Raw genomic sequence first — 57,671 nt, 5'->3', positions numbered from 1 at the left:
TGATCGCGAAGTCGGGGGTTTCCTTGATAATATTTTTAATGAAATCTGCGGTCTGCTTAATTTTTTCTAACATAATCTAAGATGATTTGGTTGAATTCTTCCTTTTTATCAATGATAACATTGATCGGCCAGTAGTAAACAATGTCTCTAAGATAATCAAAAGTTTTCAGACGTACATAATCTTTCTCTGTCGTCAGGATCAGTTTGTATTCTCCTAATTTTTTATATTCTGCAATGATCTTTTTAATGTCATCATCTGTAAAATTATGATGGTCTCTGAATTTTAAATGCTTCACGCGTTGTGAGAATTTTGCCAGATGCTCAAGAAGAGGTTTCGGATTGGCAATTCCTGTGATCAGAAGGATATCGTAGTAATTCAGATTATTGTCCGGAAGCATTTTGTCTTTTCCGTACACATTTTCGTCATACCCGATCGATGAAAAGAATACCTTCTGGTTGTAGGACGGTCTTATCCTTGAAATATAATAGCGTTTGGTTTCTTCGGTAAGCTCATCAGGACATTTGCTGACCATAATAATGTTTGCCCGTTTTGAACCTTTTCTGGATTCTCTTAAATCTCCAGCCGGAAGAAGATGATCTTTAAAATAAGGATCATTAAAATCAGTCATCAGAATGTTGAACCCTGCTTTGATGGCTCTGTGTTGTAAAGCATCATCAAGAACGAGAACATCAAGATCCATGTCAGCGATCACCTTTTTAGCTCCGGGAACTCTTTCTTCTGAAACGGCAATCACGAATCGGTTTTTGAAGCGCTCAAAAAGCTGCATGGCTTCATCGCCTACTACTTTGTAATTGCTTTCATAATTCGTCACTTCATAGCCTTTGCTCAGTCTTCCGTATCCACGTGAAAGGACTCCCGTCCTGTAATGTTTGGACAGATATTGGGCAAGATACATCACCATCGGCGATTTTCCGCTTCCGCCCACAGAAAGGTTCCCGACATTGATGATCGGAGTGTTGAACTTCGTTGTTTTAAAAACTCCCAGATCATACATTGTGTTTCGGATACCCGTTACCAAATGATAACCAAGGGAAAAAGGATAAAGGTACCATCTTTTCATACGTTTGCAAAAATAGGAATTTTCATAAGGATTTTAAGCAATATTCTGAAAGACTTTTCATTAAATTAAAGTATTTTTGTGGAGTTATTTTAATACATTGAGATACTTTATAGAATTTTCTTACAACGGGAAAAATTATTTCGGTTATCAGATACAGCCGGACGCTATTTCTGTACAGGAAGAGCTGGAAAAAGCACTTTCCACTATTTTAAGGGAAGAGATCAAAACTACTGGAGCCGGAAGAACCGATACCGGGGTTCATGCCAAAAAAATATTTGCCCATTTCGATACGGAAAAAGAGGTGGATATAGTCCATCTTCCTTATAAACTGAACAGTTTTCTTCCGCCTGATATTGCCATTAAAAAAATGTTTCAGGTGAAAGATGATTTTCACGCCCGTTTTGATGCGACGTACAGGACGTATGAGTATTATATTTCTCTGGCTAAAAATCCTTTTACTCAGGAATCTGCATGGCAGCACTGGAAAAGACCACTGGATATTCATAAAATGAATGAAGCCTGTAAAATTTTGTTTGAATATGAGGATTTTACGAGTTTTGCCAAATTAAAAACGGACAACAAAACCAATATCTGCAAAATGTACAAAGCAGAGTGGGAACAGGATGGGACAGAACTTAAGTTTACGGTTTCAGCCAACCGTTTCCTTAGAAATATGGTTCGTGCTATCGTAGGAACTATGGTAGAAATTGGAAGTGGCAAAATAAAACCTGAAGATCTTCGTAAAATCATTGAAGACAAACACCGGAATGCTGCCGGAACTTCAGCTCCGGGTCACGGATTGTTTCTTGTGGATGTAGGATATGATTTTGATCAGAACAGCTAGATTACAAGCATAACGAATCAAATATTCAGGAATAAAAATTTCAAAAATTTTGTATATCATTCTGTTTGTTCACAATACGGAAAAAATTATTATTTTAGCAGGTACTGACTTTCTCCAGAAAAAAGCTTGTGTTGATTTCTTTTCATAATGGAAATAAAACAAGTGCTGAATGAATAGTGAAATCAGGACAAACCTGATTTTTTTAATATATAAAACACGAATTATGTTATCAATTTTTATTCTTATCGGAGCGTACCGGTACTACGCACAGCTTGCCGAAAGGTTTGGAAAAACAAAATGGCACTATGGACTTTTGGCCATTGGAGTCTATCTGGGAACTCAGCTGTTCTTTGGTTTCTCTTACGGAATTTATAAGGGTATTACAGATCCGGATTCTCTTGACGGAGTAAATTACACGGGTTTTTCTTTAATCAATATAATCAGCTGGATCATTTCCATTGCTGCGGTTTATGGAGTGTATCAGCTTCTTGAACGAAAATTTGTGAAAGAAAATATCAATAAACCATCGCTTGAAATTGAAAAGATTGGAGATCAGAATGTATAAAATCACAAGCAAAGGCTCCCGAATTCACGATGTATGATGGCTTCGGGTGTTTCAGTGGGCTGCTAAAATAACTTATAAGGGAATGAATATTCTCTCTTCAATATATTCATATTGTAAATAACCGTTATCTGAAATTTTCTATGACGATTTGATGAACTTGTAAAGGCTTTCAAATTATAAAGTCTTATTTTTGCATAGAATTTTAAATTCTTTCTTCAACTCGTACAATGAAAAAACAAGATACCTGGGGGATTGTTAAGAGGTTATTCTTTATTGGAATGAAATTCCGTTCCTGGTTCATCCTTACTTTAATAATTTCCGTCATACTGTCCATAGTTTCTACGTATAGACCTTACCTTACCATGCAGGTAGTGGATAATGATATCACCAAGCTGAAGGACAGTGCTTTGATGATGAAGCATATCTATATTTTAGTAGGTTTGGTTTTTGCAGAAACTATTTTAAACTTTTTCTTAGTTTACTTTTCAAATTTTATTTCGCAGAATGTTATCCGTGATATTCGAGAAAGGCTGTACGCAAAGCTTATCTATTTCAGAACCTCATTTTTTGATAAAACTCCTATCGGGCAGCTTGTAACCCGTGCTGTAGGTGATGTGGAGACGATTGCTACAGTGTATACCGATGGTTTCCTGATGGTTTTCGGGGATATTCTCAGAATTGTATTTGTTCTGGTGATGATGTTCAGTACCAATGTTCATCTGAGCTATATTACGTTGGCGATTCTGCCTTTAATGGTAATGATTACCCGGTTTTTTCAGAAAAGGCTGAAAAAAGCTTTTGGAGATGAAAGAACGTGGACCGCCAATCAGAACTCCTTCGTTCAGGAAAGGCTGGCTGGAATGTCCATTATTCAGGTGTTCAACAGGCAGGACGCTGAGTTCAAAAAATTTGATGATATTAACATTACTCTGAAAAGCGCTTTACTGAGAACGGTTTTCATCTTTTCTTTATTCTTTCCGGTTGTAGAATTAATCTCCTCATTATTCATTGGATTTATCCTGTTTTATGGTGGATATATCACGATCAGTGCCGGTGTTGTTATCGCATTTATTCAGTATATCTCCATGTTGATCCGTCCGCTCAGACAGATTGCGGACCGTTTCAACAATATCCAGAGAGGGATTGTAGGGGCAGAGCGAGTATTGGGGGTGATGGATGAAGATTATGCTATGCCGAATACGGGAACGGTGAAAAAAGATCATTTTGATGGTAAAATAGAATTCGAAAACGTTCGTTTTGCCTATGATGAGAAGCAGGAAGTGCTGAAGGGAATTGATTTTAAAGTAAATCCCGGAGAAACGGTTGCCATTGTAGGGGCTACAGGTGCTGGCAAATCTACGATCATCAGCCTTATTACAAGGCTTTATGATATTAATTCCGGAAGAATCGTGATTGACGATGTTGAGGTAAAAGATTATGAACTCTATAATCTCAGAAGTCATATTGGAGTGGTCCTTCAGGACGTGTTTCTTTTTCATGGAAGTATCTTTGAAAACCTCGCTTTTGGTGATGACAGCATCACTTTGGAAAAGATAAAAGCAGGCGCCAGAGAAATTGAAGTAGACCAGTTTATTGAGCAGCTTCCGGGTGGCTATGATTTTGTGGTCAGCGAAAGAGGTTCTTCTATTTCTTTAGGGCAAAGACAGTTGTTATCTTTCCTTAGAGCCTATTTGTCCGATCCTAAAATTCTGATTCTGGATGAAGCTACTTCTTCCATTGATCATGAAAGTGAAAAACTGATTCAGAGAGCTACTGAAAAAATTACTAAAAACAGAACGTCCATTATTATTGCCCATCGACTTTCAACCATTGAGAAAGCAGATAAAATCATTGTGATGGAACATGGGAAAATAGTAGAGGAGGGAAAACATTTGGAACTTCTTGACCAGAATGGATATTACTCAACCCTTTATAAAGCCCAGCTGAGACACGAAGTTGAGCTGGAAGAGGATGAGCAGCAATCATAATCTGTCGAATAACAGTATATAAAAGTAAAAGAGAGCCCTGGAGCTCTCTTTTCTATTGGAATGAATTTCTTAGAATTTTAATTTTTTAGTGACTACTTTTCCATTTTCAAGAACTGCAGTTACGGTTAAGACCGTATTCTTTTCGTTGATAGGGAATCTGAATTCGGATGATTTTAGGTCTGTTCTGGCGGTAAGCAGTCTTCCCGAGGCATCGTAGATATGTAATGTGGAAATTTTCTGATCACTTTTAACATATACGGAATTCAGGTCTTTTGTAATCTCTGTGCTATTTTTCTTACCTGTAGTGTCCACAGATAATACATTCTGGCGATCAATGATCACGGAATAATCTTCAACCTGTCCGTATTTGGGAGTAGAGCAAGCTGTAACGGCTGTTCCGTTAAATTCTCCGATGACTCTCATTCTTAAAGGGATATTGGCAACAGCATTTGCAGGCGGAGTTACTGATGCAGTCGCCAAAGATCCATTGCTGATCCCGCTTTGATTAAGGACAAGTTCTGTGGTCTCATTGAATTGTCCGTCATTATTGTAATCGATATAGGCCTTTATAATATGGGGATTGTTTGTTCCCGGTGCAACTGTAAGCGTTGTTGCAGTATTGGCTGGTATGGTAGTTTTTGAAACACCCGCACAGTAGTTTCCCGTAAAGTTTTCGTAGAAATTATTAGCAGCCTGCTTGTAGTTGGCAGAATAATTACTGATGTTGGCAAATTTCACAGAAGTAACACCGATGTTGTAGTTTCCGGGATTCGTCATGGAAGTAGGAGTACATGTTGCGGTTAAAACAGAACTGTTGTTAGGAGTCGTGGAAGACGCAACCGGAGAGTTGATCAGAGACTGTCTGTACTGTAAAAGCTGTGCAGTAGCTCTGTCTGCCTGTCCCAAAGTAAATAAGTTCCTGAAACAGTACGTATAGGCCATGACGTTTTTTTCGCCACCTGCATAAACTTGGGTCGTACAAGGATTGATCTGCCCCGTTTGGCAGCTACTTGGAACAGACGAGTGGTAAAGACTTTTCATAGGTTCCGTATCACACACCAGATCTCCCTGCAGCGTACAGTCTGTATTGGTAGGGCAGGCTCCTGTAGATTCATTGTAGCCTTCATGCGTATGACGCAAGCCAAGAGCATGTCCGAATTCATGCGCTAAAGTCTGTGCATTGACTGTTGAAGCATTGGTGGACATAAAAGAATAGTCATTACTGCCGCCCGGATAATAAGCAAATCCGTTGAGTCCCCCTGAATTAGAGGTCAGTTTTTTAACGACATAGATATTATAATACTTGCTCGTATCCCACATTCCCAAGGCAGTAATTTCGGAAGCGGTCACGGCATTAGTCGTATTGTCATTATTGACTCCGCCGCTTACATATTTAGGTAAATTGGAAGCATTAATTCTATTAATTCCGTTCGTTGTGTTACAATTTGGATCTACCTTGGCAAAAACGAATTTTACAGGCAGTACCGCACTGGTTCCGGACATTCCGCTGGAAGCATTTCCAGAAAAGACCCCATTGGTATAATTTACCCATGCGATAATGTCCGCATCAGATTTGTTATTCACCGTTCCGATGGCACTTCCGTCGCCCACGACATGGACCACGACAGGGATTTCATACACCAGTTTTTTGTTTATAGTTTGAGAAAATTTCCCACTTTTGATCAGCTTTGATAATTGCAGATTAAAGGCATCATCCTGAGCTTTCTGTTCCGGATATCTTTCATAATGCTTTCGCATTAGCTCATCGGTTCCACATTCCTGAAATTCCAGTTTTTGTGAATACAAGCTGGAACATAAAGTTCCCGAAATAATTAAAAGTAATAGTTTTTTCATAATTTTTATATTCGTGATTTGGTCTATTAAAAATAGTGAAAAAATATATTAATGAGTGAAATGTGAAAAAATATATCAATAATTCCAATTATATGGTTAATTTTTTATAATTATAATATAAATAGAGCTTTATTACATGATTATATAAAAACTGTGTATTTTTTTACCCGGGGCTTTGAGATCGATCCACGGAATTATTCCTTTAATTGATTAGTAAGGTCTTCAAACTTATCGATAAGACCATTTAGTTTTGCCTGCTGTTTTTTTATGGTCCTGGGTCTTAAATAAAACCAATTGAAAGCGATCCATAAAAAAGTAACAGCATATGCAATTGTCCCGTAAAAGACGGTCATTCTAGAAGTATACTCATACATATACAGGCAGATGCCCAGAAACAGCATGATAAAGTAGATGTTCATCATGGTAGTCTGTATAAATTTCTGTTTGCTTTTCAGAGAATACAGACTGTTCAGATATTCTGTGTTGGTTTGGGTGTTGTCCAGCTTGTAGAAATTCATAAACAATTGGTTGTAGGCGAACAGAAAAATAACCATAGCCAGAAGGGTTAAAAGAATCCCTATTTTCGTGGTTATCAGCTGAGGTTGGTAGTGGTACCAGATCAAGCCTATCCCTATACTGGTTACGATTAAAAGAATATTGGTAACAGCAAGTTTTCGGATATTTTCGTTTTTAAATTTTTTCAGCTTGCCAAGCAGTTCTTCAATGCTGGGTTTCTCACTGGTCTGTTGTTTCCACAAATTTTTGAAATCTATATTAGTAGCCATTTTCTTTGAATCTTTTTGTTAGTTTTTCTTTTATCCTGTAAATTCTTACCCGGATATTGGATTCAGAGAGTCCAACGATGCCGGCAATTTCTGCTTGCTTTACTTCCTCGAGTTCCAGAGAAATAATAATACGGTCTGTTTCAGGCAGCTCTGAAATAAACTAATAAAGAAGCTGTATCTGGGGTTCAATGGATTCCTGTTTTTTTTCCTCAAGATGAATAGGAAGATCAGCTTTTGCAAATCTTTTCTCCTTTTCTATCTGTTTTAAACATGTATTCGATGCAATTCTAAAGATCCATGTCCCGATGCTGGATTCGTTCCTGAATTTTGGTAGCTGCCGCCAAACAATAATGAAGGTCTCCTGTGCCAGATCCTTTGCCATTTCAGAATCATTCACATATCCCATGCATAAACGGAATATCTTCTGCCAGTACTGTTCATATATCTCTTCAAATACCATTAGTGGGATGATAAAAAGTTATTTAACTGTTGAAAGTACCATTCTTTGTCATCATACATGATAAAATGAAGCCCTTTGGTAGCATATCTCATATCTGCATTCTTTAAATTTTTATATTGACTCTCAATAGCTGGCTTGAAATTGACAAAATAAGACTCCAGCAGAATAAGGGAAGGGCACTGAACTGTTTTTATTTTTTCTCGGAGATCAGTATTGGAGAAGTCGCAGTACATTTTCGCAAAAGTTGTTCGGTCAGATTTTACACTCCAGTCAATTACCGTTTCCTGCATGGAAGGATCGGCTACAAGACGGGGAATAGTAGTAGTTTGCATTTGTTTAAATTGTTCCTCATTCATTGCTGTCAATGCATTGATGGTGGCGGTACAGTCATTATTTTCTTTAGATTTAAAATTGGGATCCGAGAGTACGGCTAAACAAGGTAGTGCATCTACAACCACTATTTTAGAAACCAGTTCAGGATAATCTGCAGCCAGTGCCAGTGCCAGTGCCATACCTCCACCCATACTATGTCCTATAATAATCGGTTTTTCAATATGCTCATCTTTTAGATAATCCGCAACTCCTTTTTCCCAGTCTCTAAAACGGGCATCTGGCAGTGGTGGTACTCCGGCAAATCCTTTCATAGTCAATACGTGGCAAGAAAAGTTCTTGTCAAATTTAGCTACAGTTTCATTCCATACTTCTCCTGAAGAGGCAAATCCTGGAATAAAGATAATCGATTGGCTGCCTTTTCCTGTTTTTTTTATTTCAAAAGGATAGTTTTTTGTCTGTCCGAATATATTGCATACGGCCGCAAAAACCAGTACCAGAATGAAGAAGACTTTGTATTTTTTCATTGTATGTAATTTTAAGGTTATCTGACTTTTAGAGACAGACTTATTTAAAATGTTACAAAATGTTTTAAATTATTTTATAAAGTTGGGTTTAAATGAGAGGCCAGAAGGCTCTTACTGTTTCTGAAAATGCTGCTATCGAGTTGTAAAATTGATCATCAGTATTGTCTTTTCTCTCACCGAAAATCCTTTTTTCCCGTGTCTTAATATGGAATGTCTTAAATTTTTTTCCGTGCTTATTGTAATATATCGTATATCAGTTCTTTATCCTGTTCTGTGGGGAATCTTTTTTTTTGGCTGTTTTTCCTTATTTAGTCGGCTTTTTCAGTAGATTTCCCTTACCATTTCTGAGGCTATGGTGCAGGTCATGATCCTTTGAAAATGTAAAATCCCTATAAAAACAGAAAATTAAATAAAAAAATGGCATTTAACTGATGATTATATTAGAAAATTCACTAATTTTATTACGAATTTAGAAGATGCCCCGGTTGAATTAAGGGTGTCATGTGAAAAGTAGAAGTTTCTAACTAAAATCCAAAAATATAAATGAGTGATATACAAGATGAATTTAAAGTCTTTAAAGACGAGCTGAAAAAACTGAATATCGATGTACAGAAAGTAGTGAAAGTAGGAAACGGAAGCATGGATTTCCACGAGGTTTTTTACAAGTCACCAAGATACCAGGACGTGAAGAGTGTATATGTCCAGCGCCATAATCTGGATAGTATGGTGGAGAAATTTAAAAAAGCTTACCACTAAAAATAAAACGGGGCGCCGCAGAGAATCTGCGGCGCCCCGTTTTTATACTTAGTTTATTAATCTTTATCCAGTGACGAGTTGTCCTTGGTATCCTTCATTCCGGCATAGACAATGAGAGAAAATAAAATACATCCGGTGATGTACCAGTAAAAATATTGCTCGGTTCCTGCCTGTTTGAACCAGAGAGCCACATACTCAGCCGTTCCCCCGAAAATAGCGACCGTAAGAGCGTACGGAAGACCGACTCCCAGAGCCCGAATTTCAGAAGGAAAGAGTTCTGCTTTTACAACAGCGTTAATAGAAGTGTAACCGCTTACAATAATCAGGGCTGCCATAATCAGGAAAAATGCAGTCCACATCGAAGTGGTGGTACTTAAAGCCGTTAAAAGCGGAACTGTACAAAGGGTACCGAGAATTCCAAAACCTAAAAGCAATGGTCTTCTGCCGATCTTATCAGACAACGCTCCGAATACAGGCTGCAGACAGGCAAATATAAACAATGAAATAAATGAGATCAGGGTAGATTGCTCTTTGGTAAGGTGAACCGTATTGACCAGAAACTTCTGCATATACGTTGTGTAGGTGTAAAAAGCCAGGGTTCCGCCTAAAGTCAGACCGATCACGGTAAGCAGTGCTTTAGGATGCTTGAGAAGTTCAGTCACAGTTCCTTTTTTCTTGTCACTTATCTCTTTTTTGTTTTCAAAAGCTTCGGTTTCATGCAGGTTAGCCCTTAGGTATAAAGCAATCACAGACAGCAATGCTCCGATCACAAATGGAATTCTCCAGCCCCATTCTTCAAGCTGAGCCTCCGTTAAAAGTAATTTCTGTAAAATCAACTGAATTCCCAGTGCAATAAGCTGCCCGCCTATAAGCGTTACATACTGGAAGCTTGAATAAAAACCTCTCCGGTTCTCGGATGCCATTTCACTGAGGTATGTCGCGGAAACACCATATTCCCCGCCAACACTTAATCCTTGTAATAATCTGGCAATTAATAATAATGCAGGCGCTAAAATTCCGATGGTCTTGTAAGTTGGAGTAAGAGCGATAAGAAGGGAACCGAACGACATCAGAAGTACAGAAAGAGTCATTGCTTTTTTTCTACCGATCTTATCCGCAATACTTCCGAATATCCATCCGCCGATAGGTCTCATCAGAAATCCAACCGCAAAAATTCCTGCAGTATTCATCAGCTGTGCATTCAGGTCAGAATCAGGGAAAAACGAATTGGAAAAGTAAATGGCAAAAGCCGCATAGGCATACCAGTCGTACCATTCCACGAGGTTTCCTACGGAACCACCCACAATGGCTTTGATCCTTTGAGCAGTTGTAATTTGAGTAGTATTCATATAAGTAAGATATTAAATTTTTTAAAGTACGATTTGAAAAGCCAGTAAAAATTCCCCTTTTCTGTCAAAAATTGTTTTGGATGTGATATCATAGAGGGGTCTTCTGCTATATTGAGCAACGATTCTTGCATTTTGACCATACAGATAAAGACTGGCTCCCACATCATAATAACTCCCGTTTTGTTTAAGCGCTTTCATGTCTTTAAGCGCATAATTGAAGAAGGGCTGCACCTTCAGAATTTTACTGAATTTCGGAAGGACAAAGCCTACCTGCGAAAACCAGATATTTCCTGTTCCCATCAGAATTCTGTTGTTTCCTGCTCCTTCCAGTGCTTTTTGTCCCGTAAAGTCTGCATTGGAAGTTCCGGGATTTAAAAGACCACTCACTCTTAAATAATCAGGACCGTAATTATAATGGTAGTACACGGAATACAGTGTAAGTCCCATTTCTTTACTTTTATCCCCTAATGGAAGTTCAGTATACACATCTGCTCCAAAAACATTGACATCATGAGATTCAAAAATATTTTCTGACGGCTGAGACTGGGTTCCTTCTTTATTGGTATAAAAACCTGCTCCCAGGTTCAGAACTTTTTTAGTGGCTAAATTATTTCCGGGCAGAAAAGACGTTACGGTCGTTTCCTTGGTAAAGAACTGATAAAAGGCATATCCGGAGTAAGACAGTTTCCCGCTTTGATTATTGTCTACCGCTGCACCTCCCACAGCAGGTTTTAAATTGGTAGCAAAAGGTTTGTTGACACTGAAACGGTAATTAATACGATCCAGCTCTCCATGGACAAAAATTCCTAATTGTCTGGAAAACTGATCGGCAATTTCTATGGTTGGAAAATTAAAAACAGGAATATCACCGGCAAGCATTTTAGTAGTACTGGCATTGGTGAGCCTGCTTACTCCATTCCATGAATGCAGTCCTGCTCCTAAATAGAGATTGTTTTTATTCGGCTTTCCTGTCTGAAAATCATTTCTTGGAATAATGGCGAATTCATTGTAAGCATCATGAAAAAAGAAAGGCGCTTTTTTTCCGGCCCCACTGTTTCCTGTGCCCGTTCCGCCGCCTGAGATAAAACTCTGATTATTAATTCCCATCTGTAAAAACACAGAATAAAAAGGGGTCACCTGGCTCTGAATGGTTAATCTCATTCTCCGTATTCCGGCATCATAAGTCTGTTCCTGAGGAACGCCGTTCACCAGGGTTCCAGGGTTATTATCGATACTGCGCAACCAAATCTGGCTGGAAATACCAAATTTCAACCATTTGTCCCCTTTGGAGTTAAGATTTATTTTAAGCTCTCCTACCTCTAGAGGATTTTTTTCAGAAGAAACTTCTTCCATCGTTTTTTTTACACTCACGGTATCCTGACCGTACATACTTTGCATAACAGTTAAACTGAAAATAATTATTAATTTTTTCATTGGCGCTTTTGTTTGCACCTAAACAATACATAAATTCTGAAGAAATTCTGAAGTTTTCATGAAATTCAAATATTTGATGTTATGTTTTTGAATTTCAGTATTTTATTTTGTGAAATTGATCCTTATTGTATGCAGATTGTTTTCAAATTGATAGAATATTTCAGCGTCATAAATCTCCAAAATTTTCTTCACAAGGGCCAAACCGATTCCAATAGAGTTCTGATTGGGATTTCCGCGCTTGAATCTTTTGAACAATTCTTCAGTGGGAATGGACGGAGGATTTCCCGTATTGGAAATTTGCAAATAAGCTTCTGTAAGTACTAAAGAGATTTTTCCATTCTCTATATTGTGTCTTTTGGAATTATTGATGAGGTTGTTGACGACGATTGTTGCCAGATTTTTGTCAAAATTAAGATAGATGTCCTCCCGGATATCTTTTGTCACTGTAAGGTTCTGAATTTCAAAAATATCTTCAAAATAATAAAGTCTTTCCTGAAGTAAGTCAGAAAAATTGATCAGCTGTGAATCACTTTTTTCAAAATGTTCAAGTTTGGCGAGAAGAATAAGGGATTGATTGATCGATGAAAGCCTGTCCAGTTCATCATTCATCGAAGAAAGAGTGATGAGTTGGTTTTCCGAAAGTTCACTATCCATCAACAGTTCTATTTTTCCTTTGATGGAAGCCAGCGGTGTTTGCAGCTCGTGGGAAGTATTTTCCGAAAGTTCCTCCAAAAGATGATAATCTTTTTTGGAGCTTTCCGTCATTTTTAGCAAAAAGGTATTTAATGATTTAAATTCTTCGGTCTCTGTTGTCATCAGTTCCATGGAACGGTTCTCTCTCAGACTGAATTTCTTGATCTCGTCTATGGCATGGTAAAAAGGATCAAGAATTTTTTTAGACACCAGAATACTCACGATAATGGTAAGAATGATCAGAAAGACCATGATCCAGGCAATCACCATGATGATGCTCATCAGAAAATTATTTTCGATAATCGTAATGTATCTTACACTGGTGATGGCATATCTTTTATGATGAATGACAGGGTAGGTGGTCACGGTGATCCTGTTCATGTGGGACTGTATGCTTTTGTTCCAGATGTATTTTTCTTCAATAATTTTTTCCTTGATATTTTTAGACTCCATCGGAAGAATATTGACATGGGTTTGCCGGTGATGAAACTTTAAATAATCATAGGTGGAATCCTGCTCCAGTCTATGGGCGACATAGGTATTTAAATCTTCAAGTTTGAGAATAGCGGAACGCATCGTTGCCCTTTCAAAAGCAAAATAGAGAATTCCAAACCCTGTGATCAGTACAAAAAATACCAATACAGTGAATGCCCTTGCAAAACGGAAACTTAAATTCATTTATCGATCCATTTATAACCCAACCCGTAAACTGTCTGCAAATAATCTTTTCCACCCGCATCAATCACTTTTTTTCTTAAGTTTTTCAAATGCTGATAGACGAAGTCTACATTGTCAATGCTGTACGTATAATCACCCCAAAGATGACTTGCAATAGCCTGTTTGGAAAGCATCCTGTTCTGATTGTTGATAAAATAGATCAGCAGGTTCAGTTCTTTTTTGGTAAGGTTGATCAGTTGACCGTTGATTGTACATTCTTTAGATTCCAGATCGATTTTGATTTCATTGAAACTTAAAATGCGGTTGGCTTCCGGTGTTTTTCTTCTGAGAACTGCTTTTATTCTGGAGTGAAGCTCGGGTAAGGAAAATGGTTTGGTGATGTAATCATCGGCTCCGTCATCCAATCCTGTAAGTTTTGTATCTAAAGAATTTTTGGCTGAAACGATAATGACACTTGATCCGGGAGCGTAATTTTTAATGTGCTTCAAAATGTCCAGTCCGTTTCCATCGGGAAGCATCAGATCCAGAAGAATACAATCGTACTCGAAAAGTTCTATTTTTTCTAAAGCTTCTTTCGCATCACAAGCTACTTCACAGACGTAATCTTCCTTTTTAAGATAATCTGTGATATTGGCTGCAAGATCTTTATGGTCTTCTATGATGAGAATTTTCATGCGAAAGGATTAAACCGGATACAATAATATCCGGTTTAAAGATATAAAAAAACCGTTCAGAAAATCAAGAACGGAATTTTTTAATACTATTTTTAAAACCTGTATCCAATCGATAAGCCACTTCTGAAGCCTGCCCACGGCCCGTCTACTTTTACCTTAGCGCCATTGGCATTGGTTTCTACGCTGTAATCTACAAAAGGAATGTCCAGATTTTCAATTTCTTTTTTCAGCTGAGCCTGCATTTCCGGAGTCAGGACATAATCACTGGTCATCGTAAAGTCACCTTTTCCGCTTCCGTAATGAGCGCCTGCAATCCAGAAATCAAGGACCAGATTTTGGCTTCTGGTGAGGAAAAACTGTACGCCGACCATTAGTCCGCCACTATTTCCGCTGGTGCTTCCCTGCCCTTTAAGAGGGATTTGATAGGTATTTCCGTCGATAGCATTGTAGTCGTAATAGAAATCAAAGCTGTTGGAAGATACATCGGAATACCGGTAATACGGAGCAAAATAAAATCCTTTTCCGTAGCCTTTTCCAATATAAAATCGTGGCTCAATAGTGAAATTCGTAGCTTTTACCCGCAGGTTCTGAAATCTTTTCTCATCTTCATCTTTCAAAAAGGCATTAATGAAGGGGACTTTACCCTGTGTCATGGTTCCGAAACCTATATTCACTGAAAACCATTGATTAATTGCTCTTTCGTAAGACAGATTGATATTTCTGAATGCATACGCTGTAACGTTGGTCTTGATGATATTCATTTTATCAACGGGAACAGTCTGGACAGTCTGAATTTCCTGTGCGCCTGCTTCTGAAAGCAGGAAACAAGGGATTAGGATGAGGAGCTTTTTCATGATATGATATTTTGTGATGTATGAAGGTGTTAGCAAAAAACGGGCAAAAAGTTAATGATATTTCAATATGAATTGATTTTTAACTTAAAAATAATGATATTATTGATATTTGTGCTATTCTAATCGGTGAAATAGGGGTATTAAAAAAATAATTCGGTCAGCAAAGTGATAAACAGACGATGCTAAATCAGTGAAAGATGTACATTATTGTATGCAAAAAGCCGTCCTGAAGCAGGACGGCTTTCTTAGTTATGGATAAAAAATTATTTTTTAATCAATTTCACCGTTTCTGTTTTAGCATCTGTTCCGGAAACCTGTATAAAATAATTGGCTGTCGGAAGTTCAGAAATCTGTACTTTACCGGATTTCATATCTGATGTTTTGATCAGTTTTCCGTCTAAGGTGTAGATACTGGCCGTTGTATAGTTTTCGGTATTGCCTTTAAACCCGATGAAATCTTGGGCAGGATTAGGGTAGATGGTAAAATCTTCTTTCTTTGCGGTGCTGGCAACTGCTAAAGAGTTTTGGGCGATCATCTGTGCCCCGTTTGTCGTTTGGTTGATTCCGGCAAAAGCAACCACAATAGTTGCCTGAGTTGAGCTTAATACAGGAGATTTATAGGTGGAGTTATAGTAAGAGTAAGCAGTATTAGTAACAGTTCCTATAGGGAATGTGAAACTGGTGTCATTGGGAAGGTAAAGGTTAAAAGCCTGAACACTTTTGATTCTAAGAACATTCGTAAATGTAGTAGTACCTAAGAGCAATGTGCCGGAAGCATCTGCTGTAATGGTAATCGTTCCTCTGCATAATCCGTTGGCCGCGGATGAGGTGAAGGTCCCCTGTGCCTGATCTGTTTCTGTATACCCTAATGCTGCCGGATAACTGATGAAGGTTCCGTTGTTTGCCGATAAGTTAAGAGTCGCATCAGCAGTTATAAGCCCTGTTATTTCAAGTTTGGCAGCTGATGATTTATAGAAAACAGTGTTTCCTGCAGCAACCATTTTAAGTGTTGAACCCGGAAAAGTTGAAATTTCAGAAGCGGAGGGAGTGCTGTAGCTGGTAGGAGAGGCTGTACCTTGGGTAAGGCTGCCGTTGGCAAAAGTGGGAGTTCCTGTTGAGACCGTATTATTAACAGTTCCGTTAACATTATAATAATTCACAACATCACCGGCGGCAGGGTCATTAAATGCTTTGGTGATAATCGTTTGTGCGGAGCATAGGCCGAAAGCGCCAAACAAAAAAAGTACAGTTGTTTTCATGGTTTTATTTTTTACTAAGATAAATAAAATCAGCCATTAGTTTTTATGTTAACTTCTTTTTAATGAATTGTTTAAGTAAAAAAAGCCACCCGGTACAATCAGGTGGCTGTTCTGTGCGTTATCTATATTTTTTTTAGTTGCTCATGATTTTACGATAAGCGTAAATATCTTCAATCGTAACGACACTCATTTCTTTCTGAGATGCAAATTTCACGATTTCCGGTAGCCTTGCCATGGAACCGTCTTCATTCGTCAATTCACAAAGTACGGCATCGTCACCCAGATTGGCCATTTTCACCAGATCTACACTGCCTTCTGTATGGCCGCGTCTTTCAAAAACACCCCCTTCCTTCGCAATCAGCGGGAACACGTGTCCGGGGCTTGCGATATGAGCCGCCTGAGCATTTTCAGCTACGGCAGTCTTGATGGTTGTAACCCTGTCTTTTGCAGAAACACCGGATTCTACGCCTTCTTTAGCTTCTATAGAAATGGTGAATGCGGTCTGGTTTTTGGAATTGTTGGTTTCCACCATCGGACGCAGATTTAAATGTTTGCTTTTCTCTTCCGAAATGCACAGACAAACGATGCCGCTGCATTCCCGGATCAGAAGTGCCATGTCTTTTTCTGTAATGGTGGATGCGGGAAAGATGATATCGCCTTCGTTTTCACGGTTTTCATCATCTACTAAAAGAATACCTTTTCCCTGTTGTAGTTTTAGAAGTGCATTTTCTACACGTTCTGTGGAGGTCGCTCCAAATTGTTCTAATAATTTTTCCATGTTATTTTACTTTTAAAAGTTAAAATAGTCTTCGGTACATGGAAATGAAATACGGCACAATAAGCCCGTAAGGAATCTTACTGACCGTTTCATTTTCTTCTCCCATCCAGACTGTAACTGTCGGTTTTGGAATTTCACCAAATCAGTCCCTTCAAAAGAAAGGAGTCGCGGACTGTAACCGCCGGTAGGGAATTTCACCCTGCCCCGAAGAAAACTTATACTAAGTTTTACTGTATGTTCTGATTTAAAATTTTATTTCATTGATTATATTTAACGCACAGACCACAAATTTCGGGAAGTTTTTTGAATTGGAGAAGAAATTTTTGGAGGTATTGAGAGGTGGCTCCCATGAAACAAAAAAAATCACTCCGATCTGGAATAATTTTTTTAGGATTCGTATTCTTTTAAATAAGTCACTACTTTTCTCTCGATGAAATCAGATAATGAACTCGCAATTTTTATTACTTTAGGAGGCGCATTTTCATGGGCAAATACATAAATATTTTGATTCTCCAAACTGTACAGCAACTGATCTCCATCACCATATAACCAGAATTCTCCCAAGACGAAGTATTGTTTTTTTTGAATCGTTTCCGTACTTAATTCCTCAAAATCGATTTCTATACCTTCCAGTTTTAAGATAGATACATCTTGATACCAAGCGATCAGATCTTCTGGCAATTGGATAGAAAGTTCTTTTTCTTTGTTATGAATCAAATCCTTTGTTATCCCCGTTTCGATGAGGTCAGAGCTGCTGTATGAGCGGGTTAATTGTCTGAACAATTTCGGATAGCTGTTTTTTAAATATCCGAATTGATGTTCAACTTCTTTCTGAAGCTGTTTTTCTTTTTGTTTTTCGGCTTTGCAGAAATCATCAAATTCTTTCTCCCAACCTTTTTTATAAAGTTCAGAAAAAGGGGTATTGATGTTCATGGATTTTAACCAGTCAAAAGCGCCCAGCTGGCCGATGTAGGCATTGCGGATATCACTGAAACTTTCTTTAGTTTTTATTTTAAGAAAAGCAGTTCTCCCGCATATTTTTTCTACGACGTCTTTATGATCGTCAAACCAGTCCATCCATTCCTGTGCGGTGAGCTTACCTTCAGAAAGACTGAGGAATTTTTCAATAAGGTTTTGTAATACCATCTCTGAAACCATTAAGTATCACATGAAACATCATCCCAATCCTGGTCCATATAAGTGATCAGCCAGTTTAAGGCATAGTGTCTTTCATAAACGACACCAGAATCTATTGTTTCCATTTCAAGGTTATTGATCCGGGCATCCACACAGGCCCAGTCATATCTGTAGTACAGGTCAGCTGCATCGAGGATTTCAGATTTTGAACGAAGTTCATGCGGGACATGAATGAAGTCGTTAGGACCAATATCTCCGCCAATGGGATAGTTTTCGGCCGCAATATCATTTAAATCGCATAATTCATCAGGGAAAGGAAGGGTGTCTACTTTTTTCAATGCCCACAGTAAAACCCAGATGCATTCACACTTCCAGCTTTCTTGAGATTTCTTGTGTTCGGTGGGATCATTCAAAAAATCTTTTTCATCGGGAGTTACGTCTTCCCAAAGACCGCAGTCTTTCAGGTAATCTATCGCCTCTTTGGGTTCAATGGAATCAAAAGCAATAAGATTGGTAACCGCAAGAACGGTCACTCTTCTGGCTATTTCTTCAGGGGTCCGAAGGATCGTTTCCTCATCTGTTTCTATGTGGGGAAGGTTGAAATTAATTTTGATGTCTTGTTGTTTGAGAATTTCCTCACTTTTTTCTTTTCGTGAGCGTTCTTCTTTTTTTGTGAAAATATCGGCCATAATAAAGATGAATATTTAGACAAGTTCTTTGATTGTCTGTTCGAGTAACTGATTAAATTTCTCCGGATTTTCCAGCATCGGATAATGTCCTGTTCCTGCTATTTCAACGAAGTCGTAATCTTTTAAATATTTTCTGTTATTGTCTGCGTTCGTAGGCGAGTTATCTGAATTGATCGCTCTTACAGGCACCTGAACGTTTGAGGCGGCTTCTCTGAAATCTGTTTTGTACAAGGGTCTCAAGAGTTCTATGGCTGTTTCTGAGGTATTGTGAAGGAATTCATTCTGTAGTTTTTCTCTTACCTCAGGCGGTGTTTTTTCTGCAAAAAGATATTGGGGAAGAATGTTTTCAACTGCATTTTTAAAATCATTGCGGTAATGCACAAATAAATATTCCTCGGCCTGTTCATCCGTAAAGGTTTCATCAAGATCTTTCACTGTGTCTATTAAAATCAGAGCTTTTACCTGAGGGATTTTTAAAGAGGCTTCAAGAACGTACGCTCCCGACATCGAGTGTCCTACAAGAATGATCTCTTTTGAATCAAGCTGATCAGCAACGGCTTTGATATCATCTGAATAGGATTCGCTTGACCATTCTTTTCTGGAAGAGTCCGATTTTCCGTGGCCTGCAAGGCTCATCTGTACGATATGATATTGGTCTTTGAAGTATTCCTGCTGGCTGTTCCACCATTCTGCATTGCCGAGCCATCCATGTACAAACAGGATCGAAGGATTTCCTTCTCCGCTTTCTTTATAGTGAATATTCTGTCCGTCTGACGATTGTGCGTATTTTTCCATGAGTTATTTTTATCCCGATTTATACTGTTGCTTTTTGTGAAACTAAAAATACGAAAAGTACCGTGAATACGGCTGTGTTTTCTTCTTTTTACGTAATAAAAAACGCTCTGAAAACAGAACGTTTGAAAATTATTTTATGATTTTACCACTTCCAAATCTGCGGCTCCTCTTTCCAGATCAGCAGTCTGAACTCCTCATAAAGATTGGCGTTGCCGATACTGTGGGTATCTCTTCGGTCCTGATCCAATTGAAGTTTGTGTAAAATACCGGAATGGGCACCTACCCAAAGTGTTTTTCCATCGTCTGAAAGGGTCATTCCCGAGATGGTGGAGCCCAGAAAGTGCCTCCACAGCCGATTTCCTTTTTTATCAAATGATTTGATATATCCGTAAGCATCCCCTAAAATGTAGTAATCTTCAGTGGCTGTACCTGCATACACTCTCATTTCTTCATCAATAATGGTGTAATCATCACTTTCAGTGTAGGCTTCGATATCAGCCCCTATATACTGATCGGCATTGATTCCGATAGTAATTCCATTGTAAAAATGGCAGGAATTGGTGATCAGCTGGCTGTCATCTTTAGCAAACATACAAAAATGGGGATATGAAGATTGTGCTCCTACTGAACCTACAGTATTGCCTTCCGGATCTAAAATTCGGTGGTCATAACTTTGATCTCCCACCACGATATAGGAATTATCGTTGGAAAGTGCAGCATTTTCCATATCAATATCCGGTGTCCAGTCTTCTTCGTCGTCTTCATTGAGAGGATGGATGAGCTTTTCTTCACTTGTAGAAATCAGATAAATTCCGAATGAGGTAACCATAATGATTTTGCTTCCGTCATTGAATGGGATCAGCTCTGTAATTCCTGATTCTAAGGTTTGTTTCAAACGAAATTCGTTGATCAGTTCTCCGCCCCAACCTTTATAAATTGATATTTTATCATCAGTAGCAACAGCAAAGATATTGCCCTGTTTTGATTTTCCTACTGCCTGGATATTGTCGCCAAGCTTTGTTACCTGATCATGATCCAGCAGATAAGCATGTCTTTTTTCATAAGAAGTGCCGGTCATAAAAATGATCTTTTCACCAGAAATAAAGTGCAGCTGTTCGATACTTTGTGATCTGTTTTCCATCAAAGGAATGATCGGGGTGTGAGCCGGCAGAAATTCTGCTCTGAAGGTTTCCGTATCGCCGTTTTGGTTGGCTGTTTTAAGCAGGTTGAAAACAGTTTCGGCAAGATGAGACCTTGTATCTTCAGGTTCTTTGCCTTTCCAGTTTTCCCAGTCATTTTTTTCACCGAAATCAACCATTTCATTAATTTCTTTAGCATACTGTTCTCCTTTTGAGAACCATTCTTTCTGGATTGTCGTGTTTTGCATAATTGATGATTAATTATAGTTTAAGATTTTCTTTGTGGAAATATCCTGTCTTACCATTGAATTTCGAATTACTTAAAGTTGGCCTGTTCGTCATGATTACCGGTGATCTTGATGTTGCTTCCTTTTAATAGCCGTGGGTTGACGGCTCCTGTTTTCTCTGCTGTGAATTCAAACCCCAGGATGTCTAAGGTTTCACCAGGTTGGGAAAACTTTTCTTTTTTTAATGTATAAGTTCCTTCGGGACCGATCTTTATGGTGTCTCCGGGCTGCTCCATAAAGGTCTCCACAGTGCTTTTCTCTTTGGTGTTTACTTTAACGGTTTTAGACAGATACAGTACGTTGACATCCTGAAGACCAGACCAATGAATGGAAAAGTCTTGGCTTAATGACGCTTCTTCGTTATAGATAATATTTCTTGAACTGCTTAGTTTCAAAGAAGGAACACTGCCCAGAAAAAACTTTTTACCGTTGGCCAATTGAATCTGAAATTCATATTGATTATTTTCCGGAGCTATTTTCTCCGTGTGGTATAGATAAGACTTCGTATAATATAATCCTTGTACAATTTTGTACTCTATTTTTTTGCCATTCACAGTGATATTCACCGAATCGCTGCCAAACTTTTTATCTTTTCTGTCGTATAAGCTTACGGAAATACTGTTGTCATTTTCATCCGTTAAGGTTTGGTAGATATCAATCACTGCTTTTATATCAGAAATATCGTTGACCTTTGATGCCGGAATAGGTTCTGAACAGGAATTGAACAGGAAATAGAGGCAGCATAGAAAGACGGAAAGCTTAGGCTGAACATCGCAGTCTTTTTTCATAAAAGAAGTGTTGGGTGTGGCGGAACTATTTCCGGAGTGTTAAATTACAAAAAGAAATAGAATTGGAGGGATTGGTGATTGGGATTATTGGGTAAAAAGTCGGGATATAGAATAACTTCATGAACAGTTTTTAGACCATAGAGTACCGTGATCAAAAATTATAATAAGCCCTGAAGTCCTTTTTTTCAATGATCTTCCAGTTTTTTGTAGTAAAATGCACCGCTGCGCCCTCACTTATTTCACCGTCTACAGTGAGCTCATAGAAATCACAGCCCCAGCCTTTGTTCATCATGGTATAATGGGGTCTGACAAGATATTTAAACCCATAAATCTTTTTTGCAGGTTCATTTTTGATTTTTACAAACACGGTGTCCGTTAAATAGATTTCATTTTTTACAAAATAACTTCTCTGATTTCTAAGAGAATCCGAAATAGCATCAGGGATTTTGTCATAATACTTCTGAACAATCTGATCTCCTCTTTTTATCTGAATATGGACAGAATCTGCATCCTTTGGAAAATATCCGAAGAAGGAAATCGTAAAGCCGTCAATTTTAGTTTTAGAAGCACATTCTTTTTCAACTTTTGCTAGTTTTTCTTTGTCGCTTTCGCAGGAGAGTAAGCAAAGAATCATTAAAGCAAAGCTTAGATTTTTCATCTCATTTTTTAAAATACGCTTCATCGATATTTCCTTTAAATTCATTGGAAACTATATTTTTTAATCGGTATCCGAATTTGGTTTTAGAACATTAATTTGTTTAAAACTTATACAAAGGGAGAAAGAAAAAATTGCCATTTGCATAATCTGAATTGTTTTTTAAGGTAAGTTACTTTCGTAACGACCAATACATCATTTCAGTATCCTGTTTTATTTTTGTAAAGCTTAATTTTTGCAGAAAATTAATGGAGTTGGCATTGTCCGGGAGACATCTTGCTGTAATTTCAGATACAACGCCCGTTGAGAAAGCCCATCTGATCAATTCTGTCACCGCTTCCTCTGCAAAGCCTTTTCTTCTTTCTTCTCTGGTGATTCCGTATCCGATGTCAATCCTTTTTTCTTCACCGTTATATCCTTTGAATCCGGCATCCCCAATAATTTCTAAAGTATCATTTTTAATAATCATCCAGGATTCAAATCCAGTAGGTTCTTCCACTTTTGAGAGATTGTCTATTATTCTGGGCAGAGTTTCCATCACATCAGCATCAGGCCAGCCTTTCCCTTTTTTTAACCCCAGCGCCAAAAGATTACTGAAATCATCTTTCAGAATATCTTTGCAGATTTTTGTGGTCAACGGAATAAGAACTAATCTTTCTGTAATAAGTCTGTCTATCGGTAGTTTGGGTGCTTTCAAGATTCTTTTTTTATGACGTGAATAAAGTATTTTTGTTATTTAAGAAGTTCCTGTGAATAATGATACACAGACTTATTATATCTGGGTAAATGTTTAGACAGTGATTCAAGAGCTAATGATAATGCTTCCTTATCATTATTAAGAGAGGAAAGAGACAATGCCAGAAAAGCATTAACTGCATCATCCAGCTCATCAGAATAGTTTTCTTTTTCTTCTCGCAGAATTTCAATGCTTTCGTCTGTTTTTCCATTATTCCGGAGGGTACTGGCGAGCTGGATTCTTGCTCTTCTTCTGCGTAATCCTGTAAGGCCTAAGTGTAAAGCTGATCTGTAAAGTGGTTCTGCTTTTTTTTCAAAACCTGTAGAATCATAAGCGCAGGCTTTTTCAAAATCGGCAATGGCATTGGGCTGGCCAGTGGAGATTGCTTCTGTATGTATTTTTATGGTATGAATGAAATCTTCATTAGAAATAACTCCGAATTGATCCCATATTGTTTTTAATTCTTGTTCCCAAAGTTCAAAATCTTCCATCTTTTTAATAAATGTTTTGGGTTAATCTTCAATAGCTTCAATACCTTGTTGTTTCAGCTTTTCAAGATGATCTCTCATCGTTTTCAGCTGCTCTGGAGAATGTCCCTGCCAATCCGTAATTTCCCCGATAACTTTAAAAGGATGCTGTGAACGGTAAGATTTTGTAGGATTTCCGGGAAATTTTTTGTCCGTTAAATTAGGATCATCTTCAATAGGGCCTGTAGGTTCTACACTATAGATTCGTTCTTTCCCCTCTCCGAAAGCCAGTTCGGCGCCCCATATTGCCGCTTCCAAAGTCGCAGAAAGATAGATGTATTTTGCTTTTCTCTTGGTGCCATAATTAGAGCTGAAACCAATTTCGATGAGGTCTCCGGTTTTGAGGTCTGCTTTGGTGCCGTGATAGTAGAGGGGAGTTTCTTTGGATGTTGTGTTCATAGAGGTGTTTTTGTGATATGGTGTATAAAAATAAATAAAATAATCGTTTGATCTTTGTTCTTCAGACGATTGGCAAAATTGTAATGATCATTGAAGTTGAACCAATTGCTCCTGAAATTCATTGGAAGTGACAGCCCCCATAGCAAACTGATACTGAAGCCGTGCAATTTTTTCGTTTTTCGTCAGCGATCTGTTGTGAATAGCTTCTATGATATGGTCTTCGTCTGGTAATGATTCCCATATATTTGTTTTTTGCTGGAATGATTTAAAATATCTGATCCCAAATTTCCTCTGGGAAATGGCATTAAAATGAATATTGTCCGGATTGGCTGTCAAACCTGCAGCAGATACAAAATAGCAGTGTTGATGATCTTTTGCAAATTGTATCAGTGCGTTATTGACTTCGTTGTATTCATTAAAATATGGACCGTACCTACCGTCTTGTAAAAAATCACCCAATCCTCCAATGATGAGCGGAATGTCCGGAACCTTAAGTTCTTCTCTCAGGGTTTTCATAATCAAGGCTAATTTTTCTCCATAGAGCCTGTATTTTTGTCCGTTGCTGTCATTTTCTCCCTGATGCCACAGAATTCCCTGTAAGGTGCTTATCTTTTGCGCAGCTTTTGCCTGAAAAACTGCATTTTGAAATAGGGGACCCTCTACCGCCCAGTCTTCCAGACTTGTACCGCCGTCAGCACATGGAATTAATGCAATATCATCCTGTTGATTATGGAATAAACGCCATGAAGAAGCAAAAGTAGCTGCCAAACCGGCTCCGGAAGTGGAACGGTCAGGATTAACAGGCTCTGCCATCATTTGCCATCTTCCATTTCTCAGCATTTTAATCTTTTCATCATCAATAGAAGGGACCTCCTTTAAAAAACCACGACCTGCCATATTGGACTGGCCAATCATTAAAAATGAATGTGTCATTGTATTTGTTTTTATAGTATTCTGTTCTTTATTCTTTTAGTGATCTCAAAACCTTTTCGAAGGTAACCCATACCATTTCATCGGTTAAAACAAAAGGTAATCCGCTGATGCTTTTTCCCTGTTGATGAAAACGTAATAAGGTGTACAGCGGAGAGAAAACGATGGACCAGTAAATTTCAAACGGAATTTCAGCGATTTCTCCTCTTTGTACTGTATGGGAAATGAAGTTTAAAAGATTGTTCTTGAACTCACTCATAAACATTCCCGGCTTCTCGTTAAACATTTCATTAAATCGATGACTGTAATGAGAATTGTTTATTTGTTCAAAGAATGGAAGCACGAGAGGATTTTTGAGGGCATAATTATATCTGTTGGTCCATTGCACACGCAGGCCTTCTTCCAAAGAAGAACCGGGATCGAATCCCTTATTGATTTCCATTTCCATTTTATTGCCTTCCTCAATAACCATTTTGACGATGAGATCATCTTTGTCCTTATAATATACATAAGGAGTTCCTACAGAGATATGGCATGCCTTTGCCAGTTTATTCATCGTAAAGCCGTCCAGACCTTCTTTTACAATGATCTCAATCGCTTTCTGTTTAATTCTGTTTTCTTTACTAAGATCTCTGTTTCTCATATTTGTCTTGTAATCAAATCAATATAATTAAATGAATGTTCATTTAATTATAAATACAAATGTATTTATTTTAATCTACACGAAGAAAAGTAATGTAAAAAAAAGAGAAGCGAGGGATGGGCCTTTAAAAAAATATACTGATAATAGACAATGACGAAATCCGGATTTTGATAAGGAAATGGAGATTATTACGATGGTTGATGGTTAGAAGCTGTTTATTTTCAGCAGTAATTTCTTGTTATTTTTCAGACCTGCTCAATGCATTCAATTTGATACAATATTCATCCAGCAGATCATAAATAGCCTTTTGGTCTTTTCCCGAAATTTTGTTGTCCCAGTCGGTATTCACAATAAGGTACCTGCCGATCTTTTGATCCTTAAAAAACCAGATGACGGAATTCATTCCAGGATCGCCGCCGGTATGACCGAAATTTCCGGTAGAGCCAAAGCCCATAGTGATGCCCATATTGTATTCATCACTGTATTCGCTGTTGTTCCTGTCCTGAAAATTCTCTGCTTTCAGCTGAGGGGTAAAATATTCTTTGTAGCTTTCTTTGGAAAGAAGAGTTCCGTTTCCAAGATAGCCTTTCATCAGTTCCAGAAGATACTTACTCATATCGTTTGAAGTCGTGAGCAGCCCTCCATCAGGATAGGTATTGAGTGAATAGTATGGATAGGGCGTTTGCTTATCGATGAAGGTATGAGTATATTTTGAAAAATCGATCGCATTAAAGCTCCAGCCGGAATGATTCATTTGTAATGGCTTCAGAATATATTTTGTCGTGAATACATCATACGGGATTCCTGTTGCCTTTTCCAGGACCAGTGCTGCGAGCGTTGCTCCAATATTCGAATAATTAAAGATGCTGCCGGGCTTGTTTTCTGTAAATACATCTTTGGAATACCATTTTCCGTTGTCGCTGAGCACGTGGGTTAAAAACGCTTCAATGGATATCTTAGAGGAAGGAGGGTTGAATTGGGTAGGGGAGATATCGATGTTTAAATTGGATGAAAGATGTACAGTATCTTTTAAAACAACCGTGTGTTTTAAATATCCGTCATTATCATTAATAGAAGAGGTGTGAGTGGTGAGCTGCCTGATGGTTATGGGAATTTCAGGATGATAAGGATTGGTTACTTTGAAAGGAAGATACTGATTAACCGGATCATCCAGTTTTAATTTCCCCATTTCCTGAGCTTTAAGGATCGCAATGCCGATCAATGTTTTTGAAACGGAAGCTATATTTTGAACCGTATTTTCATCATATTTTTGAAGCGTTTTGTTATTGGCTATTCCGAATCCGTTTTGATACAGAATATCATGATCATTCACCAATGCCACTCCAAAGCCATTAAAGCTTGCATTCCTGCTGATTGCCGTTAGTTTATGGGTTAATTCATTTTGGATTTTTATAAATTCCCGTGACTGTTTTCTTTGCGCCTGACAGCAAATGGCGATCGCAATAAAAAGAAGGGTATAGGATAGACTTTTCATGATCGGGTTTTATTTAAAAACAACTTCAAGGCTTTGACTATTACATTTTTAAAATTTTATCTTCATTGCTGAGAATAAAAAAACCGTTCAGGATTTCAGAACGGTTGGGTATTTTGAAATTAATAGTCTACAATGACAAAATCCGGATTTCCGGTCGCGAAAAAGTAACCATTGATATAATCTTCGGTAGGAGGTTGGTCATATTCCTTTTTTAATGCCGTGATTTCTTTTTTTGACATGCCTTTGGTGTTTTCTTTAGCCAGTTCCATTTTTTTGCGATATTCCCATTCTTCCCTATATTTTTTTAACCCGATTTTATACTCCTCCGTTTTTTTGTATTGAGCGAACTGGCGAAACTTGAATTTTATAAACTCATCTTTGTCCAGACTTTTTTCCCGGACCACCGTATCATTGTCGATGGTCATTAATTTGTACTGCTCATGCAAAGATGAATAGCCGAAACTGGCCGCTTCAATGAGTTTTCCCGTTGGTATCACCAGTACTCCAGAATAATGAAGAACTATTTTTCGATCTCCGAAAAGTTTTTGGAAAACGGAAATATAATCTTCATTGTCTGAATTCAGATCCTGAATTTTAATATCAATCAGACTTAAAATATTATTTTCAATTTTAAATGTTGCAATATACTCGCGGTCATTTGAAGAGGAAAATGAAAGCATTCTTTCTCCGTTTTTATATTGATGAAATTCGGTGAGCTTAGAGCCATAGACCGGATGATCATCAGGATGCTTCTCCAAATATCCCTCCAAAGGATTATTCATGAGATCATACTCTTTATTGTTGATGATGATTTTGTCAGGTTCCTGGCCGGTCGCAAAAATTTTTATAAGTGAAAAAGTAAAAAGCAGGATGATTATTTTAAGTTTCATGGTAGAGTATTGTTTTAATAGAGTGAAAGGGCTTACCAGCTTAGATGTATTTCTTTACTTTGATTTTAATGAGATAAATATTCACTATTCCAATCATCCACCAAACCGGAAATTTGAAAATTACATACAACAGATTAAAGCTATCAATAATTTTAAATTGATGATGAACATTATTTAACTCAATTTGTATAGATAGTACGGGCACGATGATGAGAAAAAAGATTCCAATCATTATTTTGTTTATTCTGGTCAATGTTAGCAATTGCTTTTTCAACAAAATATACAGAATAAGATTAATCATAATTACAATGAGAAAATCAGAATAACTAAAAAATGAGAAAGGTTCTGCTGGTTCTCTAAAAATATTTTTCATTTTTCTCGATGAATTTTGAGCTGTCAAAGATTAAAGGAATAATGATGAGGTATTTTGAATCATTGAATAGTGATCCATCACTACCGGATTGTTTTCTTACTTTTTAACTGAAATACATTTCCTTCAGGATCTGTTCCGTCACACAGCCAAAAATCATAGTTTTCAAATGTTTTGATTGCTCTCATCTGAATATTCCGGGATACAAATTCATTCCTTGTCCATTCTATATCCGTATCAATTTCAAAAACAAGTTTTGTATTATTGTCGAATTGATATCCTTCCGCTATTTTTTCAAGATACGGATCACCGATTTTGTGGAGTCCGATCTGTATTGCTCCTGCATTCAACAGAGCCCAGACCGGATCTTCTTCAATGACCGTTAAACGAAAATTTTCGACATAGAAATTTTTAAGGAGTTCAACATTTTTGACATACAGGATGATGGTGTTGCATGTGGCCTTCATGGGTCAATTTATACAAGTAAAGATAATAAAATTGGTTCTGATTTCACTTTTAAAATAAAGGTTCTCCATTGAGATCTGTCGTCAGTACTTCACTCATATAATCAAAAAAAGGTCGCATAGCCAGTAAGGTCAAAAGTGCTTCCTTTTGAAAACCGTCTGATAGAACTTCCTTATCGGTAAATTTTCGCATCACTACATATTGCTTTTTCCGGATAAGATCTATGGCGGGATGATTTTTATCAAAACCACGAGGCGCTGTTTTTACAGCCTCACCTTCAATATTTCCGAAGTATTTTCTGAACGTTTCGTCGGATGTAATCTTATCTATTGCAGTTGTTGTAAGCTCGAATTCTTTACGGATACGGAGTAAATCTCTGGCTTCCGGCCCCCAGAATCCGCCTCCCACAAAACTGTTATTGGGTTCCAGCTGAATATAATATCCGCCTCTTAACATCGGTTTGGAACGGGAATAGCCCACCCCGAAATTATTTTTATACGGCGTTTGATCTTTGGAAAAACGTACATCTCTGTAAATTCTGTAGATGTGAATGCCTTTCAGATTATCGTGGTCCTGAAGTTCAGTATAGATCTGATCAAAAAAAACTTTGTTTTCTTTCACAATCAAGTCATATTCCGGTTTATGCTGTGCAAACCATTCCCGATTGTTATTTTTTTCAAGTTGCTTAAGGAATTCAAATGCTTTTTTCATGTTGTTGTATGGGTATTAAAAAGAAATCGTATCAACTTTGCCGTTTATTTTTAAAGTGAATTAAAAGACTGAATGCAGTTGGAATACCGCTTTTATTTTATATTATTCAGCTTTTCATCGTAAAGACCTACCAGCAAACTGTTTCCGTTTTTATCAATTTTTATGCCGCCGTATTTTGCCTTTTCATATTTCCGGGCGTGTCCTTCCTGAAAGAAAAAAGATTCCGCTCCGATATTGATGTTCCATTCGTTGGGAGCGGTGTATTTAATGATATATTCACCCTTATTCAAAGGTGTTTTTTCTTGCTGAAATCTTATTCTTTCTGCAATGCCTTTATCGTCAAGACGTACCACGCAATAGCCTCTTTTAGGAAGGTATTTCGAATAGATGTTTTCTGACAGGCTATACCGTAAGCTCATGTAGTCACCCTGCATCAAAGAACGGGGATCTACCGGGGCGAGCTGCAACAGAACAAGCTGTCCGTCTTTTAACAGTTCTTCCTTTTTGGCAACGGAATAATTGAAATACACCAGCAAAATAACAAGATTCAGCAGGATGATGATCCATTTATACTTTTTCATTGGATGTCAGTTTTTTACGGGTTAATAAATACAGCCCCAGAAATAAAATTCCAGACGAAAATAAAAGGATGGATTTGGTAAGCAGGGTAAAATGAAGGTCGTAATAATATCGGGAAACAAAGTAAATAAATGCCATAATGCCGATCGCCAGGCTCGTTTTATAATTGACTAAAAAGCTTACAAGAATTATTAAAATAGCTCCGGATATGCCGGGAGACAGGAGGGTGGGGAGCAGCAGCGCTAGCGTCACGATATAAATTCCTGCTTTTTGTGCCGTTTGGGAAATATCCAGAACTTCAAAAATCCGTGAAAGAACATACATAATGGTCAGGATCATCACGACAGATGATATCCAAATATAATCTCCTGATACTTCAATAAAATCATTCCCTAGAAAAACCAGTCCGGCCAGGAATGAAAAAATCAGTCCGATGCGGACAGGATTATACAGTTTTGAAAAAGCGGGATGCAGCGTCATGATTTTGGCTTCTTTCAGAAAAACGGCTGTAACCATTATGGCCAGAAAAGAAGTATACAGGTGAATCAACTCAAAATGGTCATTCAATGCAATGAGTGTTAGCATACCTCCGCTGATCATTACTACAGCGATGAAGGCAATGATATAGCTCCGGACAACCACTAATGAAACCGCTGCGATGAGAATACAGAGAAGAGTTACTGTATTTTCAGCCATTTCCATTTTAAATAAACCCAATGTAAGAAGGACAAATCCAATGATATAGGATGAAACACTTACAGTATCAAAGATGGTGGTATTGTAGAGGGTATTGATGAATATTCCTCCCACGATTAAAAGAACTCCCGATATCAGTAACCCTGAAGTGGAATCATACAATCCCGTGAGGAACAGAAAGCCTAAAAAAGCAAGACTCGCTAAAATACCTCCAAAAATGGAAAGAATTTTTACGGCTAAAGACTGATGGTCGTCATTCTTTTCATAAGCCGCGAAAATAGCTTCTTCATCAAATTTCAGGTCTTTATTTTCTGTAGCCCGGAAATACTCCAGCAGTTCTTTGATTTCTTCTTTATTTCTCATGGTTCCATTTTTTTTGAAGGTTGATCAGGTTCATGATCACCAGCGTAACGCTGACGATGATAAACAGGCTGACTAATAAAAGCATGCTTCCGCCTTCTGATATTTTAAGAAGTAATGCTGAAATAATAATAATGATGCTCAATGGAATCACCGAAAGGTAAAATCCGTTCTTAGACTGGATGCCGTGCCGGATTCCGAGTGCGAAAATGACGGCCACCATTGGAAATAAAACCGGAAAAACAGGATCATATCCATCAAGAATCCCGAAAATGATGCCCATAGTCGCAAAGGTTACAGAACCTAAAGCCAGAATATAGATCAACCATTGAGGGATATCTTTTATTTTTTTATCCTTGTCCAGAAAGATAAAAGTAAGAAGTATCGCTGTATTGAAGAGAAAAAGAAGTGTAATGACCAATATAGCAGGCCAGTCTTTGGCGACCTGTTCTGTGTATAGGGAGAACGTGATATTCAGCAACACAATATACAGGAGCCACAACGGCGCAAAGTTGGAAACCAGCACCCATAGCGTTATAAAAAGAGTCCAGGCCAGAAAGAAGTCATACGCATTGGCGCCCGTCTGATAAATCTGCCCGAATACGGCAAACAGAACGCCAACCAAAAATGACGCACCTGTAAGTATGATATTTCTGGTCGTACTGTTTATTTTGGGAAGTAAAACGATGATCGTGGTGGCAATAACGAGGATTTCGGTCAGTCCCAGTTTCGCAAATTTATTCAGATCCGCCCAATTATAGGCGAAAAAGAAAATGATTCCCGCAGTCGTAAACCCGATCCCGAGGGTGATAAAGAACAGGCGAAGGAATGTCTGCCACCTTTCTTTATCATGGTATATATTTTCTTTCAGGGTCTTTTCTATGACCTTTTCCGTCACATTGCTGTGGCGGCTGATGAGGTAGATATCTTCGCGTTGGAGGTTTTTCATGGATGGTGTTTTGTTTTGGTGTTTTATCTAAAAACCCGATGAATTGAGCGTCACCGGGTTTTTATATTTTTATTGCTAAAAAAAATCAGCAATGAATGATTCAGGATTTGTTTATGATTTTTCAATGAGTTTTTTGAACGCTGTCATCATTTCGTCTTTTTCTTTCAGCATTCTTTCGTACAGGGCAATTTTTTCTTCGTGCAGCTGAAGAAGTTTATCCATTGGATGAAATGTGGGATTGTAATTAATACCATTCAGCATCGCACCGTTGTCAAATGTATTGGCAATAATATTCACAGCCTGTTCTTCGTCCAAATTTTCAATAGCTTCTACAGGTATTTTCAGAATAGTAGAAATCTGTTCTAAAATATCCTCTTCAATAGATTCTTTCTGCTCCAGCAGTGAGACTTTTTTCTGGTTCCATTCTTCACCCAGATCAAAAGCCAAAGCTTCCTGCTTAATGCCCAATATTTCCCGGAAACGCTTGATATTTCTTCCCTGATGTACTTTTTTATTTTGCATATTGGTGTGCGTTACGAAAACAAATATAAGTAAAAGTTGGGGGATAAAAAATGCTGAGTTTAAATATAGAAAATATCAGAATTTATTTTTAAACTGAATTCCAAATCATAAAATGTTATTGCTTCAATTAATCCACTCTCCTGAAATATATTTTTTAGCACAAGCCGGAATACTTCAGTCATCTTAATATTTTCTAGCCATTAAATTCTATTTCAACTTCAGGAAGTTTTTTCAACACCCTTGTTTTTTTAATGATTTCAATAATGGTTTCTGTAAACGTATGATCTGAATCGGTCATGAGAAGCTGCACCTGTTCTTTCAATTCATTAAGCCATTCTCCCGGATGATTTGCTTGTAATAATTTTTGATAATAATGATTCCGTTCATCTGGGTCATGGATCAGTCCGCATATAGTTCCCTTATGATAGCTTCCCCAAATGTCCTCGCTTGTATAGGTGTGATTGACAATGAATGATCGGGCTTTGTGAATATTTTGAAGATTTTCTCTGTATTCCAGAGCTTTGTTAAGGGCTATTTCACAAAATTTTTCCACCTCTTTTGAAAAGCGGTCTTCATTTCCATCATATTCTATAAAATCAACATCTTGTCTGCAACCGATGTCAAATGAAAAATAGGTCTGTTCATGCCAGTTGAAATTGACCCCGATATTGAGTGTGGTTCCCTGTCTGCCGCTGAATGGCTGAAACTCGATTATGGTGGTATACCAGCCATGGTCATCAAGCCAGATTCTTGATTTCCCTTTTTGTTTTATACCGTATGAGCTAAAAAGTCTTTTTGCCGTTTTAGTGATTATTTTCGAATGATCCGGTGGTGTCATATGCTCGTTATAAAATGAAAAGCTGTTCATTAAATGTCAAAAGATGGTGCGGGCTTCCTGATACGTCCATCAAATTACGGAACCGGAACCCCTGCACTTTCTGACCAAAGCGCAAACCAGTCCTGCAATTCCATGTTGACCGTTGTTGCTTTCATCAGGTTGGCCAGCCTTGAAGGATCTGCGGTACCGCAAACCGGCAGAATTCCGGCAGGATGTTTCAGAATCCAGGCCAGAAGAATAATATCTGCGGGAACTTCATATTTTGCAGAGAAATTAGTCAACATCTTTTTTAATCTTTGAGTTTGATCGTCATCCTGCTTAAAGACTGTTCCCAAAGGTGACCAGCACATCGGGGTAATATGACGGGTTTGCATATGATCTAAACTTCCGTTGGTCATCGCTTCAAAATCGGTAATCGAAAAGCTGATTTGATTATAATTGATTTTGGTTTTGGTCTCAATCAGATCCGTTTGCAGGGGCGTAAAGTTGGATACTCCAAAATCAAGGATTTTCCCATCCTTTTTAAGCTTTCCGATGGCTTCTGCAATGTCATCAGCTCTCATTAAAGGGCTGGGGCGATGCAGCAAGAGTAGGTCTAAATAATCTGTTTGAAGGTTTTTCAGTGACTGTTCCACCGACCAGATGATATAGGAAGCTGAATAATCATAATGTTTTACGGAATTCTTTCTGTTGCCGGATTCCATCTGAATCCCACACTTGGAGATCAGCTGTATTGTGCTGCGGTCTATTTTACTTTCGTTGAAAGCTTTTCCAAAGTCAGCTTCCGTTGTGTAATCTCCGTATATATCGGCATGGTCGAAAGTGGTGATGTTATTTTCCAGGCAACAGTGCATCAGTTCGATCATCTGCTGTGTGTTGCATTTTTTACCCCAAACGCCCCATGTCATGGTGCCGGCAATAATCTTCGAAAATGGTATTGTATTCATGTTTTTTTGTGTTGTAGATCTTAACTTCTTTTTTAGTTCTTCAATATAAGAGAATTTTTCTTGCCACCGTTATTTAAACTTTTGATTTCAATTTAAAAATAAGTCCTGATTTTATACTTTAAATGGATGTAAGTTTAAAATCATAGGGGTTAATAAATACATTTAAGTTTTTGAAAATCTTAAATTTTGTTCTTATAAGATGGGGAAGTAAGGCGGTATTTGTAAAAACTTCATCTATTTTTTGTTCTATTTTCGTCATGTCTTCTTCATTCTTTGTAGGGTAAAAATAAAAAAACCGTTCTGTTTTCCAGAACGGTTTTTTATGTTTTTTAGAATCGGTTTACTTTTTCAGGATGTTTTTATAAATCATACCGTCTTTCATAATGAGTACGAAGTTGTTTTCAGGGTCTTCTACTAATTTTATATTCTCTAATGGATTGCCATCCACTACAATGAGATCGGCATAGGCACCTTCTGTAATTTCGCCTAGCTTACCTTTTTGATAGGGATCTCTTTTTCCTGCCATTCTAAGGAGTTCTGCATTGGTAGATGTTGCCATTTTTAAAATTTCAAAAGGGGTATACCAACGGGTCATTTTAGCAAGTTGTTTTCCTTGTTTTGAAGCTAATTTGGCATCAAACAAAACATCTGTTCCCCAAGCGGTTTTAATATTATATTTTTTTGCCAGAGCGTATGCTTTATCAGTTCCTGCGGTCATTTCGATTTGTTTTATCCGGTTTTTGGAGCCTTCCGGAAATGGGGTTACTTCCTCATCATCCAAGAAAGGCTGTAAACTCCACCAAACTCCTTTTTCTGCTATTAGTTTTGCAGTGGCCTCATCAGCCAGCTGTCCGTGATCAATACATTTTACACCTGCGGCAATGGCTGTTTTTATAGCCAATGGGGTGTATGCGTGAACCGCTACATAAGTTCCCCAGTTTTCGGCAGCAGATACGGCAGCTTTAAATTCTGCTTCGGTATATTGTGTCACATCGAGTGGATCATAATCGGATGATACTCCGCCACCTGCCATTAATTTTATTTGTGTCGCCCCTTGGCGTAATTGCTCTCTGGTTCTCATTAATACATTTTCTGCACCATCTGCAATGGCTACCATTCCATTTCTTTCTACATACGAAAGCTCGCCTATTTTACGAGGGACATCGGTAGGTAATCCAAAATCTCCGTGACCGCCTGTCTGCGAAATAAATGCTCCACTTGAATATACTCTGGGACCTGTCACCAAGCCCATATCAATTGCCTTTGCAAGGGTTAATGAGCCGCCTCCTAGATCTCTTACTGTTGTAAAACCTCTCATTAATTGTTTTTCAGAGGCTTTGGCTGCCATTAAATTCAGCATTGCAAAATCACTCATCATGGCTTGCATTTGAGGTACGCTTTCAAATAATAAATGAACATGCGCATCAATTAAGCCTGGCATTAAAAATTTGCCCTGTCCATCAATAATTTGAGTTGCCCCACTTTTGTCTGTAATAATGCCATTTGTAGAAATTTTAGTAATAATATTGTTTTCTATCAGTACGTTTCCTTTTGTAGTTTTTTTATCTTTTCCGTTAAAAATTTCTACATTATTGATGAGTATTTTGGTTGGCTTTACTTGTGCAATACTATTTGTATAAACAAAAAATAGCAATACAAAAATGGAGTGTGATAATTTCATAGTATAATGATTTAGTTTTTGGTGAATTTGCTGGTGTATTTCTTCAAAATCTGTAAACAATAATTAATTGGGTAATTGCATAATATAAATATACAATTATGCTAATTTAGTGTTAATATTATAAGCTTGTTAGTAAATAAGTAGATTTTTTTATTGCATTTATAGATTTTGTGTAAATAAGATTATCTATAAGATTTCACTTCAATTTGTTGGTCATACAATTCGCTTTACGGAAGTCCCGCGCAAGTTGATGGAGACCACCAGAGTCCTCCGTTGGTTAGAAACACTGGTGGTTGAAATAAAATACGCTTTACGGAAGTCTCCCGCAAGTTGTTGGAGACCACTGGAGTCCTCCGTTGGTTAGAAACACTGGTGGTTGGAAGATAATACGCTGTATGGAAGTCTCCCGCAAGTTGTTGGAGACCACCGGAGTCCTCCGTTGATTACAAACACTAGTGGTTGAAATAAAATACGCTGTACGGAAGTCTCCTGTAAGTTGTTGGAGACCACCGGAGAACTCCTGTAGTTACAATCAATAGTGGTTGTAATAATAAAAGCGTTTATTCGCTCAAAGCCGGAGACTTTTGAAGCGGTGGTGTTTATTCAGTATAATTTCCTGAAATAATATGATCTTCCATTACTCCCACCATTTCAGAAAACGGAACTTTGAGTATTTCGGCCTCTCCTTTGTCAAATTCTTTTTCCGAAAAGAGTATCCATCCATTTTATTGGAGTCAGGCATTTTGCCTTTTTTTATTTTGTATTTTAGTGATACTCTTGTTCAATGTTTCTTCATCAATTGAACTATGACTTAATCCATTTGCAAAATCATCAGGGCTTTTTGGACTTTGCATCCTTAATCAGCTAGCTGAAATATGAATTACTTTTCCGGTTTGTGGATATTTTTCAATCTTCAAGATTTTAGAGTCGATTTTTCTTCTCCGGAACGGGTTTGGCTGCATTGGCAGAAAGCACACTTTCGTTAATATCTGCCACTTGGATGCTTTTAATCGCTGAACTGGTGAGGGACGTTGTACTTCCGCCGATGATGTATAATTTATTGTTGTATACTTCCGCTGTAGCGTGTCTTCTGGGAATCATATTGGATGACAGCTGATGTACTTTATTGGTTGTCGTATCAAAATAGGCCAGGAAAGATTGATGATTAAAGCCGCCTGCAATAAAGATCTTAGTACCGGATACGGCTAATGCGTGCCCGGATATACCGACAGGCATCGTATATTGATTGGTCCAGCGATTGGTATTGAGGTCGTAAACATTGATCAGACGGGATGGAGTTCCGTTAAAACCACCAATTACATACAGTTTATCATCAACAATTTTGCCTTTTGCTTCTCTGGCTGTGGGCATATTGGGTAATGGGTTCCATGTATCGGAAGCAATATCATAGTACTGGAATTTATTGGAAAATACAGTGGTGGCAGCTCCATTGAGTCCGCTGCCGCCAAATACATAGATTCTGCCATTATGGATTGCAGAACCTGAATTTCCTGTGTAGGAATGATTAACAGCCCCCTGCGTTATTGTATTGGTTGCAAGGTCTACAATTTCAAGATGGCTGTTTCCCCAACCGTTAAAAATATAAATTTTATTATTGTAAGTCTCCGAATTAGCAAATTTTTTGGGAAGCAGGGTAGAATTGAGAATACTCCAACGGTTATCGGGAATACTATATTTCTCCACATACTTTGCATCACTTGCTTTTTCCTGATACCCATTGCTCACATAGATTTGATCATTCACGATTACACTGGCTACGGCACCTCTGCCTGCAGACATGTTGGCAAGATTTTTAAATTGAAGTGTTTGTGCGTGGGCTGATAATGAAGTCAGGAATGAAAGGAGTAGGGCATATAATTTCATAAGTCAACTGGTTTTTTATTTTTTACAAAAGGCAGGAATAAGGTTTACCCTATTTGCTGTTTGTTCACACACAAATGCTTTACTTTGCGGTTTTCAGTGATGGTTTTTGTAGGAGCTTTTAAAAAAAATATCCGCCAACTAATTTTACGAATACCTCCCGGTCTCCGATTTTATAAATGGTTAGAATGCTTCCGTCCGGGAGCTGCTTCATTTTTTGACTAAATTCCGCTCTTGGTCCTGAGGTTGCTAGTTTTTCAAGTTGCTGTAAAACTTCTCCAGGTGCTAAAACACAAATTGCTGTTTCTTCACTTTTACCATCTCCGCTTTTTTCTGTTGTTTGAATGATCAGATCCTTTTGTTGAGAACATAATTCTATTTTTTGATGGTCATCAAGCGCACTGTAAATATTCATCATATCATCCAGTAAATTGGTATTGAGAGGATTGATAGCATATTTGGATTCCGCTTCAGCAAGCATTTTTTCTGCTTTACTCTTTGACAGTCTTTTTTGAGCAGCCTTCCAGAATGTGCCGGATTCACGGTTGTAATTCCCAATGGTATACTCAATTTTTACGAACTTACTTCCGTAATACAATTGGTTCATTTGCTCCTGGGTCAATTCAGATGGTTTTACTTTGAATATATCCAGAAGCTTATCAAAATTTTCCTGTGGATTTTCAGTGACATTCTTTTTAATCTGATCAGTATTGATCTGTGCATAGAATACCTGAAAAATTAAAACTAAGAGACCTGAAATAATATATTTTTTCATTGTTTTTTATTTGAATTCGAAAATTGATTGTTTAACCTTATATTTTATCAATACAGTACGGTATAAGTTTTAGTCTTCTACCCTCGGCAACGCACCTATCTTTTCGTGTGGTTTAAGTATTGTAAATTAAATATACTGATCATATAATCCAAAAGCCAAAGCCGATAAAGTGTGGTAACTAGGGGATAAAATGGCGGAGGTTGCCCAATCTGAGCAAATGTAATATTTTCTTGCATTTTTAGCAATACAATGTTATCTGCACTATTTATTTTTCTATACCTTTTAAAGGTTGATACTTTTCAATTTTTTTTAAATCAATTTTCTTTTCTGGAATTAGTTTATATGCCTCAAATTCCAAACCTTCATTATTTTGCTTAAAATAATTAATTTCAATACAACTTGAGTCTATAGATAGTTGTGAATTTGCTTCATTAAAAATTAATGAATCATTTTCTTTCTTAAAAATTAAATTTCCATTCTTTTCGTAGAAATCGATGAATCTAAATTCAGATAAAGCTAATGTCGAATTTAGGGTATAAACTAAATTTTTAATATTGATTCCTTTGTAATTTTGAATTTCCGTTCGAATAGGTTGTTTTTGTAATGAGCGGTCAAGATCGGATATTGTTTTGATTGTTAAATTACCATTATCCCACTTTATTTGAAAGGGTCGAGAATTCGGAACTCTAAAGAAATCAGAATTATAGAAATCAGGCTTTTCTTTATATTTAACAATTTGTAAGGCATTTACAGATGAACCAAATGCCATTCCGCTATCAATAGTATATAAATAAACATCATATTTCTTATTTGTTGAAGATAATTTTTGAATATTTGAAATTTGATCTTTATCATATTTAGAGCAATTACTAAATAAAAAAATAAATATTAGAAAACAGAAAACTCTTTTATTGGACAACTTTTTCATAGCATTTCTTCCAGCGTTTCAACTTGACGATGTGCCGTAAATCGAAGCCAAAACTTTAGGTTAAATTACAAACTTTAACCGAAGTGGAAAAATATATTAACTCCGCTGCGCAAAGTCTCCCGACTTTGAGCACTTATTTTCATTCATCATAATTATTATATTTCCAAAATTCATTTTTCTTAGTAGGATCTATGAGCCTTACTGTACAAATAAAGTCACCCTCTAAAGATTGACTTTATTATATTGCTAGCTCAAAGTCGGGAGACTTTGCGCAGCTGGAAATAAGTATATTTGCAATCTTGCCAAACGCCTGTTGTGCGATGTTTTTATTTTTCCAATGTTTCTATCAGCCAATTCAGGCAAACTTCGGAATCCATAATTGACCAGGAATGTGGATTTTTCGTTCCGTCTAATCGAACTCCTTTTCCTTGACTAACGATTACTCTAGCGTTTTCATTTCCCATTATTTTTAATTGGTTTATCATTGAGATGATATCAATTCCATTCCAATCATATAAGTCACGATGTCTTTCATTAATTAACCAATCTGTATCCAAATCAGTAAACATTAAAAGAGGCATTTTTTTTAAATATTTGGCGTTTCCGCCATCTTTTGCTCCATAAGAATAAATAGAATTTTCCAGATATTTTTCTGGAAATTTATCCGGAGATCCTCCATAAATACTGTCCCAATTATTCTTTATCCATTTTGCTTCATCTACTGCAGGTTGATAAATATTTCTTTCGATTTCTCTTTCGCAATATTTATAAAATCTTGCTTGGTCTAAAGGGGCGTCTAATGCAAAAACTCCTTTTGGTATTAGAAAAAACTTTTCGGGATTTTTAGTTGCCTTTTCAGCGTAAGTTAAAGAAATCATTGCGCCACTTGAAAGGCCGCCGATTATAAATTTATCTTTCGGTATTTTATGCTTTGCGACAATTTCAGTGAAAATTTTATCAAGTAATTTGAATTCTGCTTCTCGATCCTCTGTTCCCCAATTGATTGATGGAACAATGACCATAATTCCTTTTTCAACTGCTATTTTTGGCAGAGTTATTTGTTTTAATGTATTTTCAACGAGTTCTCCACCAGAAGGAATAATAACTAAAACACCTTTAATCCTATTTTTTGGTACATATTTATAATAAAATAATTCTGTAGAATTTTCATCATTAATGTACAGTTCGGAATCATCTGTTTTTGAAACAGATAATTTTTCAAATTCTTGTGCTTTACAAGATAAAAGATTAAAAATTAGGGCAAAAATTAATATGTTTTTCATTTTTCGGTCAAAATATCTTGCAACATTCCAATTTATGTATTGCGATAATATAAAATATATATAATTGTGCTAATGTTGTTTTGGTTTTTTTATTGATTGATAAAGGGAAGTTTAAAAATTTTCACATTATTTAAACCGCCATTTTCAAAATATTCAGTTTGTACAACAAAGTATGTGGGGGAATTTTCAATTACTCTGAAAGTCAGTGATTTATTTTTGAGATAGGTTTCATCATAATTACTGTTAGTTTCCAGCAAATTTAATTTGTATGTACACTTATCAGTCCATTCAATTTTATTAATTGAATAAACATTGTTTTTTCTTGTTTCGATAACTTCATTTTTTGTAAATGTCAGGTACGATTTTTCTTTTTTTTGCAGCGTTTCATAATAGTAGATTCCTGTTTTAATATCGTCACAATTAGAGATGCTTTCTTGCTTTTCGCGGACAAATTCTTTTTTTCTGTATTCTAAAAAGCTTTTACAATTATTCAGCAAAAGACCTTCAATAGATATGTAATAATCTTCAATGTCTTTTGTGTGAGTATTCTGAGGGTCATTCAATTTTTTAGTGATCTCAGCATAATTGGTTTCAAAACTTTTTTGGGTACACTCCTGTAGCTTTTTTTCGGGATCTTTTAAATTTTCTGCATTTCCTAAACAGGTACAAATTTCGTCTGATATTTTTTTCTCCAAATTTTGAGAAAACAAACTCATTGAGCTAATTAACAATATAAAGTGTAGTATTCTTTTCATCATGATAAAATTACAGTTAACCTCTAAATTTACACATTAAGTCAATATAAAATAGGTACGATTCCGTTACTATGTTTTGGGTTTTATTTTGAAGCTTTATATTTTTTACTCTTCAATGCTTTCTGTTGTATCCATCGTACAGCTGTATCAAAAGGAGCCGTCTCATTGCTGGAAGAAGTATTATGCCCCAGTTTAGCAAAAGAAGCATATTCGAAAGGTTTTCCCTGTGCTTTAAGGGTGTTCAATTGTTCTATACACAACTGTACCGGAATCTGGATGTCTTTTTCACCAAAAAGCCAAAGCCCGGGAATTGAAAGGGTATTCAGATAGGTTTTTGGGTCAGTGGCTGCAAATTGGTAATTGTCCGGATCATTTCTGGTATGTTCAATGGCATCTGCTTCTGTATGATTTTCCCAAAAACTATTGTTTCCATTGGTATAAAACTGAAATCGAAGTTGTTCCAGAGTAGTAATGGTAGGCCCGCTAAATAAAACCATAAATTTAATTTGCGGGTTTTTGCTTGCCGCCATGGGGATGATCCATCCCGCCTGGCTAAAACCGACTAATCCAATGGGTGTTTTTTTATCTTTCAGATAGGTCTGAAACGTTTCTGCAGCTGCATTGGCATCCTGAGCCAATAAGGTAAGATTAGCAGTGTCAATATTATTGGTGCCCACCGAAGGTCCTACATAGATACCACCGGATTCTCCAACGCCGCGTTTGTCGTAGGTGAATACAGCAATGCCTTCTTTGGCAAGACGTTTTGCGAATTCCATTTCTCTTTTTACCGGATCAGATCCGTGAACAATCACTACTGCTGCAAACGGTTTTTTAGGTTGTAAAATAGAGCCTGCGAGAGTGATCCCCTGACTTTCAAACTTTACATCCTGAATGGTAAAGTCGGCCGATTGTGAAGATACCATTTCTGGTAAAGCTATTAATAACAGCCAAATAAAGACGCTAGAAAGAAAGTTGATTTTCATGGGTTATAGTTATCTATCAAATATAATAAAAAAACCGCTCTATTTTTATAGAGCGGTTAGTATAGTAAATTATCTCGGTCGCTGACCGTTAGCTGTTGGTAGCCGTTTATTTCAGTACGCTATTTACTTCAACCACTTCAAAGTCGTCATTATTTTGCAGCAGATGTTTTAAGATAGGAATACGCCCTTGTCCAAATATGAGGATAACGTATTTGTCTTTTGCATCTATTGGCGTTATTATATTAGAATAAATCGCTAAATTTCTCAAATACCAATCAGAAACGGATTCTGCTTCAATATAATTGTCTCCAGCACCAATTTTTGCAAATACTATGTTATCTGTAGTTTCTTTTAAAAGTTAATAAATTGATTTATACTCATTTCTGAATGGAATTGCTTTCCATTTTTTATTTTTATATTGATAGACTTTATATTTAGTATCTTTAAATTCTCCTGATGTATCTAGATTATATTTGATTCTAATAATAACAATTTTATCTTTTATATTTTCAAAAGAAATAAATATACATCCGTAATTTTCTGCTTTTCCCTGAATTTTTCTTAAGATTAATTCTCCTTTTTCTCCTTTGTTAGAAAAGTAATAAAATGGTAAGATATCTTCAATTTTACTTCCATTTGAGTTTTTATATTTTTCAACAAATAATCCTTTAGATTCATTCTTGGTTTTTAGTATGATATCTTTAGAATTATCATAATAATACGGTTTAATTTTTTCTTCAAAAGTCTCATAAGGTTTATCGTCAGTTATAAAACTATCGACATAACCCAAATAAGGAATCAAATTAACATTGTATTTGTTTACGATATATTTTATTGTTTTTTCTGTCCAAAAATGAGTTTGGTTAAACGCGGGACATACAGTCTTGTAAGCGCAAAAATGAATAGTGTAAAAATCATCAGCAATAAAATGATTACAATAGCCACTATAATAGAAAATTATATTTTTACTTTTTAAGTTTTTAAACTCTATATCTTTAATGATTTTCTTATTGAGCTTTGAATAGTCTAAATTATTAAAATTTGTAATTAACTCATTACTCAATTTCATTTTATTATCATATTCAGTGGTCGCTAAAGAATCTCTAATTCTCGCTCTATTAATGTCTTGACATTTAAAATTATATAAAAATACCAATAAAAATATTAGTAATATTTTATTCATTCTTTCATTTTTTCTTTTAAAATATTTTCAATTTCTAAAAATAAAAATATTTGATATCATGCATTGTAGAACCTTTTTTGTCTAAAATAAGTTGTTGTGAAATGAATTTTTTATTATCCCAATCTGTAATAAAAGTCCTTATTTTATCTATATCCGTAATGGTTTTTTCACTACTATCACTATTTATAATATTGAATTTTTTTGGTCAATTAATATTGTTTTTTTTCATTATAAACATTTTACATAATATTCTAACTTGGCAGCTTATCATTTTATTAACGTTCATAGTAATTAACAATTTTTTTTGTATTGAATGGAATAAAATAATAGTTGTTTTTAGTTTTAGCAATAATTCCATTATCAGAAATCCAATCAAATTCGTGTGTTAAGGTTGAATAGTCTTTAAATAATATGTTAAATCCCTTTTGATTTTTATAAATTCCAAACCTTTTGTCAAATTCGTCTTGCGGAAAAAAATTAGAACACAAATACTTGCTTTTTAATAGAGTAAATCCATAGTAATACCATAATTTACCTTTCTTTAAAGCGATAATTTGTGATGTATTAATTTCAGCATAATTGTCATACCGAATTGGTATAATTACCTTTCCCGTATTATAATTAATTGCACCAAATAAATTATTCTTTTTAACAATATAACCATATGAATTCAATGCTTTTATAAAATCATAACTTACTTTTTCTCCGTTATCTAAAATTAAAGAATATTTTCCGTTAGTTAATTTTTCAATTACCGGAGGTGGAACAGATTCAGCACATATATTTGGTTTAATATATTCGTTTACAATTTTACTTTCATATAAGTCGTAAAGAAATATTTGTTGCGAGTTATTTTCGAATTTAAGAAATCTAATAACAGATTTATGAGGATGATTTGTTTCTAATATCTTTTGTAATACTCCTTCTTTAAACTTAAAATCTCCTTTCCTATCAATAATATTATATGAATTTGAGTTTTCATCAAAAATTAAAGCAGAATTTCCTACAAAAGGATAGGCTTCTTTGAATTTTTTATTAAATAAAGTGTCTTTTGTTTTTATATTTAAATAGACAAAATTTGATTTTCGGTATGTTGGATATATTGAATCTTTATTATAGTCCATTGTCAATTTTAATAATAAATCTTCGTCAAAAGGAAGCTTTGATTGGCTATAAGAAAAACCAAAATTCAGAAGTAATAATAATAAAAAGTAATATTTTAACCCCATTTGTTTTGAAATTACAGATAACGTTTTCGGGCTTTGCGATGGCTGGCATTTCGAAGCTGAAACTTTCAACTAAAATACAAATTTCTACCAAAGCGCAAAACGTGAATTTTAGACTTTTCGCCCGCTATTGCCAAACCCTTGTTATCTGCTGATTCTTTAATTCCATTCTTTATTAGAATAATTATAGAAATATTTAGAGTATAAAACAAAAAAACCGCCCTATAAAATAGAGCGGTTAGTATATTAAATGGTCTTATCAATAATATGGCACATTATTTCGGGAGACTTCGTCTTTATTTTTTTCCTCTTCTTTCAAGAATGAGGTATGCTGCATCCAGCATTTTGGTCAGGTGAATGTATGGGCTTATTATATTCCTTTCCGGTAGATTGTTGTAGATTCCCAGGGAGAAATAGACCATTCCGGAAATAAAATAATCAAATTCCTTGATGCTGTATTCTCTGAATGCTTTTTTAAATACCAACAGAGGGTTTTGGTATTCTTTCTCTGAAAGCAAGCCAAGAACCAACGGAGAAACATCTTCCAACTGGGTAGTTGTGGTCCTTTTCTTTTCCTGAAACTTTATGAGGTAACCTGCACGGATGAATGACCGCATCGCCTGCTGAAAATGAAGGATAATGGACGGATGTTCTTTTATCCAGCTATTTCTTTTTACCGCATAACTTATAATGTCGTTTAGCAGCTCTTTGGATGCTGTCAAGTCATTGAGCTTAAAATGGTTTTCCATTAGCGGTATGCCGCAATATTTCTTCCGGTCTTTACCAAGCCGGGAATGAAGGTCTTTTCTGTTTTTTTTCATGAGTGTGTATTTTTTTTAACAGTGATTTTCAGAATAATTAATTGGATGTAATTTTTTTTCTTAACCATTAAGAGCTTTTAAGTTGTTAAGAATCATTAAGATCATAGCTGAAGCTATGTTTTTAGCGGGGTACTTCAACCATCTTTGATGGATCTTAACTTATCTTATTCTCTTTATGTTCCTTAATGGTTATAAGTTTTTTATCATGTTTTTATTGCACAATTTTACTGGCCGTAAAGGAGGAAGTCCGCCTGAACTTCCTGCCTATACAAGCCCAATGAATATGATAGGATTTGTGTTTTTCTAAAAGCCCTAAAGCCGCAATGGATTGTACACTCCATTGTACCGTATCATGATACTTTATGTTGTAAAGCAGGCTTAGAAAAAGATGATTGTAGAAAGCAGAACGGCATGAAAATAAAAACGGCATGGGACTCTACAATATCCGTCATAGAGGTACTGGTATACCGTGCAACAGATAAGAGAGCCCACGCCTAGGTCGTGAGCTTCATACTTATCATCTTGTTGCTTTAAAAATTACCAGTTTTCTATGACAAGACTCTAAGCAATAGCTTCTATATTTCGTTGAAGTATCGCAAAATTACATCTTCGGATGTAATGTATAGCAAATATAATAAAAATATTTTATCATTACCGAATTCGGTAATGATAATTTATACTAATTATTACAATTTGCACTAAACAGTGCGATTATGAACGAGTTTAAGACTGATGAAATCAAAAGAATGGTCTCAGAAAAAATAAAAGAAATAAAAGGTGAAACTCCATATTCTAAGGTTTCTGAAAGATGTAATGTTACTGCTGCAAGAATTAGTGATGTTGCTAATAACAAGATCGACTGCCAACTCAGTACTTTCATTGAAATTGCAACCGGACTGAGAATACATCCTAAGGAATTATTTGAAATTGTTTTTGATTTTGAAGAATATTATTCTGAATTAGATAAATAAACCAAGCTCCGAAGTCTGAAGACTTCGGAGCTTGGTTTATTTTACAGTACAAAATCGGAGACTTGCATAACGAAAGGATTCAAACAAGCATTTTGCCAATACAATGTTAGCTGTAGCTTTTATTTTACAGCAGCTTTCATTTTATTCGAAATTTTTTGTTCAAGTATATTCATATCTTGTAAGAATTCATTTAAATATGATTTTGTTACAACATATATTATTGTCGAAGTAGGATTATCATTATAATGAAAATTCACCATTAATTTCGAGAATGGAACTTCTTGTAATTGAGATTTTCCATCTTCAATTGTTAATTCATATAAATCATCATTGATAAGCAGAACAGGAAGATATAGCCAATGTCTAAAATATTTTGTGCTCATTTCATCAAATAATTCTATATGATTTCTAAATTCATCCTCGCAATACCAACATAATTTATTTAAACTTGTATATAATTCGTCTGGATGGGTTGCCATAATTTCGTTGTTCCCTTTTTTTACAAATGAACAATATTGAGTAAATAATGGAAAATTAGTATACTGTAAATCATTCCAATATCCCTCTAATAAATCATATTCAATATTCTGAGGAACTGTTATGATTTCCTTTATAATTTCTTCAGGTGTATTAGGGTTAAATTGTAATTCTGTTAATAGAACAAGGGGAAAAGAATTATTTTTAAGTTCGAAAAAATATCGGATTTTTGTAGAAATTCCTATTTCGGTATTGTCATAAGTTTCAGCAACAATATCAATTTCTCTATTTTTTAAAGTTAAAGGATCTTTAAATACAACATTTGAATCCACAAAATATCCAGAATTTGATAAATGTTTAACGATTTCTGACTCAAATAAATAACCTGATTTTGAAATTGCTTCTAAAATTTCTTTTTCTGTCATATTGCTATAAAATTAGGGCTAACAACCAAATTTACAAATTACGCAAATATCATACATACACAATTACGCTAACGTTGTTTTGGCTTTAGCTATATATTTGTTAATCATTAAATATAAAATATAAATATACTATTTCCTTACGAGAAACCATAATACAAACAAAAAACCGCCCTATAAAAATAGAACGGGTAGTATATTAAATTGTCTCAGCGACACGCTGTTACATCATTCCTGGCATTCCACCACCCATTGGCATAGCTGGCTCGTCTTTTTTCACTTCAGTGGTCACACATTCAGTGGTTAAAAGCATTCCGGAAACAGAAGCTGCGTTTTCAAGGGCAACTCTTGTTACTTTGGTAGGGTCTATGATACCTGCTTCAAGCATGTTTACATACCCAATAGTTCTAGCGTTGTATTAGACGCCTTTGTTTGCTTTTATTACTTTGTGATTTTGTTTTAAACACCTTGTTAGTTAAAGTTCATTGATTTACGATTTATTTTAGAGTGACAAATGGGAAGTTTTATGCAAATGGTATTTTACTAAATATTTTTTCACCATAATAATATTGCTTTTCTAATTCATCAAGTGTAATTTCAAAAGCACGAAATTCCGTGTCATTTTTGCAATTATTATCCTTCATACAGATTACTACCCTTGCCTTCATAAAATTCATTGTAATAATGAAGGATCTTAATGCATACTGTGTTAATCCTCTAACAGCATATTTACTACTACTTTTATTCAAAACACTTAACATTGATTCAGCATGACGCTTTGAAAAATATATTGGAACATGTATGAATGGCTTGTCTGTCCCATAATATGTTCCTGTAACTTTACCTTGTTCATTTATTTCCATAATTACCCAAAAAGGCTCTCCAATATAAGAAGCTTCTGGTAATGCTACTGTTTTTAATCTATCAGCGAGCATTTGAGGAAAAGTAGGTAATGAGTTTTGATCCATTAAAATTAATCCATGTTTTTCACCAAACTCCTTTGCGCCCGATTGGAATCCATTTCTAGATATTAATATTCCAAGAATGTTTCTAAAATCATTTAATTTTCCGACAAAATCCAATACATCTTTTTTATCTATAGGTCTTTTGGTATTTTTACATTCAATAGCGACTTTGTGTATAAAACCAGATTTATCAAATTCATAGTAAAGGTCAAATTCATGTTTAATGCCCGACAAGCCAGTTAATTTAATTCTTTCTTTTATATCAATATTTTCATCTTTGATATTTATAATATGACTGAATATATATTTAATATATTCTTCAAATTCAAAACCTAAATTCATTTTTAATATTTATAAACTGTTATAAATTATGATTTTTTTAATTGATGGTTAAAAATAGGATAAATAGAAATATTTAGAGTATAAAACAAAAAAACCGCCCTATAAAATAGAGCGGTTAGTATATTAAATTGTCTCAGCGACACGGTACTACATCATTCCCGGCATTCCACCTCCCATTGGCATAGCAGGTTCAGCGCTCTTCACTTCAGTGATGACACACTCAGTAGTAAGAAGCATTCCAGAAACAGAAGCTGCATTTTCAAGGGCAACTCTTGTTACTTTCGTAGGGTCAATGATTCCTGCTTCAAGCATGTTTACATACTCGTCAGTTTTAGCATTGTATCCGAAGTCTCCTGTACCTTCTGCTACTTTAGCAACGATTACAGAACCCTCACCACCTGCGTTAGCAACGATTTGTCTTAATGGCTCTTCGATCGCTCTTTTCACGATTTTGATCCCTGTAGTTTCATCAGAATTGATTCCTGTAAGGTTTTCTAAAGCTGAGATAGCTCTTACTAAAGCAACACCACCTCCTGCTACGATACCTTCTTCAACGGCTGCTCTTGTAGCGTGAAGGGCATCATCTACTCTGTCTTTTTTCTCCTTCATTTCAACTTCAGAAGCTGCACCTACGTAAAGTACGGCAACACCACCAGCTAATTTAGCCAATCTCTCCTGTAGTTTTTCTCTGTCGTAGTCAGAAGTCGTAGTTTCCATCTGCGCTTTGATCTGAGCTACTCTTCCTTTGATTTTAGCTTCTTCACCACCACCGTTTACGATCGTCGTGTTATCTTTATCGATGGTAACTTTCTCAGCAGTTCCCAACATATCTAAAGAGATGTTTTCCATAGTGAAACCTTGCTCTTCAGAAATCACCTGTCCACCTGTTAAGATCGCGATATCTTCCAACATTGCTTTTCTTCTGTCTCCGAATCCTGGAGCTTTAACCGCAGCAATTTTAAGAGAACCTCTTAGTTTGTTAACTACTAAAGTAGCTAAAGCTTCACCTTCCACTTCTTCAGAAATAATTAATAGAGATTTTCCGCTTTGTGCGATAGGCTCAAGAACCGGAAGTAATTCTTTCATAGAAGAGATTTTCTTCTCTACTAAAAGGATATAAGGATTTTCTACTTCAGCTACCATTTTTTCAGGGTTCGTCACGAAGTAAGGAGACTGGTATCCTCTGTCGAACTGCATCCCTTCTACAACATCTACCGTTGTATCGATACCTTTAGCTTCTTCTACAGTGATTACCCCTTCTTTACCTACTTTTCCGAAAGCTTCAGCGATCAAAGATCCGATGGTTTCGTCGTTGTTAGCAGAAACGGAAGCTACCTGCTTCACCATTTCTTTAGAATCTCCAACTTCTTTAGACTGAGCTTTAAGACTTGCAACAACTGCTGTTACTGCTTTGTCGATACCTCTTTTTAAGTCCATTGGGTTAGCACCGGCAGCTACATTCTTAAGACCTTCTCTTACGATAGCCTGTGCCAATACAGTAGCGGTAGTAGTACCATCTCCTGCGATATCATTGGTTTTGGATGCAACTTCTTTTACCATTTGCGCACCCATATTTTCTACTCTGTCTTCAAGTTCGATTTCTTTTGCTACAGAAACACCGTCCTTCGTTACGTGAGGTGCACCGAAAGATTTCTCAATCACTACGTTTCTACCTTTTGGTCCCAACGTTACTTTTACTGCATTAGCTAATGCATCAACCCCTCTTTTTAAAGCGTCTCTTGATTCAATATCGAATTTTATTTCTTTTGCCATTTTATTTAAGCTTTTGGCGACTGGCTTTTAGCTATTAGCTTTAACCTAGTCGCAAGTTTATGTTTGATTTTTTAATTTACCTTTAGCCTGTTCCATAATGTGACAAGCTTCTTTTTTAAAGTTGTTAATTCATCTAAAAAAATCTGATAATCATCTTCATTAATATATCGTAAATCTTTAGCAAGAATTAATTGGTTTTCAGCTTCATTAGACGATCCTAAAGCAATATTGATAAAATTAGCAAATTCTTTATCTGAATTTCTACCGCTTCCTTCTGAAATATTATATCCAATTGAAGCAAACGATCTTCTGATCTGAGAGGTAAGTCCAAAAACTTCTTCTTTAGGAAAATTTCTGGTTGAAGCATAAATTTTTAAAGTCAACTGATGACTTAATTGCCAAACTTCAAATTTTTTAAAATCCCTCATATACTAATTTATATGCAGAAACGCCATTAGCCAAAAGCCAATAGCTAGAAGCTATCCAATTACTCCAAGTAAATCTCCTTCCTTAACGATTAAGAAATCTTTTCCGTCTAATTTTAATTCAGAACCTGAATATTTTCCATAAAGAACTTTGTCACCTACCTGAACAGTTGTAGGCTCATCTTTTTTACCTGGACCTACTGCTACTACAGTACCTTCCTGCGGCTTTTCCTTCGCAGTGTCCGGAATAATAATACCTGAAGCTGTTTTAGTTTCTGCAGCGATAGGCTCGATAAGAACTCTGTCTGCTAATGGTTTAAAGTTTACTGACATAATATATTTTATTTTTTAATTAATTCTCCATTATAATTCTCTAAATGTATGCCATGTGGCCCTGATGGATGAAATGGCAGAATTTTAATTTCGAGTGTGAAAATTTGGCAGAAAAATGGAAAAGAGAAAGCCGGAAGATTCCGGCTTTTGTATTGAACTCTGATGATTCATTGAATTATGGGCAGTGTTGTCCCGGCCCGATCCATAAAGTACATTTTCCCAGGTCGTCGCGTTCACAACAAACTGTTTTTGCTGCGCCTCCCATGATGGATTTTTGGGCGTCTCTGCTTAATGATTTAGCATTTTTCATAAGTAATATTTTGTGTATTGTACGTGCCTGAACATTTACTGTCAATCAGGAATTTGACGATTTGATGTGATAGTGTAACTCAAAGATAAAGAAAATTATAATCCGATATTACACTTTGTGTAGATTTATTACTGAATTTTGTGTTTTGATTGTCAGTGTTTTAAATGCTGTTATTTGAGATGGAGGTAGCCTATGTTTTAGATGGTCACAATAGATTGAAATGAAAAAGTTTACCAGTGCGGTAAACTTTATGCCTTCATTATTGAATGGCTTCCATTGTCATTTTTCTTCCATTCATCTCTATATCCTGTTTCAGAATCTTTCTGGTTTCGGGGTCAATATAATACGTAACGATGGTTTTTTTATCTCCGATATCGTCAGTAGTTTTTACAGCCCAGACTTTTTTACCCTGATGATCTGTTTTCTTTACTTCTGATACATAGGCTTTCATCATTCCTTTTTTGGCATCCGGATTATAATCGAAAATGGAAAGGTCTGCGGTATAATTCTCCTTTAAAGGTAAGAATCTGATCAGCATCGGGTAGCTGCTGCTCTCAAAATAATCTGTTGCAGGAATTTCTATCAGATCTTTTTTCCGGGAATTTTTGTCCAGATAATATCCGCTAACTTTATTTTTTTCAGATTTCAGAACAATGTCCCTGCCCGTATTAAAAGATGAATGATAGACGGGTTCGAAACTGGCAGTTTTTACGATGGTGGAATCGGTCCACTTGGCATCCGGAGCCTGTTTCATTTTTACTGTGGTTTTGATGAGCAGATCCGTTTTGTTTAATTTTTTAAGTTCCGTCATAATGCTGCCGATCTCTATTTTTTTGCCTGCATTTTCAGCGTACCATACTGATTCTGATGTTTCATCTTTGATCAGTTTAGAATCAATAGTGCTGTTGCCTGGAGTGAGCAGTTTTTGTGAAAATAAATTGGCGCTGCTTACTAATAAAAGGATAAGAAATGTTCTCATGATTTTTTATTAATAAGTATTTGTGATTTTCTAAAAGTTACAGGTAATGAGTTATAAGTGATGAATGATGAGTGATGTGGAGGAATTTACTTACTGAAAATGGCTATTAACGTTTCTGGATATTAACCTTATCCTTATCCTTAACCTTATCCTAAAGTTTCATGACTTATATCCGGGTTCTTATTCTTTTGATTGATCTTCGAGATCACCGCCCCGGAAACTGCAATGCTGATGAAGTTGGTCACAGATCTCGCTTCATTCATAAAACGATCTACACTGTAAAGAAGGGCAATATCCGTTAAAGGAATTTTTCCAAACCGGTTCAGCGTAAAAATAAGGGCAAGAAATCCTGATCCGGGAACGCCTGAGGCCGTTTTTGAAGTCACGGAAATAATCACGAAAAGCCAGAGGTAATCACTGACCGTTAATGAAATATTATAAAACTGAATGAGAAAGCAACAGGTCACAGCAATATAAATGCATGCTCCGGAAAGATTGAAATTATAGCCTAAAGGAATGACAAATCTTAAAATCTTTCTGCTGTAGCCTTCCGATTCCATTTTTTCAAAGATCAGCGGAAATGCTGTTTTGGAAGAAGAAGTGGTAATGACCAGAATAATTCTACAGAACATCAAAAGAAAGAAGACTTTATCATGTTTAAATCCAATTACGTGATGCATAAAGTTCTTCTGGATGAGGTACGTTGGGTGCAGGGATTCGGGGAGTATATTATCTTGGTGACTCCTCTTAAAAAATATATGATTCTTGAACGGATGTCCAATTTTGAAGAAAAATTTCAGAATCTGGGATTTATAAGAATTCACAAATCATATATTGTTTTGTCTTCCCACATCAGTTCCTATGATGCGGCTCATGTGTATCTTAAAGATGGAGAGAAGCTTCCGCTTGGGAGAACGTATAAAAATTCTTTAAAGGCTTATTTAAATTAAAATCTACGTTTGGAAATCTCCCGTAGATCATACGGATCACATATTTTTTTTGATTTTAATATTTAAAATTTAATAGGAGAAGTCTTTACCCAAATCATTAAATATTGTGTTATAAGAAAAAAGGTTGTCTCAAATATGAAACAACCTTTTCCCGTTTTATGATTTTTTTCCGGCAGCCTGCATCGGATTGACCTTTCCGTTGGCTCCTCCTCTTACAGGACCTGCTCCCTGTTTCTGTTTAAACAATTGGAATTTGGAGACCTGCGTATCTGTACCGGTACTGTTCCATACATTGTTGGACGTATCGATATCAGCGGTTTCTCTCATCGGGTCAAGTTGTATCGACTTGATTTTTTTGTCAAAATAATACGTCTTGGAAACTTTTTGTTCATTCTGTCTCCATATCTGTGCAGAGGACTTGTCATACAGTTTAGTTCCGTCTTCAAATGTGAATTCAAGGATGATCGGCATTACCAGTCCGCCTTTATTAACAAAATCAATCTGGTAACCTGTAAGATTTTTAAATTTCTCCTGATCCTTGGCATCCAATGGAATACCTGCTTCTGTTTTTACAGTATATTCTTTTTCAGCATCCGGTTTCTCCTGACCCCTGTCATATCGGTAATAGAAATCCTGGAGATCTTTATCCTTATCTACATAGAATGTGATGCTCTTATCTTCTCTGTTTCTGATTTTTGAAATATCTTCAAAAGTATTCTGAAGTGGTTTTTCCACTTTATATTTTGTTTCTTTGGCTTCTTTTGGAGGGGTATTGAGATCCGGGACAGCAACCGTTACTTTATCGATCGCAATATCTACCGGATCTGTTCCGTAGAACCATCCTCTCCAGAACCAGTCCAGATCCTCACCACTCGCATCTTCCATTGTCCGGAAGAAATCGGCAGGTTCAGGATGTTTGAATGCCCATCTTTTGGCATACGTTTTAAAGGCCTTATCGAAGAGCTCTCTCCCCATGATCGTCTCACGAAGAATATTCAATCCTGTAGCCGGTTTTGAGTAAGCATTCGGGCCAAACTGAATAATGTTTTCAGAATTACTCATGATGGGCTCCAGCTGATCTTTCGGCAACTTCATATAATCTGTGATCGTCCATGCCGGACCTCTTTTTGATGGGAATTTATTATCCCATTTTTCTTCTGTAAGATACTCTGTGAATGTATTTAATCCCTCATCCATCCAGCTCCATTGTCTTTCATCAGAATTGACGATCATGGGAAAGAAATTATGTCCTACTTCATGGATCACGACTCCGATCATTCCGTTTTTGGTTCCCTCAGAATAAGTCCCGTCTTTCTCCGTTCTTCCGAAGTTGAAACAGATCATCGGATATTCCATTCCATTGGCCGCCTCTACAGACTGTGCCACAGGATAGGGATAAGGAATCGTGAATTCAGAATAAGTTTTGATGGTATGAGCAACTGCTTTTGTTGAATATTTCCTGTACAGACCATAAGCTTCTTTTGGATAGAAACTCATTGCCATTACTTTATTATTGTTTTCAGGAATCGTAACACGCATTCCATCCCAGACAAATTTTCTCGATGAGGTCCATGCAAAATCTCTGACCTCATTAGCTTCAAAATTCCATGTTTTTCTCTGTTTAGAATGGTTTTTCTCTGCCTTTTTCGCTTCCTCTAATGTTACGATCTCAATCGGTTCGGAAGCACTTTCCGCTTTTCTGTATCTGGACATCTGATCAGAAGTCAAAACCTGATCATAGTTTTTACATTCCCCAGTTCCTCCAATAATATGATCCGCCGGAACATTCATAGAAACCTTAAAATTCCCGAAAACCAAGGCGAACTCACCGCGTCCAGTGAACTGGTGGTTCTGCCATCCGTGGAAATCACTGTATACACACATTCTCGGATACCATTGCGTCATCGTGTAAAGATCATTTCCATCTTCAGCGAAGTTTTCGTAACCGCCACGGCCGCCCATTTTTATCCTGTTCGGGATATTATAGTTCCAGTCTACTTTGAAGACCAGTTTTTCTCCTTTCTTTAAAACTTTCGGAAGATCGATGCGCATCATCGTTTTGTTCACCGTATATTTCAGCGGATTTCCTGAAGCATCTGTTACTTTTTCAAGATTAACTCCATAGCCATTATCTTTTTCCGGAAGATCGGTAACCTTCAGTTGCTGATCATTAGAAGCCGCCGGAAGAGTAGAGGGAAATTGGAATCCTGCATTTTTTACGGTAGACTGTTCATTTTCATCCAGTTGAAGCCAGATATAATCCAGGTCGTCCGGAGAATTGTTATAATAGGTAATCGTTTCCGAACCTTTCAGATTTCTTTTGTCTTCGTCAAGGTAGGCTGTGATATCGTAGTCGGCTCTGTTCTGCCAGTATCCATGGCCTGGAGCCCCTGAAGCCGTTCTGTATATATTGGGAGTCGGGAGGATAGTCCCGAGCTGCTCGAATCTGTTTCCGTGGTTACTTCCAGGATTGTTCTGGATATTTTGTGCGGTGAAACCTGTATAGGCCAATACAGAAAATGAAAATAGGACTGCTTTTAATTTCATTACCGAAAAGATTTAATAATTATCAAAGATAATAATAAGTAGTTGAAAAATTGAAAATGTTTCAAGGTTAAAACGGAAGTCTTTCCAATGTCATTTTCAGAGCTAATGCAAAAACTCCCGATGATACAAAAAGAACCCAGTCTTTTTTATTCATCTTAAAAATTTTAAGCAAAATAAATAAAAGGATAAGAATAGCCAGTACGATGACCATCTGTCCAAGTTCCAGCCCTATATTAAATCCTAACAAAGGAATGGCAATACCCTGGCTTTTGGCAATCATGACTCTTGCTGTATTCGCGAAGCCCATTCCGTGAATAAGCCCGAAAATCAGGGCGAGATAATAATTGGCCCGCATCAGAATCTGCTTTTTATTCTTCATGAGAATATTGTCCAGAGAAGTCAGAACGATGGTGAGCGGAATCAGGAATTCTACCCAGGCAGAAGGAACTCTGAAAACATCAAGAATACTTAATGCGAGTGTAATAGAATGTCCGATAGTGAATGCGGTAACAAGGATAAGAATTTTCTTCCAGTCAGTATAAGAATAGACCGCGATCAGAGCCAGTACAAACAACTGGTGATCCAGTGCGTCAAGAGAAATAATATGTTCCCATCCAAGGTTTAAATAAAATAGAAAATCCTGCATTTTTAGTATGGTTTATAATTTTTTTATTTTTTAAATTTTATGTTTAAATTTTTATTTGTTAGTTAGTATAAATGTGATTTATTTTTAGTTTTTGCTAATATTTGAGTGAATTATTTATTTTTATCACGATCTTATTGTGAATGTTAATGGTGTTTTGTTGGATTTGTTTATAAAATAAAAATTGTATACTTGTAATGTTAAAAAAAACTTAAAATATGCAATTAAAAAAACTATTTCTTGCAAAAGTAAACATTCCGAATGGAGGAGCGAAGTTTCTCAGGAATGCTGCTGCTGCTTTTTTAGGACTGTATTCGTATGCTTTTTACGGACAAGTACAGAAACTGGATTCCAGATTTGATATTTTGTTGAAAAATAAAGATATACTGGCAAAAGGAAATGCGGTAAAAGATCTTGACCGCGATGACATGAAATTGGACAAGCATCTTGTAGTGACTTCTAAAGGGGCTCAAACCATGTATTCGTGCATTATCTATACAAAAACACCGGAAAAACTGAAAGCTGACGGATTTTTGGTTCAAAGCCAGCTCCCTAATTTTG

General features: G+C 36.4%; 60 protein-coding genes, 2 pseudogenes and 1 riboswitch (2 of these 63 cut by a window edge). Of the genes and pseudogenes, 7 read left to right on the top strand and 55 right to left on the bottom strand.

Translation table 11 applies throughout. The annotated features are described in order from the left end of the window. Together BW964_RS16145 and lpxK are read right to left on the bottom strand one after the other, a co-directional pair. On the bottom strand, positions 1-73 hold the 5' portion of the coding sequence (locus BW964_RS16145; RefSeq protein WP_076508698.1) for a purine-nucleoside phosphorylase. 743 nt of this gene lie to the left of the window's left edge; the window shows 73 of its 816 coding nt (coding positions 1-73); its start codon is at positions 71-73; its stop codon lies beyond the left edge, outside the window. Next, complete coding sequence (gene lpxK, locus BW964_RS16140; RefSeq protein WP_076508697.1) at positions 57-1,082, bottom strand: tetraacyldisaccharide 4'-kinase; 1,026 nt, start codon at positions 1,080-1,082, stop codon at positions 57-59. The genes BW964_RS16145 and lpxK overlap by 17 nt, the downstream gene beginning before the upstream one ends. Before the next feature lie 97 nt (positions 1,083-1,179). Here lpxK and truA point away from each other — a divergent pair, with 97 nt between their 5' ends. The 3 genes from truA to BW964_RS16125 all read left to right on the top strand — a co-directional run bounded on the left by truA (position 1,180) and on the right by BW964_RS16125 (position 4,479). Further along, positions 1,180-1,926: a tRNA pseudouridine(38-40) synthase TruA gene (truA, locus tag BW964_RS16135; protein ID WP_076508695.1), complete on the top strand. Its 747-nt coding sequence runs from the start codon at positions 1,180-1,182 to the stop codon at positions 1,924-1,926. Positions 1,927-2,149: 223 nt separating this feature from the next. Continuing rightward, entirely contained in the window at positions 2,150-2,491 is a 342-nt protein-coding gene (locus BW964_RS16130) for a hypothetical protein (RefSeq protein WP_076508694.1), read from the top strand. A 227-nt stretch (positions 2,492-2,718) separates the two neighbouring features. After that, positions 2,719-4,479 carry an ABC transporter ATP-binding protein gene (locus tag BW964_RS16125; protein ID WP_076508692.1) on the top strand — a complete coding sequence of 587 codons (1,761 nt, stop codon included), beginning with the start codon at positions 2,719-2,721 and terminating at the stop codon, positions 4,477-4,479. Positions 4,480-4,548: 69 nt separating this feature from the next. On the opposite strand, the gene BW964_RS16120 is transcribed toward BW964_RS16125, so the two are convergent. The 4 genes and pseudogenes from BW964_RS16120 to BW964_RS16105 form a co-directional block, all read right to left on the bottom strand. Next, positions 4,549-6,333 (bottom strand): M43 family zinc metalloprotease, encoded by a 1,785-nt coding sequence (locus BW964_RS16120; RefSeq protein WP_076508691.1) that lies wholly within the window; start codon positions 6,331-6,333, stop codon positions 4,549-4,551. Positions 6,334-6,527: 194 nt separating this feature from the next. Continuing rightward, positions 6,528-7,118 (bottom strand): hypothetical protein, encoded by a 591-nt coding sequence (locus BW964_RS16115; RefSeq protein ID WP_076508689.1) that lies wholly within the window; start codon positions 7,116-7,118, stop codon positions 6,528-6,530. After that, positions 7,108-7,578: pseudogene (locus BW964_RS16110) on the bottom strand (RNA polymerase sigma factor). The gene BW964_RS16115 and the pseudogene BW964_RS16110 overlap by 11 nt, the downstream one beginning before the upstream one ends. Continuing rightward, positions 7,578-8,435: an alpha/beta fold hydrolase gene (locus BW964_RS16105; RefSeq protein WP_076508687.1), complete on the bottom strand. Its 858-nt coding sequence runs from the start codon at positions 8,433-8,435 to the stop codon at positions 7,578-7,580. The pseudogene BW964_RS16110 and the gene BW964_RS16105 overlap by 1 nt, the downstream one beginning before the upstream one ends. Positions 8,436-8,978: 543 nt before the next feature. Between BW964_RS16105 and BW964_RS16100 the strand changes: the two genes are divergently transcribed. Continuing rightward, a complete protein-coding gene (locus tag BW964_RS16100; RefSeq protein WP_076508685.1) occupies positions 8,979-9,191 on the top strand; it encodes a hypothetical protein in 213 nt (70 codons plus the stop codon). A 56-nt stretch (positions 9,192-9,247) separates the two neighbouring features. Here the strand turns inward: BW964_RS16100 and BW964_RS16095 are convergent, their stop codons facing one another. From BW964_RS16095 to BW964_RS15900, 39 genes are all read right to left on the bottom strand, one after another. Further along, positions 9,248-10,540, bottom strand: coding sequence for an MFS transporter (locus tag BW964_RS16095; protein ID WP_076508683.1), 1,293 nt, complete (start codon positions 10,538-10,540; stop codon positions 9,248-9,250). Positions 10,541-10,561: 21 nt separating this feature from the next. Further along, a complete protein-coding gene (locus BW964_RS16090) occupies positions 10,562-11,974 on the bottom strand; it encodes a porin (RefSeq protein WP_123911996.1) in 1,413 nt (470 codons plus the stop codon). A 102-nt stretch (positions 11,975-12,076) separates the two neighbouring features. Next, on the bottom strand, positions 12,077-13,345 hold the full coding sequence (locus tag BW964_RS16085; protein ID WP_076508679.1) for a sensor histidine kinase: 1,269 nt from the start codon (positions 13,343-13,345) through the stop codon (positions 12,077-12,079). After that, entirely contained in the window at positions 13,342-14,019 is a 678-nt protein-coding gene (locus tag BW964_RS16080; protein WP_076508678.1) for a response regulator transcription factor, read from the bottom strand. The genes BW964_RS16085 and BW964_RS16080 overlap by 4 nt, the downstream gene beginning before the upstream one ends. Positions 14,020-14,111: 92 nt before the next feature. Beyond that, entirely contained in the window at positions 14,112-14,873 is a 762-nt protein-coding gene (locus BW964_RS16075) for a DUF3575 domain-containing protein (RefSeq protein WP_076508676.1), read from the bottom strand. A gap of 263 nt (positions 14,874-15,136) precedes the next feature. Next, the gene (locus BW964_RS16070; protein ID WP_076508674.1) at positions 15,137-16,132 is read right to left on the bottom strand and encodes a T9SS type A sorting domain-containing protein; all 996 of its coding nucleotides are present in this window, start codon (positions 16,130-16,132) and stop codon (positions 15,137-15,139) included. 133 nt (positions 16,133-16,265) lie between these two features. Then, a complete protein-coding gene (ribB, locus tag BW964_RS16065) occupies positions 16,266-16,910 on the bottom strand; it encodes a 3,4-dihydroxy-2-butanone-4-phosphate synthase (RefSeq protein ID WP_076508673.1) in 645 nt (214 codons plus the stop codon). A gap of 90 nt (positions 16,911-17,000) precedes the next feature. Beyond that, positions 17,001-17,126: riboswitch (FMN riboswitch) on the bottom strand. A gap of 171 nt (positions 17,127-17,297) precedes the next feature. Next, complete coding sequence (locus BW964_RS16060) at positions 17,298-18,056, bottom strand: SMI1/KNR4 family protein (protein WP_076508996.1); 759 nt, start codon at positions 18,054-18,056, stop codon at positions 17,298-17,300. Between the two features lie 11 nt (positions 18,057-18,067). Further along, positions 18,068-18,736, bottom strand: coding sequence for a DUF4272 domain-containing protein (locus tag BW964_RS16055; RefSeq protein ID WP_076508671.1), 669 nt, complete (start codon positions 18,734-18,736; stop codon positions 18,068-18,070). A 15-nt stretch (positions 18,737-18,751) separates the two neighbouring features. Further along, positions 18,752-19,531 (bottom strand): alpha/beta fold hydrolase, encoded by a 780-nt coding sequence (locus tag BW964_RS16050; RefSeq protein WP_076508670.1) that lies wholly within the window; start codon positions 19,529-19,531, stop codon positions 18,752-18,754. Between the two features lie 142 nt (positions 19,532-19,673). Then, complete coding sequence (locus tag BW964_RS16045; RefSeq protein ID WP_076508668.1) at positions 19,674-20,918, bottom strand: hypothetical protein; 1,245 nt, start codon at positions 20,916-20,918, stop codon at positions 19,674-19,676. 68 nt (positions 20,919-20,986) lie between these two features. Further along, positions 20,987-21,745 (bottom strand): hypothetical protein, encoded by a 759-nt coding sequence (locus BW964_RS16040; protein WP_076508666.1) that lies wholly within the window; start codon positions 21,743-21,745, stop codon positions 20,987-20,989. A 151-nt stretch (positions 21,746-21,896) separates the two neighbouring features. Then, positions 21,897-22,448: a hypothetical protein gene (locus BW964_RS16035; protein ID WP_123911997.1), complete on the bottom strand. Its 552-nt coding sequence runs from the start codon at positions 22,446-22,448 to the stop codon at positions 21,897-21,899. A 124-nt stretch (positions 22,449-22,572) separates the two neighbouring features. Then, complete coding sequence (locus tag BW964_RS16030; protein WP_076508663.1) at positions 22,573-23,097, bottom strand: GNAT family N-acetyltransferase; 525 nt, start codon at positions 23,095-23,097, stop codon at positions 22,573-22,575. Between the two features lie 35 nt (positions 23,098-23,132). After that, a complete protein-coding gene (locus BW964_RS16025) occupies positions 23,133-23,627 on the bottom strand; it encodes a tetratricopeptide repeat protein (RefSeq protein WP_076508662.1) in 495 nt (164 codons plus the stop codon). A 21-nt stretch (positions 23,628-23,648) separates the two neighbouring features. Continuing rightward, a complete protein-coding gene (arr, locus tag BW964_RS16020) occupies positions 23,649-24,062 on the bottom strand; it encodes an NAD(+)--rifampin ADP-ribosyltransferase (RefSeq protein WP_076508660.1) in 414 nt (137 codons plus the stop codon). A gap of 87 nt (positions 24,063-24,149) precedes the next feature. Next, positions 24,150-24,995, bottom strand: a complete 846-nt coding sequence (locus BW964_RS16015; RefSeq protein ID WP_076508658.1) for a sialate O-acetylesterase — start codon at positions 24,993-24,995, stop codon at positions 24,150-24,152. Positions 24,996-25,023: 28 nt separating this feature from the next. Next, positions 25,024-25,635: a TetR/AcrR family transcriptional regulator gene (locus tag BW964_RS16010; protein WP_076508657.1), complete on the bottom strand. Its 612-nt coding sequence runs from the start codon at positions 25,633-25,635 to the stop codon at positions 25,024-25,026. A gap of 238 nt (positions 25,636-25,873) precedes the next feature. Continuing rightward, complete coding sequence (locus tag BW964_RS16005) at positions 25,874-27,130, bottom strand: serine hydrolase domain-containing protein (protein WP_076508655.1); 1,257 nt, start codon at positions 27,128-27,130, stop codon at positions 25,874-25,876. A 119-nt stretch (positions 27,131-27,249) separates the two neighbouring features. After that, positions 27,250-28,020: a hypothetical protein gene (locus BW964_RS16000; protein ID WP_076508654.1), complete on the bottom strand. Its 771-nt coding sequence runs from the start codon at positions 28,018-28,020 to the stop codon at positions 27,250-27,252. A gap of 453 nt (positions 28,021-28,473) precedes the next feature. Beyond that, positions 28,474-28,857: a VOC family protein gene (locus BW964_RS15990; RefSeq protein WP_076508651.1), complete on the bottom strand. Its 384-nt coding sequence runs from the start codon at positions 28,855-28,857 to the stop codon at positions 28,474-28,476. Positions 28,858-28,906: 49 nt separating this feature from the next. Beyond that, positions 28,907-29,566, bottom strand: a complete 660-nt coding sequence (locus BW964_RS15985) for a DUF2461 domain-containing protein (RefSeq protein ID WP_076508649.1) — start codon at positions 29,564-29,566, stop codon at positions 28,907-28,909. A gap of 92 nt (positions 29,567-29,658) precedes the next feature. Further along, positions 29,659-30,147 carry a GDYXXLXY domain-containing protein gene (locus tag BW964_RS15980; protein WP_076508648.1) on the bottom strand — a complete coding sequence of 163 codons (489 nt, stop codon included), beginning with the start codon at positions 30,145-30,147 and terminating at the stop codon, positions 29,659-29,661. Continuing rightward, complete coding sequence (locus BW964_RS15975; RefSeq protein WP_076508646.1) at positions 30,134-31,204, bottom strand: DUF4401 domain-containing protein; 1,071 nt, start codon at positions 31,202-31,204, stop codon at positions 30,134-30,136. The genes BW964_RS15980 and BW964_RS15975 overlap by 14 nt, the downstream gene beginning before the upstream one ends. Beyond that, positions 31,194-32,150 (bottom strand): DUF2157 domain-containing protein, encoded by a 957-nt coding sequence (locus BW964_RS15970; RefSeq protein ID WP_076508645.1) that lies wholly within the window; start codon positions 32,148-32,150, stop codon positions 31,194-31,196. The genes BW964_RS15975 and BW964_RS15970 overlap by 11 nt, the downstream gene beginning before the upstream one ends. Positions 32,151-32,261: 111 nt before the next feature. Continuing rightward, positions 32,262-32,672 (bottom strand): helix-turn-helix domain-containing protein, encoded by a 411-nt coding sequence (locus BW964_RS15965; protein WP_076508643.1) that lies wholly within the window; start codon positions 32,670-32,672, stop codon positions 32,262-32,264. Positions 32,673-32,865: 193 nt separating this feature from the next. After that, the gene (locus BW964_RS15960) at positions 32,866-33,540 is read right to left on the bottom strand and encodes a hypothetical protein (RefSeq protein ID WP_076508642.1); all 675 of its coding nucleotides are present in this window, start codon (positions 33,538-33,540) and stop codon (positions 32,866-32,868) included. Positions 33,541-33,584: 44 nt separating this feature from the next. Further along, positions 33,585-34,457: an aldo/keto reductase gene (locus BW964_RS15955; RefSeq protein WP_076508640.1), complete on the bottom strand. Its 873-nt coding sequence runs from the start codon at positions 34,455-34,457 to the stop codon at positions 33,585-33,587. Positions 34,458-34,797: 340 nt separating this feature from the next. Continuing rightward, a complete protein-coding gene (locus BW964_RS15950; RefSeq protein ID WP_076508994.1) occupies positions 34,798-36,138 on the bottom strand; it encodes a metal-dependent hydrolase family protein in 1,341 nt (446 codons plus the stop codon). A gap of 921 nt (positions 36,139-37,059) precedes the next feature. Next, positions 37,060-38,022: a Kelch repeat-containing protein gene (locus tag BW964_RS15945; RefSeq protein ID WP_076508639.1), complete on the bottom strand. Its 963-nt coding sequence runs from the start codon at positions 38,020-38,022 to the stop codon at positions 37,060-37,062. 118 nt (positions 38,023-38,140) lie between these two features. Beyond that, the gene (locus BW964_RS15940; protein ID WP_076508637.1) at positions 38,141-38,794 is read right to left on the bottom strand and encodes a DUF4919 domain-containing protein; all 654 of its coding nucleotides are present in this window, start codon (positions 38,792-38,794) and stop codon (positions 38,141-38,143) included. A gap of 265 nt (positions 38,795-39,059) precedes the next feature. Then, positions 39,060-39,722, bottom strand: a complete 663-nt coding sequence (locus BW964_RS15935) for a hypothetical protein (RefSeq protein ID WP_076508635.1) — start codon at positions 39,720-39,722, stop codon at positions 39,060-39,062. Between the two features lie 326 nt (positions 39,723-40,048). Further along, positions 40,049-41,005 carry a hypothetical protein gene (locus tag BW964_RS15930; protein WP_076508634.1) on the bottom strand — a complete coding sequence of 319 codons (957 nt, stop codon included), beginning with the start codon at positions 41,003-41,005 and terminating at the stop codon, positions 40,049-40,051. An 89-nt stretch (positions 41,006-41,094) separates the two neighbouring features. Next, positions 41,095-41,760, bottom strand: coding sequence for a hypothetical protein (locus BW964_RS15925; protein WP_123912038.1), 666 nt, complete (start codon positions 41,758-41,760; stop codon positions 41,095-41,097). 83 nt (positions 41,761-41,843) lie between these two features. Beyond that, on the bottom strand, positions 41,844-42,743 hold the full coding sequence (locus tag BW964_RS15920) for an alpha/beta hydrolase family protein (RefSeq protein ID WP_076508630.1): 900 nt from the start codon (positions 42,741-42,743) through the stop codon (positions 41,844-41,846). A 106-nt stretch (positions 42,744-42,849) separates the two neighbouring features. Continuing rightward, positions 42,850-43,062, bottom strand: a complete 213-nt coding sequence (locus tag BW964_RS22900) for a DUF5694 domain-containing protein (protein WP_394333905.1) — start codon at positions 43,060-43,062, stop codon at positions 42,850-42,852. A 39-nt stretch (positions 43,063-43,101) separates the two neighbouring features. Further along, a complete protein-coding gene (locus tag BW964_RS15915; protein ID WP_076508628.1) occupies positions 43,102-43,926 on the bottom strand; it encodes a hypothetical protein in 825 nt (274 codons plus the stop codon). 275 nt (positions 43,927-44,201) lie between these two features. Beyond that, positions 44,202-45,224 (bottom strand): hypothetical protein, encoded by a 1,023-nt coding sequence (locus tag BW964_RS15910; RefSeq protein ID WP_123912039.1) that lies wholly within the window; start codon positions 45,222-45,224, stop codon positions 44,202-44,204. A 224-nt stretch (positions 45,225-45,448) separates the two neighbouring features. Further along, a complete protein-coding gene (locus tag BW964_RS15900) occupies positions 45,449-45,973 on the bottom strand; it encodes a hypothetical protein (RefSeq protein WP_076508622.1) in 525 nt (174 codons plus the stop codon). 713 nt (positions 45,974-46,686) lie between these two features. On the opposite strand from BW964_RS15900, the gene BW964_RS15895 reads away from it, so the two are divergent. Then, complete coding sequence (locus BW964_RS15895) at positions 46,687-46,944, top strand: hypothetical protein (protein WP_076508620.1); 258 nt, start codon at positions 46,687-46,689, stop codon at positions 46,942-46,944. Positions 46,945-47,063: 119 nt separating this feature from the next. Here BW964_RS15895 and BW964_RS15890 read toward each other — a convergent pair whose 3' ends face one another. The 8 genes and pseudogenes from BW964_RS15890 to BW964_RS15850 all read right to left on the bottom strand — a co-directional run bounded on the left by BW964_RS15890 (position 47,064) and on the right by BW964_RS15850 (position 53,602). Continuing rightward, positions 47,064-47,846, bottom strand: coding sequence for a hypothetical protein (locus tag BW964_RS15890; RefSeq protein WP_076508618.1), 783 nt, complete (start codon positions 47,844-47,846; stop codon positions 47,064-47,066). A gap of 220 nt (positions 47,847-48,066) precedes the next feature. Then, positions 48,067-48,261 (bottom strand): annotated as a pseudogene (gene groEL, locus BW964_RS22400) (chaperonin GroEL); the annotation flags it as partial. Between the two features lie 106 nt (positions 48,262-48,367). Beyond that, entirely contained in the window at positions 48,368-49,150 is a 783-nt protein-coding gene (locus BW964_RS15880; RefSeq protein WP_076508616.1) for a restriction endonuclease, read from the bottom strand. A 147-nt stretch (positions 49,151-49,297) separates the two neighbouring features. Beyond that, on the bottom strand, positions 49,298-50,923 hold the full coding sequence (gene groL / locus BW964_RS15875) for a chaperonin GroEL (RefSeq protein WP_076508614.1): 1,626 nt from the start codon (positions 50,921-50,923) through the stop codon (positions 49,298-49,300). Positions 50,924-50,994: 71 nt separating this feature from the next. After that, entirely contained in the window at positions 50,995-51,351 is a 357-nt protein-coding gene (locus BW964_RS15870; protein WP_076508612.1) for a four helix bundle protein, read from the bottom strand. Between the two features lie 51 nt (positions 51,352-51,402). Further along, positions 51,403-51,681, bottom strand: coding sequence for a co-chaperone GroES (locus BW964_RS15865; protein ID WP_034723531.1), 279 nt, complete (start codon positions 51,679-51,681; stop codon positions 51,403-51,405). A 569-nt stretch (positions 51,682-52,250) separates the two neighbouring features. After that, positions 52,251-52,970, bottom strand: coding sequence for a DUF3108 domain-containing protein (locus BW964_RS15855; protein ID WP_076508608.1), 720 nt, complete (start codon positions 52,968-52,970; stop codon positions 52,251-52,253). Between the two features lie 146 nt (positions 52,971-53,116). After that, positions 53,117-53,602 carry a cation:dicarboxylate symporter family transporter gene (locus BW964_RS15850; protein WP_076508606.1) on the bottom strand — a complete coding sequence of 162 codons (486 nt, stop codon included), beginning with the start codon at positions 53,600-53,602 and terminating at the stop codon, positions 53,117-53,119. Between the two features lie 21 nt (positions 53,603-53,623). Here BW964_RS15850 and BW964_RS15845 point away from each other — a divergent pair, with 21 nt between their 5' ends. After that, positions 53,624-53,920, top strand: a complete 297-nt coding sequence (locus tag BW964_RS15845) for a LytR/AlgR family response regulator transcription factor (RefSeq protein ID WP_084175929.1) — start codon at positions 53,624-53,626, stop codon at positions 53,918-53,920. 156 nt (positions 53,921-54,076) lie between these two features. Here the strand turns inward: BW964_RS15845 and BW964_RS15840 are convergent, their stop codons facing one another. Together BW964_RS15840 and BW964_RS15835 are read right to left on the bottom strand one after the other, a co-directional pair. After that, on the bottom strand, positions 54,077-56,467 hold the full coding sequence (locus BW964_RS15840; RefSeq protein ID WP_076508604.1) for a M1 family metallopeptidase: 2,391 nt from the start codon (positions 56,465-56,467) through the stop codon (positions 54,077-54,079). Positions 56,468-56,534: 67 nt separating this feature from the next. Next, a complete protein-coding gene (locus BW964_RS15835) occupies positions 56,535-57,113 on the bottom strand; it encodes a HupE/UreJ family protein (protein ID WP_076508602.1) in 579 nt (192 codons plus the stop codon). Between the two features lie 215 nt (positions 57,114-57,328). Between BW964_RS15835 and BW964_RS15830 the strand changes: the two genes are divergently transcribed. After that, positions 57,329-57,671, top strand: partial view of a S8/S53 family peptidase gene (locus tag BW964_RS15830; RefSeq protein WP_076508600.1) — the 5' portion only. The gene runs 2,897 nt beyond the window's last position; 343 of the gene's 3,240 nt are visible here — the first part of the coding sequence; its start codon is at positions 57,329-57,331; the stop codon falls past the right edge of the window.

The organism is Chryseobacterium shigense (assembly GCF_900156575.1).
GTDB lineage: Bacteria > Bacteroidota > Bacteroidia > Flavobacteriales > Weeksellaceae > Chryseobacterium > Chryseobacterium shigense.
Note: the sequence above shows the minus strand (reverse complement) of the source record. Positions and strands in the feature narration are given on the sequence as shown.

Coding starts and splice junctions, on each gene's coding strand:
- BW964_RS15855 (WP_076508608.1), bottom strand. CDS start 52,970: ATGAGAACATTTCTTATCCTTTTATTAGTAAGCAGCGCCAATTTATTT.
- BW964_RS15850 (WP_076508606.1), bottom strand. CDS start 53,602: ATGTTCTGTAGAATTATTCTGGTCATTACCACTTCTTCTTCCAAAACA.
- BW964_RS15845 (WP_084175929.1), top strand. CDS start 53,624: ATGTTTAAATCCAATTACGTGATGCATAAAGTTCTTCTGGATGAGGTA.
- BW964_RS16115 (WP_076508689.1), bottom strand. CDS start 7,118: ATGGCTACTAATATAGATTTCAAAAATTTGTGGAAACAACAGACCAGT.
- BW964_RS15890 (WP_076508618.1), bottom strand. CDS start 47,846: ATGACAGAAAAAGAAATTTTAGAAGCAATTTCAAAATCAGGTTATTTA.
- BW964_RS15965 (WP_076508643.1), bottom strand. CDS start 32,672: ATGCAAAATAAAAAAGTACATCAGGGAAGAAATATCAAGCGTTTCCGG.
- BW964_RS16010 (WP_076508657.1), bottom strand. CDS start 25,635: ATGAGAAACAGAGATCTTAGTAAAGAAAACAGAATTAAACAGAAAGCG.
- BW964_RS15935 (WP_076508635.1), bottom strand. CDS start 39,722: ATGAAAAAGTTGTCCAATAAAAGAGTTTTCTGTTTTCTAATATTTATT.
- BW964_RS15960 (WP_076508642.1), bottom strand. CDS start 33,540: ATGAACAGCTTTTCATTTTATAACGAGCATATGACACCACCGGATCAT.
- BW964_RS16125 (WP_076508692.1), top strand. CDS start 2,719: ATGAAAAAACAAGATACCTGGGGGATTGTTAAGAGGTTATTCTTTATT.
- BW964_RS15895 (WP_076508620.1), top strand. CDS start 46,687: ATGAACGAGTTTAAGACTGATGAAATCAAAAGAATGGTCTCAGAAAAA.
- BW964_RS16025 (WP_076508662.1), bottom strand. CDS start 23,627: ATGGAAGATTTTGAACTTTGGGAACAAGAATTAAAAACAATATGGGAT.
- BW964_RS16035 (WP_123911997.1), bottom strand. CDS start 22,448: ATGAATTTAAAGGAAATATCGATGAAGCGTATTTTAAAAAATGAGATG.
- BW964_RS16105 (WP_076508687.1), bottom strand. CDS start 8,435: ATGAAAAAATACAAAGTCTTCTTCATTCTGGTACTGGTTTTTGCGGCC.
- ribB (WP_076508673.1), bottom strand. CDS start 16,910: ATGGAAAAATTATTAGAACAATTTGGAGCGACCTCCACAGAACGTGTA.
- BW964_RS15970 (WP_076508645.1), bottom strand. CDS start 32,150: ATGAAAAACCTCCAACGCGAAGATATCTACCTCATCAGCCGCCACAGC.
- BW964_RS15980 (WP_076508648.1), bottom strand. CDS start 30,147: ATGAAAAAGTATAAATGGATCATCATCCTGCTGAATCTTGTTATTTTG.
- BW964_RS16015 (WP_076508658.1), bottom strand. CDS start 24,995: ATGACACATTCATTTTTAATGATTGGCCAGTCCAATATGGCAGGTCGT.
- BW964_RS15930 (WP_076508634.1), bottom strand. CDS start 41,005: ATGAAAAACATATTAATTTTTGCCCTAATTTTTAATCTTTTATCTTGT.
- BW964_RS16060 (WP_076508996.1), bottom strand. CDS start 18,056: ATGGTATTACAAAACCTTATTGAAAAATTCCTCAGTCTTTCTGAAGGT.
- BW964_RS15865 (WP_034723531.1), bottom strand. CDS start 51,681: ATGTCAGTAAACTTTAAACCATTAGCAGACAGAGTTCTTATCGAGCCT.
- BW964_RS16045 (WP_076508668.1), bottom strand. CDS start 20,918: ATGCAAAACACGACAATCCAGAAAGAATGGTTCTCAAAAGGAGAACAG.
- BW964_RS16100 (WP_076508685.1), top strand. CDS start 8,979: ATGAGTGATATACAAGATGAATTTAAAGTCTTTAAAGACGAGCTGAAA.
- BW964_RS15835 (WP_076508602.1), bottom strand. CDS start 57,113: ATGCAGGATTTTCTATTTTATTTAAACCTTGGATGGGAACATATTATT.
- arr (WP_076508660.1), bottom strand. CDS start 24,062: ATGAACACAACATCCAAAGAAACTCCCCTCTACTATCACGGCACCAAA.
- BW964_RS16005 (WP_076508655.1), bottom strand. CDS start 27,130: ATGAAAAGTCTATCCTATACCCTTCTTTTTATTGCGATCGCCATTTGC.
- BW964_RS15950 (WP_076508994.1), bottom strand. CDS start 36,138: ATGAAATTATCACACTCCATTTTTGTATTGCTATTTTTTGTTTATACA.
- BW964_RS16055 (WP_076508671.1), bottom strand. CDS start 18,736: ATGGCCGATATTTTCACAAAAAAAGAAGAACGCTCACGAAAAGAAAAA.
- BW964_RS16090 (WP_123911996.1), bottom strand. CDS start 11,974: ATGAAAAAATTAATAATTATTTTCAGTTTAACTGTTATGCAAAGTATG.
- BW964_RS16000 (WP_076508654.1), bottom strand. CDS start 28,020: ATGAAACTTAAAATAATCATCCTGCTTTTTACTTTTTCACTTATAAAA.
- BW964_RS15900 (WP_076508622.1), bottom strand. CDS start 45,973: ATGAAAAAAAACAGAAAAGACCTTCATTCCCGGCTTGGTAAAGACCGG.
- BW964_RS16130 (WP_076508694.1), top strand. CDS start 2,150: ATGTTATCAATTTTTATTCTTATCGGAGCGTACCGGTACTACGCACAG.
- BW964_RS16075 (WP_076508676.1), bottom strand. CDS start 14,873: ATGAAAAAGCTCCTCATCCTAATCCCTTGTTTCCTGCTTTCAGAAGCA.
- BW964_RS15985 (WP_076508649.1), bottom strand. CDS start 29,566: ATGAAAAAAGCATTTGAATTCCTTAAGCAACTTGAAAAAAATAACAAT.
- BW964_RS15975 (WP_076508646.1), bottom strand. CDS start 31,204: ATGAGAAATAAAGAAGAAATCAAAGAACTGCTGGAGTATTTCCGGGCT.
- BW964_RS16070 (WP_076508674.1), bottom strand. CDS start 16,132: ATGAAAACAACTGTACTTTTTTTGTTTGGCGCTTTCGGCCTATGCTCC.
- BW964_RS15840 (WP_076508604.1), bottom strand. CDS start 56,467: ATGAAATTAAAAGCAGTCCTATTTTCATTTTCTGTATTGGCCTATACA.
- BW964_RS15880 (WP_076508616.1), bottom strand. CDS start 49,150: ATGAATTTAGGTTTTGAATTTGAAGAATATATTAAATATATATTCAGT.
- BW964_RS16040 (WP_076508666.1), bottom strand. CDS start 21,745: ATGAAAAAAGACTGCGATGTTCAGCCTAAGCTTTCCGTCTTTCTATGC.
- BW964_RS15940 (WP_076508637.1), bottom strand. CDS start 38,794: ATGAAAAAATATATTATTTCAGGTCTCTTAGTTTTAATTTTTCAGGTA.
- groL (WP_076508614.1), bottom strand. CDS start 50,923: ATGGCAAAAGAAATAAAATTCGATATTGAATCAAGAGACGCTTTAAAA.
- BW964_RS16050 (WP_076508670.1), bottom strand. CDS start 19,531: ATGGAAAAATACGCACAATCGTCAGACGGACAGAATATTCACTATAAA.
- BW964_RS16080 (WP_076508678.1), bottom strand. CDS start 14,019: ATGAAAATTCTCATCATAGAAGACCATAAAGATCTTGCAGCCAATATC.
- BW964_RS16095 (WP_076508683.1), bottom strand. CDS start 10,540: ATGAATACTACTCAAATTACAACTGCTCAAAGGATCAAAGCCATTGTG.
- BW964_RS15920 (WP_076508630.1), bottom strand. CDS start 42,743: ATGAAAATCAACTTTCTTTCTAGCGTCTTTATTTGGCTGTTATTAATA.
- BW964_RS15915 (WP_076508628.1), bottom strand. CDS start 43,926: ATGAATAAAATATTACTAATATTTTTATTGGTATTTTTATATAATTTT.
- BW964_RS16120 (WP_076508691.1), bottom strand. CDS start 6,333: ATGAAAAAACTATTACTTTTAATTATTTCGGGAACTTTATGTTCCAGC.
- BW964_RS15925 (WP_123912038.1), bottom strand. CDS start 41,760: ATGAAAAGAATACTACACTTTATATTGTTAATTAGCTCAATGAGTTTG.
- BW964_RS15870 (WP_076508612.1), bottom strand. CDS start 51,351: ATGAGGGATTTTAAAAAATTTGAAGTTTGGCAATTAAGTCATCAGTTG.
- BW964_RS16085 (WP_076508679.1), bottom strand. CDS start 13,345: ATGAATTTAAGTTTCCGTTTTGCAAGGGCATTCACTGTATTGGTATTT.
- BW964_RS15945 (WP_076508639.1), bottom strand. CDS start 38,022: ATGAAATTATATGCCCTACTCCTTTCATTCCTGACTTCATTATCAGCC.
- BW964_RS15990 (WP_076508651.1), bottom strand. CDS start 28,857: ATGAAGGCCACATGCAACACCATCATCCTGTATGTCAAAAATGTTGAA.
- lpxK (WP_076508697.1), bottom strand. CDS start 1,082: ATGAAAAGATGGTACCTTTATCCTTTTTCCCTTGGTTATCATTTGGTA.
- BW964_RS15955 (WP_076508640.1), bottom strand. CDS start 34,457: ATGAATACAATACCATTTTCGAAGATTATTGCCGGCACCATGACATGG.